This is a genomic window from Paenibacillus sp. 276b (assembly GCF_900107875.1).
GTDB lineage: Bacteria > Bacillota > Bacilli > Paenibacillales > Paenibacillaceae > Paenibacillus > Paenibacillus marchantiae.
Genome location: NZ_FNRR01000003.1, coordinates 461,373 through 519,043, shown reverse-complemented (window position 1 = coordinate 519,043; position 57,671 = coordinate 461,373). Strand labels below are relative to the sequence as shown.

The window sequence follows — 57,671 nt, the reverse complement described above, 5'->3', positions numbered from 1 at the left end:
ATTTAAACCTGTTGCGGCGCCTTACCTTGTGCCGATCTATGCCGTTGCGGAAGGGATGTTCCTCGGAGCACTCTCGGCTACGTATGAATACTTGTATAACGGCATTACGCTGCAAGCTGCTTTGCTGACCATGGCCGTCTTTATTGCTCTGTTGATGGCATACAAGACAAGATTGATCAAAGCTACGGAGAATTTCAAGCTGGGGGTTGTCGCAGCAACCGGAGGTATCATGATTATGTATCTCCTCAGTTTTGTTCTTGGTTTTTTCGGGATTACCGTTCCCTATCTGCATGACAACAGCCTGATCGGAATCGGCATTTCTGTCGTCATCGTCATTGTGGCCGCACTGAATCTGGTACTTGATTTTGATTTTATTGAAAGTGGTGCCGACAACGGTGCTCCGAAATATATGGAGTGGTACGGTGCATTTGGATTGATGGTTACGCTGGTATGGCTGTATCTAGAAATTATTCGTCTACTCGGCAAGCTGCGGAGCCGGGATTAATTCAATTCAAATTTTTACAAACTTAATGTTGCAAAATTCGTCATCAAAAGCTAACTCGTGCCCAAAACACGCAGTTAGCTTTTTTGCCTTTTACGGGATTGTCTTAACATCGAACTGTGTACATTCTTCCATATATGGATTGACTGTATGGAAAAGAATGTGATATTTTAATTGATAATGATTATCATTTTCGTTAGTCTAATATAGTACCGGCTTTATTGCCCTGTACATTTCATATCAAACCGATCAAGCAGATCGAAAGGAGTGGCCTCATGTTACTGGAAAATGATTCGCAGACCCCTGCGCACTTACCCGTTACCGGCCGCAGTCCCAAGACGGATCTTGCCAAGGTAAAAGTATATATGGATGAGCACTATGACGAACCATTGTCTATTGCGGATCTCGCCCACAAAGCCAATATCAGTGCGAAATATTTCGTGGACCTGTTCAAGAAGACCTACGGGCAGAGTGCAATGGAATATCTGACCGATCTTCGCATCAATCGTGCGAAACGATATCTGAAAGAAACAGGATACAAACTTCGTGAAATCGCGCTGAGAGTGGGCTATAGCGATGAGTATTATTTCAGCCGCAAATTTAAAAAAGAAGTGGGCGTATCTCCTTCGGATTATGCCAAAAATGCGAGAATACGCATCGCCACCTGCTCCTCCAGCATTATTGGACAGCTGCTGGCGCTTAATGTCATGCCTGTCGCTGCGCCGATTGACCCCAAATGGACCGCTTATTATTATAACGCGCACCGGACAGAGATTCAGTCACATTTGAGACTGACAGACCCGTATACCAGCTTGAGATTTGAAGCCAACGTGGAGCGTTTGGTTCATATCCGGCCGGACGCTATTGTCGGTACGGATCAGATCAGTGATCAGGATCAGGCCAAACTGGCTGAGATTGCCCCTTGTTGTTTTGTACCGAAGTATCACTTGGATTGGCGTGCGCAGTTACGCATGATTGCTGCTTTTCTGGAACGGGAAGAACAGGCAGAGCAGTGGATTAGCGTATACAATCAGCGAGTCGAGAAGGCACGGGATTCCGTAAAACAGAAAGTGGGGCGAGAGAAGGTCATCGTTGTCCGGGTGTATGGTCAGCACCTTTATCTGTATCGAAATCCGGGCATTGAAGAGGTGTTGTACAATAATGGATTACAACTGGAGACGTTTCCCGATGTTCAGGCCAACACACGGTTAACATTGGAACAACTGGCTGCGCTAAATCCAGATCGGATTCTTGTTATGGTGTGTCCTGAGGCCGCATCGCGGGCGTATTGGCTTAGTCTACAGCACTCGCCGGTATGGCGTCAGCTTAAGGCAGTAAGGCAATACCAGATTCATCTGATCACAGGTGACCCATGGTTTGACTACTCTGCCGTAGGCGTGATGCGCATGCTGGATGAAGCGCTCCTGATTTTCACGGGATATTGTCCAAATGTATATCTGGATAACGTCCATGGTGATTCCCGGGCTACATGACATATAATCCATCTATCTAAATGAGAATGTTTATCAAGGGGGATATGTCATGTTTCAACAGAAAAAAGGTAACGGACAAAGTTCCGTTCGTCCATTTCGTAGTACCGGTTTCTCGGCCTTGCTCGTACTGGTATTGATTACGGGTTTGCTGTCTGCCTGTGGTTCAAAATCAGAAGTTGAGGGAGAAGCACAGAAAGAGCAGCCAACAACGGAGGCTTCGACCACGGCCTCATCAGGGACTGCTGTAACCGAAGGGAATACGGAAGAAACCAAAGGAGAACGAACTGTCAAAGATGATCTGGGACATGATGTTATCGTTCCTGAGCATACGGAGCGTGTTTTTGCACCTTATCTGGAAGACTCTCTGCTGACGCTAGGCGTTAAACCGGTAGCTCAGTGGGCGAGTGGTACGCAAGGCCATGTTTACCTTAAGGACCAGTTGAGCGGAGTGCCAACACTGGATTTCTCCAGTGGTTTGCCTTCTCCTGAAGCACTAATGGCGTACAATCCGGATTTTATTATTCTACACACGGCCCAATATGCTGAGAACGGTGTATATGAGAGTTATTCGAAAATTGCACCAACCTACGTATTTACGAATGCTTCGGGTGATGTAGAGAAGTCTTTGCAGGTGATCGGTGATCTGCTGGGCAAAACGGCTGAGGCCGAAAAAGCCATTGCAACATATCATGCGAAGGTAGATGATGCTAAGGCCAAGCTCGCCAAAGTTACCGAAGGCAAGAAAGCAGCGATCATTCGTTTTGCACCTCGCGGGATCAGCATGATGGGTGGTAACTACTTTAGTGGTTACGTGGTATATCAGCAATTGGGGCTTGGCAAGCCAACACTGGTACAAACGGAGAACAGCGCAACGGTATCGACCGAGGTGTTGCCTGAGATTGATGCCGACTTTATTTTCACGGTGGAACAGGGTCCGGGGAGCATGAAGGAAATGACGGATACCAAAGTATGGAACAGCATGCCAGCCGTTAAAGCTGGAAATGTGTACGCAGTAGAGCCAGCTCCGTGGCTGGGCGGTGGATTGATTGCTTATGGTCATGTCATTGACGACACGCTGAAGGCGTTAACGCAATAATAAAGACAATCCGTTGATGTATTGATCGCAATATGAGAAATGTAGCTCCCTGCGGAGTGCCAGAAACCGGACAAATTCCAGCGTTTCAGGTATTCCGTGAGGGAGTTTTTTTATTTTGAGGGGTAACCAAGTCGGTTACAGAAATGTGGAAATATGGAGATAATCAAAATCATTTCTGGATATCGTCCATGGGACAGTCGGATTTACTCTCTTATAATTGGTAATGAGAATCAATCTCATACATTTCAATAATTATATTAAACATAACAGTATAAGTTGAGTTTATGAACTACACAGAAACGGAGACGTCAGAAAAAACCTGGAGAAGCGAAGCGTTCGCCTGAAAGCTTTCTGAAAGAAAGCTACGTCGAAAGCATAGGCTATCTCCGGATTTCTCCCTTTATAAGAGGGGATAGAGGAAATCTGGAGATAACAGCGATTGGAAGGTTATTCTGACGGTGGAGTGTATGTGTAATTCAATATTCAACTTATATACGCAGAACAACGAGGAGGAACCATCCGTAATGACGTTTCAACCCAATCAACCCGCATCTGGCACCCTTGAACATATCGCACGCAGTACAGTACAGATTCCCCGTGCCGAACAATGGACCATGAAGTCACGCAACGGCAATCATGCCTATCAGATCATGGTATTCCAACCGGCAGAAGCGCCACCACCTTCGGGGTATCCGGTGATCTATCTGCTGGATGCCAACTCGGTGTTTGGCACGATGGTCGAAGCTGTTCGTGTACAGGGCCGCAGACCGGAGAAGACCGGAGCACTTCCGGCCATTGTTGTTGGCATTGGGTATCCAACGGCGGGCCCTTTTTCGCCGCACCGTTACTATGACTTTACCCCGCAGGCCACAACGGAATATACCCAGAATTCGGACGGAACACCTTTACCGAAACAGGGTGGAGCCGATGAATTCTTGCAGTTTATTGAAGAAGAGCTGAAGCCGGATATGGAACAGCAGTATCGGATTGACCGGAGCAGACAGGCTATTTTTGGCCATTCCCTTGGTGGATTGTTCGTATTGCATACGCTGTTCAAGAAACCAGAAGCTTTTCGCTATTACATTGCGGGTAGCCCTTCCCTTCACTGGAACCAGAACGTCATGCTGGCGGAGGAACAGGAATTTGGCGCACGGCTGGAAGAGCATCCCGTGAACGTCAATGTGTGGATTGGCATGGGTGAACAGGAGAAGACGCATCCTGCCCGCAACAATGATAAAGCTTCGAGTCTTACAGAACGGTTATCTGCGCTGAATCAGCCGGGTCTGGACATTAAATATACCGAGTTTGAAGAAGAAAACCATGTATCCGTATTGCCATTTCTGATTAGTCGTGCTATTCGTTTTGCCTGCAGCCCGGAGTCGTAGAAGGGAAGAGGCGACAGTATTTCTCAATTAGAGGTATCGGTATGGGAGATTGGGCGAAAGGCAAGTGGAGTGAAATGTTATGGATTTACGGATGATCCAATCAGATTCAGCAGGCTAACATATCTCTCCAAACAGGAGAGGGAGCAGTGATGCAAGGGAGGAACGGGAGTGAGTTACACAGGAATTGATGGAAAAGTAGCCGTAGTCACCGGTGCTGCACAAGGCATTGGTGAAGCCGTGGCGAGATTGCTTGCCGAGCAAGGCGCTATTGTTGCAGCTGTCGACATACGAGAGGATCAGTTGAATCAACTGGTCACAGATCTGCATAGTCAGGGTTATCAAGCAACAGCCTGTCCTGTGGATATATCTAATCGTCAATTCGTCGAAGATGCAATCCAGCGTATTGAGAATACATTAGGTCCGATTGGCATTTTGGTGAATGCAGCGGGAGTACTATACACGGGGGCTGTGAGTGAGCTCCGCGATGAAGAGTGGACAAGAACTTTTGACGTGAATACACATGGTGTATTTTACATGTCACGTGCTGTGGTGCGATACATGGCCGAACGTCAGTCGGGGGCGATCGTTACTGTCGGTTCAAATGCTTCTGGTGTGCCCCGGATGCATATGTCCGCCTACGTAGCCTCCAAAGCGGCTTCAACCATGTTCACCAAATGTTTGGCTCTTGAATACGCCTCAGATCATATCCGCTGTAACATTGTATCTCCAGGTTCGACGGATACCGATATGCAGCGTGCATTGTGGGCGGATGAGCAGGGAGCACAGGCCGTTATCGCGGGTTCCCAGCAAGCATACCGACTGGGCATACCACTGAACAGGCTGGCGTTGCCATCGGATATAGCGGATAGTGTGCTTTTTTTGGTATCGGATCAGGCTAGACATATTACGATGCATAACTTGTGTGTGGACGGAGGCGCCACGCTAGGTGCCTGAATCAAGATAAGGAGATGATAATCATGTCAAAAGCGGGTACGGTTGCTGCAACTTCCGCCTTACACCTTCTGGAACAATATCAGGAAGGGACGTCCTTTTTCTGGTCTTCACCGCAACATACCCTGTTAGCTCAAGGGGAACAAATTCGATGGTCTGCCATGGAGGCATCGGAAGAGAATACAACGGATTCCATGGGCGCGGTTAATGTTAATGAACAAAAGCGGAATGAAGAAACGCAGCTTTTCATTAACCGGATGGAGCAGTTGATGGAAAAGGCGAGACGCTCGGGCCAAACGAAACCGATTGTGGTCGGCGCCATTCCGTTCGATCCGATACATTCTTCTGCAGAGCTATTCGTGCCAGAGAAGATCCAATGGGCTGATCCTTTATCCCCGGACGCCAGAGCATCGGTGGAAAAACGCCCAGCTGCAGTGGGTTGTGAGGTACGTGAAGAACCTACCGGAGCTATATTTCAGCAAAGCGTAAAAAACGTTTTGTTGGATCTAAATCAAGGCAATCTCCACAAAGTGGTGTTATCCCGTACACTGCATGTGACTTCACAGACGATTGTGAACACGCATCAGTTACTCCGTAATTTGTTCAGGGATAACACACACGGATATACATTTGCTGTTCCGATGACGAAACTCTCTCTAGCAAAAGGTGATATAACAACGAATAAACGCGCTTATGTGGAGACGGAAAAAGAAACTCATCGGACTTATATCGGAGCGAGTCCCGAATTGCTGGTTACCCGGAAAGGGTCCAAAGTGAGAGCCAATCCACTCGCTGGGTCTGCTGCCCGGAGTGATGATCCGGCTGAGGACTGTCGCCGTGCAAAAGCACTGCTGGCTTCCGCCAAAGATCGCCATGAACATGCAGTAGTCATTGAGGCTGTGGCGGAAGCGCTGCGTCCGTTGTGTAAGCAGCTATCCGTCCCGGCAGAACCCTCCTTGATCCAAACACGAACCATGTGGCACTTATCTACGGAAATTCACGGGGAGCTTGCTAATGTGAACACATCATCACTGGAACTTGCGTTTGCTCTCCACCCTACACCAGCAATTTGTGGAACGCCTGTACAGGCCGCTCGGGAAGCCATCCGAGAACAGGAACCGTTTGAACGGGGATTATTCACCGGCATGGTGGGCTGGTGTGACAGTGAGGGTGACGGCGAGTGGGCTGTAACGATCCGATGTGCGGAAGTGGAAGGGAATACGCTTAAACTGTTCGCTGGCGCGGGTATTGTGGCAGGTTCTACAGCCGAAGCGGAGCTGGCAGAGACCTCAGCGAAATTCGGAACAATGCTGCTCGCCATGGGTTTGGATTCATCTGTGTCCAGTATGAAGGAGGAATGAATGATGCTGTCAGGATTTCAGGCCTGGCCTGAGGAAGTTGCCGAACGTTATCGTCAGGAAGGCTGCTGGGAAGGAATTACGTTTGGAGAAATGCTCCGCCAGCGCGCAGAACGATATGGCAATCGAGTAGCCGTTATCAGTGGTGAACAACAATTAACCTATGCGGAGCTGAACGATCGGGTGGATCGTCTGGCTGCTGGCTTATATGCCAAAGGAATACGACAGTATGATCGAGTCATTATCCAGCTGCCCAATATTACGGCGTTTATCGAGGTGTGTTTTGCCTTATTCCGCATTGGTGCACTGCCTGTATATGCACTTCCCTTACATCGGAAGAGTGAGATTACGTATTTTGCCCGTTTCTCTGAGGCCGTAGCATACGTGATACCTGATCAGGATGGAGGGTTTGATTACTGCACACTGGCCGAAGAGGTTCAGGCAGAGGTTCCGGGACTTCGGCATGTATTCGTGGCGGGAGAAGCGGGGCGATTTACGGCTTTGGAGGATGTTTATACAGCACCAGTCACACTGCCGGATGAGCCAGTTTCTTCGGATGTTGCTTTTCTACAGTTGTCTGGTGGAAGTACCGGGCTGTCCAAAATGATTCCCCGCACTCATGATGACTACATCTACAGTTTGCGGAGAAGTGTGGAAGTCTGCGGACTTACCCCAGATAGTGTCTACCTGGCCGTTCTGCCTATAGCACATAACTATCCCATGAGCTCACCCGGCTTTCTGGGTACGCTGTATGCAGGTGGAACCATTGTACTGTCACGCGGGTCCAGCCCGGATGAAGCTTTTCCACTCATTATGCGCCATAAGGTAACCATAACGGCTCTTGTACCACCACTTGCGCTCATATGGTTGAATGCGGCGGCTACCCGGGGGGTTAAACTTCCTTCACTTGAGGTGCTTCAGGTTGGTGGAGCCAAATTCAGCGCCGAGGTGGCTGCACGTGTCCAACCCGTTCTAGGCTGCACCTTACAGCAAGTGTTCGGCATGGCGGAGGGGCTGGTGAACTACACCCGTCTGGATGATCCGTTGCATGTCATTGTTAACACTCAGGGCAAGCCGATGTCTCCGTATGATGAAGTACGAATTGTGGATGACGAGGACATGGATGTGGAACAGGGACAATCGGGGCATTTACTGACACGAGGGCCTTATACGATTCGTGGTTATTACAAGGCTGAGGAGCATAATGCCAGATCGTTTACCACGGACGGTTTCTATCGTACCGGAGATATTGCCAGTCTTACGGCTGATGGATATCTCGTTGTGGAAGGACGGGCGAAGGATCAAATTAACCGTGGCGGCGATAAAGTGGCCGCCGAGGAAGTGGAAAATCATCTGCTGGCGCATCCTGCTGTGCATGATGCGGCTTTGGTATCCATGCCGGATGAATATCTGGGCGAGCGCTCCTGTGCATTTATCGTGCCGAGCGGTGAAGCTCCGTCAGCTGCCGAAGTGAAATCTTTTCTACGTAATCGGGGTCTGGCCAGCTATAAAATACCGGATCGGATTGAATTTGTGCAGTCTTTTCCCAAAACTCAAGTTGGCAAAGTAAGCAAAAAAGCGTTGCGTGAGATGATTACGGCTAAACAGCCCATATCCTAATTGTTATTTCTGATAGATAGCATTACAGCGCAGTGATGAACATGATTGTGATAAATAAAGCTGAAAAGAGGGATATTCATGGCACTTCCAAAGATTCAACCCTATGCAATGCCTGTAGAGTCGGAGCTTCCCGTCAACAAGGTAATGTGGACACCGGATGCGAAGCGCTCGGTACTCCTGATTCATGATATGCAGCAATATTTTATGAACGCCTTTACGGCAGGGCAATCCCCTGTTGTGGAGCTGATCGATCATATTTCACAACTTCGTTCAAAGTGTCATGAGCTTGGCATTCCGGTGGTCTACTCCGCACAACCGGGCGGACAGACTCTGGAGCAGCGTGGGTTACAGCTGGACTTTTGGGGTGCGGGAATTGATGGAGGACCTGTGCAAAAAGAGATTATTGATGCGCTCGCACCCGCTCCCCAGGATACGTTCATGACCAAATGGCGATATAGCGCCTTCCAGAAAACAGACCTGTTTGAACTAATGCAGCGGGATGGCCGCGATCAACTGATCGTTTGCGGTATTTATGCACATATCGGATGTCTGATGACCTCTTGTGAAGCCTTTATGAGAGACATTCAGGCGTTCCTGGTTGCGGATGCAGTAGCTGACTTCTCGGCGGAAAAACATCTCATGGCCCTGACGTATGCAGCAGAAAGGTGCGCGGTAACACTGACAACCGGACGTTTACTTGAATCTCTAAATGATTCTGCCGCTGACGGAAATGAAGGAGCACTGAAATCCGAAGTGGGTGAGCAAGGGGAGCGCTCCTATGCTGCATCTGCTCAGGTGGCTGTATTGGAGGCTGAGCAGCAAACGGCATCCGCAGCAGAGCCAATTCAGGACGGAAGTCATGGCGTTGAACAAGTCACGTTGGAAGCATTGAGAAATCAGGTTGGAGAGATGCTCCAGGAGCAGCCTGGCAACATTGGAGAGCACGATGATCTGATTCAGATGTGGGGACTGGATTCCATTCGTATTATGAGTCTGGCTGAGCGCTTTCGAGTGGAAGGAGCGGGGGTAACGTTCGTGGATCTGGCGGAGCTGCCTACATTGGCTGCATGGGCAGCATTGCTGGATAAGGCCCAAAATAAGGTGCTTCCGAACGGAGACTACTTTTGAGCGGGGCCGTGCATACGTCGCACAGTCGGGACACGGCTTGGCCCCTGTCCTCTGCACAGTCAGGCATCTGGTTCGCTCAGCAGTTGAATCCGGACAATCCGATGTACAATACCGCCGAGTATGTGGTCATCGAGGGTAGTGTAGACACCGGACGATTCGAAGAAAGTGTGCGACAGACCGTTTCGGAAGCAGAATCGCTGAATATGGTTTATGGCGAAAATGAACAAGGTCCATGGCAGTCTTTGAACAGCAACCCGGATCATTGGACATTTCATGTCATCGACGTGAGGGAGGAACCGGAGCCCCACACAGCAGCACTGGCCTGGATGAAAAATGATCTGGCCAATCCCGTCAATCTGGCGACAGGTCCACTCTTCACGGAGGCATTGTTCCAGCTGAGCCATGATTGTTATTACTGGTACCAGCGCATCCATCATATCGCGATTGACGGATACGGCGTTTCGCTGATTACCCGCAGGGTGGCGAGCCTATACTCTGCAAGGGTAAGAGGAGAAGGTGTAGATCAAGTCCAGCAGGGGGCGTCGTTTGGCTCATTGACGGCTGTACTTCAGGAAGACGAGGCTTATCTTGGCTCCGTGGACAAAGAGCAGGATCGTCAGTTCTGGATGGATCGATATGCTGATGAACCGGATGTTATCAGTCTGGGGGAACGGGCTCCGCGAACCTCTACCTACTTCCTGAGACAGAGCGGTCTGCTTACACAGCCGCAGCGCGAGCAAATGCAGGCGGCAGCGGCAAGGTTCGGTGTGACCTGGCCGGATTTGTTTGTAGCGGCAACAGCCATTTACGTACACCGAATGACAGGGGCGACCGATGTTGTGCTGGCCCTGCCCGTGATGTGCCGATTGGGATCAACATCCTTGCGGGTTCCGGGTATGGTCATGAATGTACTTCCGCTGCGTATCAACGTAGAGTCAAATCTGACCGTGTCAGAGTTGCTGAAACAGGTTGTCCAGGAGATTCGGGCGGTACGCAAGCATCAACGCTATCGGCACCAGGATCTGCGGCGTGATCTGAAGCTGCTTGGAGAGAATCGTCGCCTGTTCGGACCCATGATTAATGTCATGCCATTCCACCATGAATTAAACTTTGCAGGGCAGCGCGGCATGATTCACAACCTGTCCACGGGCCCGGTAGACGATCTGTCCATTCATGTGGTGGACCAAGGGCATGGTCATGGGCTGAGTATTGATTTTGATGCGAATCCGTCTATCTACAATGATTCCGAACTGCAGAACCATCAGCTTCGTTATATGCAGCTGCTGAACTTGGTAATGCAGGAAGGCATGGAGACGGTGGGACGACTGGACTTGCTGCTCCCTGCCGAACGTGAACAAGTATTGGTGACATGGAATGGAACGGGAGGGGTGACGGCCGATAGCAATTCAGCAGCACTGTTTGAACAGCAGGTCCGCCGCACACCTTCTGCAACGGCGCTGACATTCGAAGGGGAGTCCCTGACATATGCGGAGCTGAATGAACGAGCGAATCAGTTGGCTCATGAATTGATACAACGATATCAGGCAGGACCGGAACAGCGGGTGGCCATTGCTCTGCCTCGTTCGCTCGAAGTGGTCATCGCCATTGTGGCTGTCCACAAAACGGGGGCCGCCTATGTGCCGCTTGACCCTGACTATCCCGAAGAGCGTCTGATCTACATGTTGGCTGATGCCAAGCCTGCTTGTGTGGTGACGGTGATGGACCATGTTTCCAGTCTACCGACAACATCCAGTGTACCGATGATGGTCATGGATGAACCGAATACTGTTACGGCAGTGAGTCGCCGGCCTGGAAGTAATCCCGAAGGTGATGATCTGACAAGTACAGCTTCTCTGCTCAATCCTTCGTATATTATCTACACTTCAGGCTCCACAGGTAAGCCCAAGGGCGTAGCCGTAACCCATTTGGGGCTGGCGAATCTGCTTGAGGATATGAAGACGAGACTACAGGTTGGTCCGCAGGACCACTGGCTGTCGGTGACCACGATTGCTTTTGACATATCTGTACTGGAAGTATTTCTGCCGCTTACGACGGGTGCCCGGCTGGATATTGCACACAAAGAGACGATTCTTGATCCGGTAGCTCTGGCTGGGAAGATGAGAGAGCTGGGAACCACCATCATGCAGGCTACGCCTACGTTATGGCAGTCTTTGGTGACGAGCCGGCCAGGGCGATTCGATGGGCTAACCGTGATTACTGGAGGAGAGGCGCTGACGGAGGAACTGAAGCTTTCTTTGCAGGAATTGGGGTGTCACGTCAATAACCAGTACGGCCCAACCGAGACAACCATTTATTCCACGGCTGCCTCGTTCGACACAGGGGTGATGGGGAAACCGTCGATTGGTGGTCCGGTTCGCAACACACAGCTATATGTGCTGGATCAAGGCTTAAAGCCAGTACCCTCGGGTGTAGTAGGGGAACTCTATATCGCAGGCGAAGGGCTTGCGCGCGGGTATTTGGGCAGGCCTGATCTGACCGCAGAACGCTTTGTAGCCAATCCCTTCGGTCAGCCAGGCAGTCGGATGTACCGTACAGGAGATTTGGCGAAATGGCTGCCGGATGGTTCTATCGATTATTTGGGTCGTGCAGATCATCAGATCAAAATTAGAGGTTTCCGGATAGAACTGGGCGAGATTGAATCGGTAATCTCCAGGTATCCTGGCGTAGCTCAGGTCACAGTCCTGGCTCGCGAAGACCAACCGGGAAACCAGCGATTGGCAGCGTACGTAGTGGGTGAGTCTGAACTCGAGAATCGTATGGATCTGGCAGAACTAAGAGCTTACGTGGCGGATGCGTTGCCGGATTACATGGTGCCTGCTGCATTCACACTACTGCCCGAGATGCCGTTGACACCGAATAAAAAAATCGATCGCAAACGGCTTCCTGTGCCTACTTTGCTGTCCAATGCCAATGGACGGGAGGCGCGCACGCCACAAGAAGAAATTCTGTGCAGTCTGTTCGCTGAGATTCTTGGTGTTGGTCGTGTGGGCATTGACGATGATTTCTTTGAATTGGGTGGGCACTCCCTGCTGGCTGGACGAATTACAGCACGTATCCGTGATGTATTCGGTGCAGATCTGACCATTGGCAGTGTATTTGAAGCTCCAACCGCCGCAGGCCTTGCCAAACGATTGGATCAGGCAAAATCGGTGAGACCTGTTATTCAGCCTGTTTCACGTCAGGGGGAGCTTCCACTCTCCTTTGCCCAGCGGAGGTTGTGGTTCATGTATTGTCTGGAAGGCGCCAATCCGACGTATAATATTCCGCTGGTTGCCCGGTTGGCCGGGAAGCTGGATACGGATGCTCTGGAGAACGCCCTGCAGGATATTGTAGACCGTCATGAGACATTACGAACGTTGTATCCGCCTGAAATGGGTTCTGCGAGCCAGCATATTCTGAATGCTGCTGACGTCAAAGTGAAATTGAATATAACCGCTGCTACGGAGCAGGAGCTTCCCGAGCTTCTGACAGAAGCGTCACGCTACAGTTTCCAGCTTTCCACTGAACCAGGCATTCGTGCCGAGTTGTTCAGAATCGGCGCTGATGAGCATGTGCTGTTGTTGTTGCTGCATCATATTGCCGGGGATGGATGGTCATTGTCACCGCTCATCCGCGATCTGTCGGTGGCTTATGCATCACGCTTGCGGGGTTCTTCACCTGCCTGGGAGCCGCTGCGCATTCAATATGCCGACTATGCGGTGTGGCAGGAGAGATTGCTAGGGAATGAGAACCAGCAGGACAGTCTGATTGCAAGACAGATGGAATTCTGGAGCAACCAGCTGGCCCATTTACCGGAGCAGGTTACATTCCCTACGGATTACGCACGTCCAGTCGTGTCCAGTTATCGCGGTGGGTCAGTGCCTTTTACGATCAGTCAACGTTTGCATGAGCAATTGATGATCATCGCACGTGAGAATAAAGTCAGCCTATTCATGGTGCTGCATTCGGCACTGTCCTTGCTGCTTACCCGAATGGGAGGAGGAACGGATATCGCGATAGGAACACCGATTGCCGGACGGAGCGATGATGCGCTGGATGAAGTCGTGGGTATGTTCATTAACACCCTTGTGCTGCGCGCAGATACTTCAGGTGATCCAACATTCCGTGAGCTGCTGGCTCGTGTGCGGGAAGTCGACCTGGCTGCATATGAACATCAGGATCTGCCCTTTGAACGGTTGGTTGAAGTATTAAATCCGCCTCGGTCGCGTTCCAAACATCCGCTGTTCCAAGTGATGCTTGTTCTGCAAAATACACCGGATATTCGTCTTGATCTACCGGATATTGCGGCGGAAACCCGCATTCATGGTGTGGGTTCATCCAAATTTGATCTAACCCTTGAGCTGACAGAGCAGCGTGAGCATAACGGGTCTCCAGGCGGAATTGAAGGTGTGCTGGAATATAGTGCAGATCTCTTCCGGGAGTCTACTGCAGGTGAACTTGTGGTCCGATTGATGCAGGTGCTTGAAGATGCAGTGCAGCAGTTGGATGAGCGAATCAGCAGATTTCATGTCGTGACCCCAACAGAGCAGGCCCAGCTTGAAAAAGAATGGTCCTTTACGCTGAGTGAGGATGCACAACTGACCATAGCCGAGCGCTTTGAAATACAAGCAGCGGCTCATCCGGAAGCGACTGCCATGAACTGTGAGGATATCACCTTGAATTACAGGGAGCTGAATGCAAGAGCCAATCAGCTTGCCAGATTACTGATCGCTCAAGGCGTGGCACCGGAACAAATGGTAGCACTGGCCTTGCCTCGTTCTGTTGAAATGGTTGTGGGCATTCTCGCCGTGCTAAAAGCAGGGGCCGCTTATCTGCCGCTTGACCCCAATTATCCGGCAGATCGGTTGACACATATGCTGACAGATGCAGCACCGAAAGTAATGGTAACGAGTACAGAGGTATACACCTTGCTTCCGCAGGTGGCAGAAATTCAGTGTATTAATATGGACGATTTGCATACTTTGCAGCAATTGCAGATGCTGGATGATCGAAACCCTGCAGATAGTGAACGCAATGGGCGTGTAACACCTCTGAACCCGGCTTACATGATCTATACCTCGGGTTCAACAGGCAAGCCCAAAGGGGTCGTTATTCCGCATGCTAATGTCATCCGTTTATTGGATGCCACGCAGCACTGGTTCCATTTTGACGCGAGTGATGTGTGGACCTTGTTCCACTCCTATGCATTTGACTTCTCCGTCTGGGAAATCTGGGGACCGTTGCTACATGGAGGGAGATTAGTCGTTGTTCCTCATGAGATCAGCCGTTCACCTGGAGCGTTCCTGCAGTTGCTTGCTGAGCAAAAGGTGACCGTATTGAACCAGACGCCATCCGCATTCTACCAACTCATGCAGGCTGACCGGGAAAATCCGGCCTGGGGACAGCAGCTCGCACTCCGTTATGTCATTTTTGGAGGCGAGGCACTGGAGCTTGGTCGCTTGGATGACTGGTATGAACGCCATGCTGATGATGCGCCAAAACTCATCAATATGTATGGCATCACCGAGACGACGGTTCATGTCAGCTACCAAGAATTGCATGCAGGCAGTTCTACGGAAGGTGCGAGCAGCTGGATTGGATGCGCCATACCGGATCTTCGGGTATACGTGCTGGATGATCAGCTTGAGCCTGTACCAACAGGAGTAACCGGAGAGATGTATGTAGCCGGAGAGGGTCTGGCTCGTGGTTATTGGAATCGACCTGATCTTACAGCTGAGCGATTCGTTGCTGATCCATACGGTCCACCAGGCACACGTATGTACCGGACAGGAGATCTGGCGAAGCGTTTGCATGATGGCTCGCTTGATTATTTGGGGCGGGCGGATCAGCAGGTGAAAATACGGGGATTCCGCATTGAGCTTGGCGAGATTGAAGCGGTGCTGGCAAGGCATTCAAGCGTAGCCCAGGCTGCTGTAATTGTCCGTGAGGACCAGCCGGGGGATAAACGTCTTGTAGCTTATATCGTTCCGGCTTCGGACACAGGGACGATACCGGAATCGACTGCCTTGCGTCGTCATGCGTCTGCTAGCCTTCCGGATTATATGGTTCCATCTGCGGTTGTAGCGATGGAGAGCCTGCCACTTACACCGAATGGCAAGCTCGATCGCAAGGCACTACCCGCACCGGAAATGCAATTAACGACAGGTGGCAGAGCGCCTCGTAACCCGCAGGAGGAGATCCTCTGTGATTTGTTTGCCGAAGTATTGGGCATGCGCAGTGTAAGTATCGACGACAGTTTCTTCGAGCTGGGTGGCCATTCGCTGCTGGCTGTTCGCTTGATGAGTCGCATTCGTGAAGCGATGGGAAGGGAGCCGGGGATCGGCATTTTGTTCGAAACAGCTACCGTAGCGGGACTGGCGGAGCGACTGGAGATGGATTCGGATTCCGGAAAAAACTCGCTTCAAGTGCTGTTGCCGCTCAGAACGCATGGGGAGCATCTGCCTATATTCTGTGTCCATCCCGCAGGAGGACTTAGCTGGTGTTATGCCGGGCTGATGAAACATCTGGGCATGGAATATCCACTCTATGGGTTACAGGCCAGAGGAATTGCTGAGTACGAGGAACTTCCGTCTACACTGGAAGATATGACAGCAGACTACATCCGCCATATCCGCACGGTACAGCCTGAGGGACCTTTCCGTCTGCTGGGCTGGTCTCTCGGAGGCAACGTAGCTCAGGCTATGGCGGTACAACTGCAATTGGAAGGGGAAGAAGTGGAGTTTCTCGCCATGCTGGATGCGTATCCAAGCCACTATCTGCCGATTCGCGGAGAACCGGATGAGGAAGAAGCCTTAACCGCATTGCTTGCACTGGGTGGTTACGATCCGGACAGCATTGGAGATGGGCCGCTGGATATGGCAACGGCTATGCGCATATTGCGCAGTGAGGGCAGTGCGCTGGCAAGTTTGGATGAAGAGACAATCATGAAGCTGCGGAAGACCTATGAAAATTCCGTACGGATCTTGGGCGCCTACACGCCATCCCGATTCGAGGGGGATCTGATCTTCTTCCGTTCCACCATTATTCCTGACTGGTTCGACCCGATTGAACCGGAAATGTGGAATGCGTACATCGGGGGCCAATTGGAACGTCATGATATCGCTTGCCGTCACAAGGACCTCTGTCAGCCTGGGCCTCTGGAGGAAATCTGCCGAACACTGGCCGCCAAGCTGGAGGGGCTGAACAAGCGCGAAATTCAACATAAATAGGAGGATAAGGCGATGAGCAACCCATTTGAATATGAAGACAGTAATTATCTGGTGTTAATCAATGAGGAGGGGCAATACTCCCTCTGGCCTGCATCCCTTGAAGTGCCCACAGGTTGGACCGTGATGCTTGGCAAGGCCAAGCGCCGGGTATGTCTCGATTACATCGCCGAGCAATGGACAGATCTGAAACCGTTAAGCCTCTGTGAGGAAATCGGCATGCCTTGGGCTGTTCATGAGGCTAGCAGATGAAATTCGGTCTGAATCCCAAGGTCATTGTCAGCATCGTCTACGTGTTGGCGATGTTTATGGTGGCCATGGATGGAACGGTCTTGAACGTAGCCTTACGAACCATTAGTGAGGAGCTGGGGATTCCCCCGGCTGCTTCGGGTACCTTGAACGTGGGGTATTTGGTGAGTCTCGCTGTATTCTTGCCTGTCGCCGGGTGGCTTGGTGATCGATGGGGAACGAAACGAGTTTTCTTATCCGCACTGGCACTGTTTACGGTATCCTCTGCACTGTGTGCGACGGCCGATCAATTAAGTACGCTGACGTTCTTTCGCATTTTGCAGGGTGCAGGGGGTGGTCTGCTTACTCCTGTGGGGATGGCGATGCTGTTTCGAACCTTCCCTCCCCAGGAACGGGCCAAGGTATCTCGAATGCTCGTACTGCCCATCGCGCTAGCCCCGGCCCTGGGGCCGATTGTTAGCGGATTGATTGTGGACCAGCTCTCTTGGCGATGGATCTTCTATGTGAATCTGCCCGTCGGCATTCCAGCGGTAATCTTCGGAATGATTTATCTGAAGGAACACAAAGAACAGGGAGCCGGTCGACTGGATGTACCGGGGTGGTTATTATCTGCCCCAGGACTCGCTCTGACGATGTACGCTCTTAGTCAGGGTCCACTGCGAGGGTGGACTTCCCCTCTTATTATTGGAGCTGGTCTGACGGGAATCATCCTGCTCACGTTGCTTGTGTTTGCCGAACTGCGCGCGAAGCAGCCTTTGCTTGATCTCCATTTGCTGAAAGACCGTTTATTCCGCTATTCGGGTCTGGTGTCGGTATGTGGAGCAGCGGGTCTGCTGGGCATGTTGTATGTATTTCCGCTGATGTATCAAAACGTGCTTAACGCCTCTGCGCTGGAGACAGGACTAACCACATTCCCTGAAGCTCTGGGACTTATGATCGCTTCGCAGCTTGTGCCCTGGACATATCCGCGGCTGGGCCCGCGTAAGCTGATATCCATGGGTTTGATCTGCACGGCTGTGATTTTCATTACGCTTAGTCAGATTACAGTGGATACGAATCCGTGGTTCATTCGTTCATTATTGTTCGGCGTGGGGATCTTCCTGGGGCAGACGGTAGGTGCGGTACAGATTGCTTCTTTTGCCCGAATACCGCCTCCTTCCATGGGACGAGCCTCCACCTGGTTCACGGTGCAAAATCGGCTGGGTTCCGCCATTGGAATGGCTTTATTGTCTGCTGTTCTGGCTGGCGTAGGTACAACGACGGTTACTGCGGCTGGAGCGATGGAGCCGAATATGCTGGCGTACCGTTTGGCTTTACTGGGGGCTGCTGCGTTTTTGTTAATTGGCCTATGTTTTGCCCTGAAAATCAGCGATGCTGACGCGGCAGCAACGATACGAAAATCCAGTGGTCACGGTCTCTTCCGGAGGCAAAAGAAATCTCCACCATTGACGCAGGAATCGTCTGTACAATCGAAAGGTTAAGTCCTGTAGCCTGGCAGTTGAACATGATATCTCTTCAGATCAGGAGTACGTGAATGCAGTTCATTGAATATTATAAAGTCCCTGGCGGGTTCGCCGGGGACTTTTCGGTATTTCTAAATGCGTGCTAGTTCATCAATCTACAATAAAATCTAAATTGCTATGTTTGTTACATTCTTTTCTAAGTTTATGCTGCTCGAGCAATAATCTGATTTCTCTCAAGAACCGCTTGAGACTCAGCATTTGCAGGACGGTAGCCTTTTTCCAGCAATTCTTTAATGTAAATTTTGTTGTAAACGAAGGAGAATACGATTCCACTAACCCAAGCTCCGATGCCCACAGTGAAGACTCCAAGAGCAACACTAATCAAAAACATGATGGCAGCCCATTTCAAATCACCACGGAAAAGCGCAGGAAAAAATCCAAAAAAGAGTGTTGTCCAGCTGAAACCAACCTTAACGTTTTTGGTCACACCTGCATTGTTTTGCAAAAAGATATGCATTTGTCCACTTCCTTCTAAAATAATAAATGGAGAGAGAATCGAGCATTAACAAGTATGTACTGTAGAAAATAGTTATAAATACCTGATCTATATTACCTACTTCTCTTCCTTTTGGTCCTATAGTACCATTAACTGGACAGAATGTTAATCATTTTTTTGAAAATTATGGTTCGGAAAGGGATTAATGCACGTTTTGATAAAATGTAAAAAATGAAGGAGGGGTTTGTAACCCCTCCTTCATAATAATGCTTGATACAACCCTTCGATTGTGATGACATCCGGCTGGGTGGGTAAATCTTCTCCTTCGGAACAAGCTGCTAACATATGACCGTGATCCAGCCGCAGGCTGAGGAATGGATATGCGGCTGCTTCTGGCGAGTGCCAGTTCCCGTCAGCATTGCGGATCATGGAGAATGAGTCAAGTGGCATGGACAGGCCCATGCCGACGGCCTTGATGTAGCTTTCCTTCAGCGTCCATAGACGGTAGAAGGTCTCCAGCTGCATCTCTGCGGGCTCCGCAGCCAGGAATCCGCTCTCCGTGAGAGAGAAGAAACGCTCTGCAATCTTCATGTCGATAGGCGCTATTTTTTCAACATCCACACCCAGAGCAGCGTCACCGCCAGAGATTAAAGCAATCCAATCGCCGGAGTGCGAGACATTAAATTGAACATCAGCATGGTGACTGAGGGAAGGTTTGCCGTATTTGTTACGGGTAAACGAAAGCTCTCCCGGCCTTAGGCCAGTCAACTTGCTCAGCGCCACACGGGTCAACACTTCACCCAGAACAGAGCGATAGGCGTCCGCCTGATGTACAAAACGTGAAGCTTGTCCTCGTCTTTCCTCAGATACTCGCGACAGAAAAAGATTCCAGTATGACTCCGGCAATTCTGCCGGAACTTGAAGAATTTGAATCGTTATCATCATTTATCACCTGACGATGTATTCGGCATGGATTGCACACTTTCCTTTATAATCATCGGTTTATCGGGTCTGCGCGTGTCGCTTCATACCTGCTTTGTTCTTTTCCATTCTTCATGTGCAGCCTGTACCCGTCCCCACATTTCTTTGCGTTCCACTTCTGTGTAATTCACCAACGGTTCGTGGAATTTCTCAGCCAATACGTCTTTCCACTCGGTGTAGGTTTGAATTTCCTTTTTGCGGATACCTTCACGGTCATGCGTCCGGAGCATACATCCACGTAGTTCGTTGCTTTGGAGAGCATGCCTCTGACGGAGTAAAAATGCGTTATGCCAAGGCGAATCGGCTGACTGGCTGTAGAATTCATGCTTGGGAATGAACTCCTCCAGGTTGGTAAGCTCTTCGGGAGCGAAGTCGACACCCTCACTTGGCCCGTTCGGCTCATATTCAAGTCGCCATCCGCCAGGAGCTACGGATGAAGGCATTAATGTATACGTAAATGGCGCCGAACCGTAGGTTCCATAACGAAGAGGAAGCGGTTCAAAGGGCATGCCGCCCAGACCGACGTCCACAATCCAACGTTCCACATTCGGGTCTGCGTCTGGCAAAGAGACCGACAGACCGAGATGGAACGAGTTCACACGTGGCTGCTCTCCATATGGCTGAACTCCGGCACGATGCCAATGCACCGTATATCCCAGAGAGCGAAGCAGAACGCTGAATGCGCCATTCAGATGAAAACAGTAACCACTGCGGCCTTGCAATATAAGCTGGACCGATTCTTGAAGATCAATGCCCGCAGGCCGACCTGCAAAAATATCGACCGTTTGCCAGGATAGATGCTGCACATGTGCCTGCTGGATTTCCGATAGGAATTCCAGGGTGGGTTCCTTGATATTATGAATGCCTATCCGTTTCAGGTAGGCCTGTATTTCAGATGGAGTCAATGTAACATTCATCCAGATCACCTCGAGTCATGTAGTGGGCGTATTATTAATTGCTGCTGCCCTGAATTCATTGTAAAAGTGAACGGATGAAATGAATACACTGGTTTGCTTCAATTGTACCGGTACAGTTAAAATTCCGTTTTTCTAGAAACGTGTATATTTTCCTCGCATCTCACTGTACTGGATATGAATTCGGTTTTCAGGGTGAGCGTCTGTTGTATAAAGGACGATGAGGAATAGCCACTCGAGCGGTTTCATCAATAGATAGACGATATCGGCGGTCCATTTGGAACGAATATGTTTACTAATTGGATATCCATAGCGATTGTACAAACCTCGAACTAAGCCATGGAACCGCGGTGTATACTGCTCCATAACATGCTCGAATGCGTTGGCGATCATGAGTTGCCGGTTAACGTGAATGATGTGGCCATGTCGTATGCCTGCTCGCACGGGTTTGACCCATTTTTGATGTCCACCGGCTGCAACTGTACATAGATAGTGCCCATCACCGGGAATCATATTTGGCGGTGGAGCCGGCAGTCTGGAGTAATTGAAGCTGCTTGTATCCAGAAATACGCGAATGGCGCTATCCGGGCGTTGTCCAAACAGAACAAGGATCAATTGTATAACAAGCTGTATGGGAAACATCAGAATGGTCCACACTATCGGGGCGGTATGAAAGCGAATGATAGACCGGTATAGCAGTCGTTGCCATTTTGGTAAATGCTCCATATCCATAGACGTTTGATATTCAACCAGAGTAGCCTCGATAAAGCCATCCCATGAACGTTTCAACCGACCAATATAAAGGAAGATAAGTGATAGATAGCTGCTCTGCAACAGAAGCACAGCAAACATCAAGAACATACCCGTCTCGGTGTACCAAGCAATGCTAGTATGCGTGATATAGACGATACCCCAAACGATATTTAATACAAGGATACTATTGCATAAGGTATAAATGATCGGTGAGAGCTTACCTGGACGTGTGAACATTGCTAAATAAGCGAGCAAGCCAAGCAATAACGTGACCAAAAGGACAAGAAGACTACGGTGATCCAGCGTGGCGTAATTGGATGCCATCAGGCCGGAGTCTTCATACATGGATAAGGGTTCTCCTCCCTGAACACCCATACTGTCTATTGCAAGACCTGCTGCGAAAAGCAATAGAGTGATGGTCAGAAAAATAAATTCGAACACCTTGAGAAGTTTTCGGCCATTTCCCGAAGCCTTTTTCAGGAAACTATTCAACATAATCCACCCGGAGGCAGCAGGAAGGATCAGGAAGAGTCCTATGAATTGAATCGTTGCATACAAAATATTTCCTCCTTCGATAGCAGTATCGTCTATTGTAGGTTAGAAGACTTTATATGGCAATAATGACCATTATAGAAAAAATGCGACATCGTATTGAGATGATTCTAGGTTTATTACCTATATATAGTAAGTAACAGTAAAGGTTACGCATACACATCTTTCCATCAATGGGAGCGTTATTTCTTTTTCTTGGTATGTTAACCGTTTGGAGTGGATATAGGTTAGAATATAGATAGAAAGCAAGATTAGGAGATGGAAAAAATGGCTAATGATGAAGTGATTTTGACACAGGAAGGCTTGGAAAAGCTGGAGGACGAACTGAGGGAATTAAAGACGGTGAAGCGTAAGGAACTGGCGGCGCGTCTGAAACTCGCGATCAGTTACGGTGACCTGAAGGAAAATAGTGAGTATCATTCAGCCAAAGATGATCAGGCTTTTATGGAAACCCGCATTTTGATTCTGGAGAAAATGCTGACCAAAGCAAGAGTCATCACTTCGGACAATATCGACTCGAACAAAGTAAGCATTGGCTCAACTATTCTGCTTAATGATATCGAATTCGCCGAGAAGATTGAATACATGCTGGTTGGTCCGGCCGAGGCGGATGTTGCTGATAACAAAATATCGTACGAAAGCCCGCTTGGCAAAGAACTGATGGGCAAAGAAGTAGGCAGTGTCATTCATGTCAATGCGCCGATGGGCATTATCAAATATGAGTTGCTTGAAATTAAAATTTAATGGGAATAAAGGTGTTTCGGCAACCATGGAAATGGCTGTTGGAACACCTCTTTTTTATTCTTGCAAAATAATATTCAGCTACGTTTTTTTCGTCCATCCAGAATTTCACGGGTCATGGCAAATACAACCCAGAGCAGGATCACGATATGGATCATCGCAATGGAAATACCCATGCTGTACATCAAGTCATTGGTCAGTCCCGAACCGTGCATGCTAAAGCTCGCTCCATGTCCTCCGCCAAAGTTACCATGCTCACCACCGATGCGAGATAGCCCTTCCTCAGCTCCAAAGTCGCCACCAGAGCCCGTGCTCATGATCATGGCAATATTTACGTATGTAGTCAGGGAGAAGGTGATTGCAGCGTACATCCATTTACGTTCAAAGAACGGAACTAGAACCAAGAATAACAAAGCAGGTATGCTGTAACGCTCATGAATTTCCGTTGGCAGCATAAAGAAGGCGAGATTCACCGCTGCACCTGCAATGAGCAGGGATGGAATACGAATTTCCTTAATCAGCAGTAGATAGGCCGCTACTCCAACCACGGCAATGGCAAGCAGCAGCAGACCAAACATTTTATACGTTACTATGCCAAACAACACCGTAGCATCGCTGGTTCCCGGATCACCAAGCAGGTGATACCAGATATTCATGGCGTTCAGCGAAAGCTGCGGATACATATTAACGGCGCTTCCGTAGGCGTTGGTCAGCATGGTGCCGAGGGTTCCGTTTGCTGCAAAATAGAGAAGCACAGGCAGGATAGCCATCATTAATCCTGCTACAAATAGAAGCGTGGCCCGAAATTGCCTGTGATAAAGCTGGCGTAGTAATACAATACCGATCACCGGAACAATGACAATCGCCTGAAACTTTGCCAGCAGGGCAACGGAGAACAATACACCCGCCAATAGAGGATTACATAGCAGCAGAACGGTAGACAGCACCATTAATGTACTGTGCAGGATGTCGATCTGTCCCCACATGGCGCTGTCGACCAGCAGACCAGGGTTGAAGGAAAGAACTGCAAGCAGCACCAAACGTTTGCCAGAGCTTAGCTTTTTGAATGTGAGGGTCAAGACCGCCAAGGACAGCATATCAAAGGCGATAGGCAGTATTTTCATGGACAGATTGCCAGCTGAGGCGGTTATGCCGAGCCCACCCAGTATCCAGCGGTACAACCCCAGAATGAAGATAAACAATGGGGGATAGTTCTGATCTTTTCCATACAGGTATGATTCACGAACCCCGTATTGGTGGACGGCATTCATCCAATCGACGAACAGGGACTGATCTCCGATATAACCCCTGAATTGTGTTCCAAGGTACAAACGCAGCAATAGACCGCCAGTGAAAATTAGAGCGGCATACAGCCAGAAATGCCTGTTCCATCGGGTATTTGGATCTCTGTAGCTCAGTGTGTTCATCCTTCTCCTCCTCAGCATGGGCGATTGAGATTGGTGCAAGTATAGGTGACCAAGCTGAAAAAGGGATGAATTTTGGGTCATGTTTTACTCGGATGGAAGCTTAAAGTTTGCTGAAAGCCAAGGAAGTGAAAAGATGTATCATGCAATAGATGGAGAGAGGGTCCTGTGAACAGGACCCTCTCTTTTTATGGTTTGGTGGTAGTTTGGGGTTAATGGGGAAGGGGATTAGCTGGCTTGGTTACATTGCTCGGTTACTTGCTCTTTGGCATAGGTATGGAGTGTTTCCGTCAGTTTGCTGGAATCCACGCCTTTTTCTTTGGCAATCGCAGTTAACGTTTTTCCATTCTTCAGTTGGGTTTGCAGCTCATCTGCGGATGTGTTGAACAACTGGGCAGCCTTGGCCAAATAACCGCTGTCCTTGAATTGCTGCTGCTCTGTGGTTAAAGTACCGGTCGTGTTTTTCCAGGACTCATTCAGTTGAGAAGTGACCCAGCTTTTTTCTTTGGTTACGACAGTATTAATGACTTTGCTCTTGTCTACGCCCTGATCCTTGGCAATATCAACGATGGATTTACCAGCCTTGATTTGCTGATTCAACTCCGTTTGCGACAGGTTGAGTGCAGATGCCGCGGCAGATTTATTCAGACTAGTCAGGTTATTGGATGACGTGGTATCCGTTGATTTTGCTGTAGCCGCAGCCGTCTTGGATGTGGTTGAAGTGGTCGTAGACGTTGTTGTTACCGTCGTTACGGTGGTCACTTTTTTGGTCAGGGAATTATTCAGCTGCTTGGTCAGGTCTGTCTTGATAGAAGCCACTTTGGCTTGCGTGAGCTTGCCGGACTTCTGATCACTTGCGAGCTTGGTCAGCTGTGGCTGCAACAAGGCGTTGGTTACTTTAGTTGTGCTGACACCCTTCGCCTTCGCCAGATCTGCCAACGTTTTACCAGCCTGGAATTGCTTTTGCAGTTCCGTTTTGCTTAGACCCAGTACTTTTTGCAGCGATGTATTGGAGCACAGGGAGTTCTGATCCAGACTGATATTGTATCCATTCGAACTCACCTTGGCATTGGCGGCAGCAGAGACTTGAGTTACAGCGGTAGGGGTGGCGGCAAATACCGAAGCCGATGTGGCAGAGAAGATCATCGTTGCACCCAGCATGGCAGGAATCCATTTTTTCATTGTACATTCACTCCTAATTTTTGATTTATTTTTTGTTGCACCCTTACTGTAATCCCGAAAGGTGAAAAAACGGAGAAAGACAGACTGGGGTATTTTTACAAACGCGAGGTATTGGACACGGACCATCTGGAAGTGCGAGAATGTTTGAAAATTAAACCGGGCAGGGTTGACGTGCTCGTCTTTATCACATACTGCTTCTTAGGAGGTTCACATTGACCACACACCGCATACTGCTTGCTGAAGATGATTCCTTGTTGGGTGAGTTGATTGTTCATATGTTGGAGAAAACCGGCTTTGGGACTGTAGAATGGGTGGAAAATGGGGAAGATGCCTATCACTATTGCATGGATTCTCATTATGATGTGGCTATACTGGACTGGATGCTGCCCGGATGGACAGGGCTATCCGTATGCAAAAAATTAAGAGAGAACGGCTATGCCGGAGCAATCCTGATGTTAACCGCCAAGGACGCGCTGTGTGACCGGGTTCAGGGATTGGATGCGGGAGCAGACGATTATCTGGTGAAGCCATTTGAATTGGAAGAGCTTCAAGCCAGGCTGAGAGCCTTGTGTCGCCGTAATTATGCACCGCTGCTGGAGGAAGTTGCCGAGCTGGATGGTCTGCGCCTGAATCGTTCCAGCCTGACGCTGAGTATGGAAGAGCAGGTCATCCAGCTAAGCCCTCGTGAATTTCAGATGCTGGATCTGTTGTTACGGAACAAAAGCGCTACCCTCAGCCGCGAATTAATCCTGGAACGGATCTGGGGGTATGATTCAGACGTTTCGACCAAAATAGTGGATGCCACGATAAAGCTGCTGCGCAAAAAGCTTGAACTGTTCAACAAACAACACCTGATCCACAGCATCCGAGGGGTGGGTTATAAGCTTGAATAATAGAAAACGAATAGGTGGAGACGAACAAGGCATCGATCGAGGGAAAATTAAAGGAAATTTGTTCGGTCGTACGCAGGGTCGACTTAACCTCACATACAGCAGTCTGACGATTGTACTGCTTGCACTATTTGTAGGTGTAGTCTATATTCTGCTGTCCTACATTGTCATCAATGGTCAGAAGAATAATCTTCTCTCTCTCGTTGCAGTTGAGCGGGCTTTGGTGGAAAAGAATATGCAAGAAGGCAAGGAAGGAGATACGCTGGATAATCGAAGGTTATGGGGGTCGGGCAGTGACCAGTTCTTCTATTATGTCCTCCGTTCGGACGGCAAAGTGATCTCAGGCAATGAAATATTCCCGGGGATGCGTTCAGAACTTCTGGGGCTTGTACAGGACTGGAAACCACGTGCCAGGGAGATTAAAGAGGTAAGCCTGAGCGTTCCCGCAGATGTATTGGATAACGGTGAGAAAGATGCCGCACCTGTTGCGCCTTCGACTCTTCATCTGATGGTTACCGGGCAGAACGTGCTGACCAAGAACGGTCCAGAAATGACGCTCTATGCGGGTATTAATGTAACGCCTCAATACAAGCTGCTGCACAGGCTATTAATGCTGCTGATTTTATTGGCAATTCTGTTTGTATTTATTGCTTGTTTCATCGGCTGGCTGATGTCCCGTAAAGCGATGGTTCCTATTGTGAAATCCTACAATCGACAACGTGAGTTTGTAGGAGATGCTTCTCATGAGCTGCGCACGCCGCTGAGCGTGCTGCTGGCATCCGTTAACGCCCTTGAGCTGGAGCTTGGACAGGACGCACCTTCTTTTGCCAGAAGAACCCTTTCCAATATGAAAGATGAGATCAGGCGAATGACACGTATGGTGCAAGATCTACTCGTTCTGGCACGGTCTGACTCGGATGAGCTTGAACTGGTCAAGCGGGATTTCGATTTTCGTCCGATTGCCGAAAAGACGATGCAATCCATTCGGCGTCTCAAAGCGGCAAAGGGCATTCGAATGGAGCTGGAAGGGCCTGATAAGATGGTTCTCAATGGCGATCCGGAGAAGCTTAGACAGGTGCTGACCATTTTGCTGGATAATGCCGTGAAGTTTACTCCACGGGGTGGAGAGGTTCGCGTGGTGCTGTCGGATCGGGATAAAGAGGGACGTCCTGCCTTTCATTTGTCTGTAGCAGACACGGGCGTCGGGATCAGTCCGGAGGATGCGGAGCGAATCTTCGATCGCTTTTATCGTGGGGACAAATCACGTACACGTGGTCCGGGAGGACACGGTCTGGGTCTTTCGATTGCGAAGTGGATTGTTGAAGCGCATCATGGTCGGATTGCTTTGTTAAGCGAAGAAGGCAAGGGCAGCGTATTTAATGTAGACATTCCTGTAAATAAATAACATTTCGATTAATTTCGATTTTCGAATGACCTGAGTGGATGACTGTTATATAATAACGGAAAATCTTAGAACAGATGGAGTAGATATAATGAATTTCAGTAAGTCCAATAATTCAAATTTGAATCAAGACGGACCGGGCAAAGGTGAACGCTTCTCACAGGCCGGATTCATTCTGGCTGCCATTGGTAGTTCAGTGGGCCTCGGCAACATGTGGAAGTTTCCTTATATTACGGGAGAGAACGGGGGAGCTGCATTTTTCCTGCTCTTTATCGTCTGTCTCCTGTTGATTGGTCTACCCGTATTGCTGGCTGAGCTTGCGATTGGCCGCAGCGGTAGAGGAAGCGCGGCAACAGCCTTTATCAAGGCAGGTGGGCAAAAAGGATGGCTAGCGGCTGGTTTGCTGCAAGTATTGACGCCATTTATCATTCTTTCCTTTTATGTCATCATTGCAGGATGGACGCTGCAATATGCAGTGACGTCATTCAGCGGTACGCTGTATAACAATCCGGATTATGCTGGGCAATTTGGTGACTTTGTAGGCGGTTATATGCCGATTGTGTGGCAGCTGATTTCAGTTCTGATTACAGGCTGGATCGTAGCCAAAGGGGTATCGAATGGAATCGAGAAGTTTAACAAAGTGCTGATTCCGGCGATGCTGGTTCTGCTCATTATCCTGATGGTTCGAGCAGTGACTTTGCCAGGAGCTGGTGCGGGAGTTTCCTTCTTCCTGAATCCGGACTTCTCACAGCTCACGACCGAATCTGCGCTGGTTGCGCTTGGACATGCCTTCTTCTCCCTATCGCTGGGTATGGGTATTCTCGTGACATACGGTTCATATGTTGATAAAAATCAATCGCTCGGTGCAGCAACCGTTGCTGTCGGTGCGGGTGACCTGATCTATGCGTTCATTGCGGGTCTTATTATATTCCCAACGACCTTCTCCTTCGGAATTGCACCGGATCAGGGTCCGTCGCTGATCTTTATAGCTCTTCCGGCAGCCTTCTCGGCTATGCCGCTGGGCTTCGTGTTTGGCGGGTTGTTCTTCGTGCTTCTGGCGATTGCGGCATTAACGTCGGCGGTTTCCTTGCTTGAAGTTCCGGTGAAATATTTCATGGAGAGATTATCCTGGAGCCGAAGCCGCGCGGTATGGACCATTTCACTTGCCGTTTTCATCGTGGGGCTTCCTTCGGTATTGTCGCTCGGATTGTTCCCTGAATGGACAATTGGCTCGAAGAGTGTGTTCGACTGGATGGACTTTGTAGCATCCAACATTTTACTTCCGATTGGTGGATTGCTGGTTACTATTTTTGCCGGATACTTCTGGAAAAAGGCTGCCGAAGCATCCGGCCTGCGTGCAGGCTGGTTCCGGGTATGGCTGTTCATGCTGCGTTATGTAGCGCCAATTCTGGTGCTTCTGGTTCTGCTGCACACCTCCGGTATTATTCACTTCTAAACGTCTGGGAATTGAAGTGAAGAAATAAGTTACTGTGCAGATTTGCCATTGATAAAACCTCTTGGAAGAAATGCAAAAGCCCTTGTGTTCGCTCGTCAATTTTGGGACAATACAGAGTAGAGGTTTTTTCGATAGACCGATAAGCCATATGCTTTTTGCGAAAAGAGGACAATAACATGATTAAATCATCCATATATGGATTAACATTAGAGCAACTACGTGACTGGCTGCCGGAGCACGGACAGAAGAAATCCCGTGCTTCCCGCATCTGGGAATGGTTATATCAGGAGCGTGTGCACGATTTTACAGACATGACGGACGTGCGTAAGGAATGTCTGGATGTCATTTCCGAGCACTTCACGATGAACTCGCTGAGTGAACATGTGAAGCAGGAATCCGCTGACGGCACCGTGAAATTTCTGCTGCGTATGCAGGACGGTAATCTGATTGAAACGGTCTTAATGCGCCAAAAATACGGTCTCACTGTATGTGTAACTACTCAAGTGGGATGTAATATTGGTTGCAGCTTCTGCGCGAGCGGGCTGATCAAGAAGAGCCGCGATCTGTCCGGTGGTGAGATTGTAGAACAGATTATGCATGTACAACAGTATCTTGATGCAGCTGGTCAAGGCGAGCGGGTAACTAACGTGGTCGTAATGGGAATTGGCGAGCCGTTTGACAATTTCCAGAACATGACTGACTTCATCGAAGTGATCAAGCATCGTAAAGGGCTGGCACTTGCGGCCAAACGGATCACCGTATCCACGAGTGGGCTGCCTGACAAGATCAAGGAATTTGCAGACAGCAGTCTGCAGGTTAATCTGGCGATCTCCCTGCACGCACCGAATAACGAACTGCGGACACATATCATGAAGATCAACCGGGCCTTCCCGATTGAACAATTGATGGATGCAGTGGATTATTACCTGGCTACGACGAACAAGCGTATTATGTTTGAGTATATTTTGCTCCGGGACGTCAACGATCAGCGGGAACATGCAGCAGAACTGGCTGAACTGTTGTCCAGTCGTAAGAGTATGGTCAGCATCAATCTGATTCCGTATAATCCGGTGGATGAGCACAGTCAGTATCAACGGAGTACGGAAGAGTCCATTCTGGGCTTCTATGATACGTTGAAAAAGAATAACATTAACGCAACTGTACGCATGGAACATGGTACCGATATCGACGCGGCCTGCGGACAATTGCGCAGTAAACAGATGAAAAATAACGCCGCCGAATCTCAGCCAGATCGTCTGGCTTTGGGATAAGGATGCAAGAGAAGAAGTCAGGTTAACGCCTGGCTTCTTTGTCATGTTATTGCAGTCAAATTGACATAGAAGGTGCAAGTTAGTTAGCAAAACAGAAAATATGGTGTGTACGGTTCGTTACAATCCCAAAATGGTTGAATCTCCATTAATAGCACTGACTGGGTGCATTAGAAACCAAAAAGAGCATCCCAAAGTCTTGTTCTTGAACTTTGAGGATGCTCTTTTTGTATTTATTTCAGTTTTTTGGTCATCAGTAGATGTGGAATGCCATCTTCCATGAATACGTCCGAGGCTGCCGTGTATCCGAGACGTTCGTAGAACCCTGAGGCCTGTACCTGTGCATGCAACTTGGCCTTCTCGAGTCCTTGAGCGAGTGCCATTTGCTCCAGCTTATCGATCAGCACACGACCAAGTCCGTGTTTCCGATAATCGATCATGACACAGATCCGTTCCAATTTGGCAACATTTTCGACCACACGTAGTCTGGAAGAGGCGGCAGGAACGCCGTCTACGTAGAGCAGAATATGTTTTGCTTCCGTATCCAATGCATCAAAGGTGTCGAATTCATCTTCAGCCGGCACCCCTTGCTCTTCAACAAAAATAGCGGTACGAATGGCGAAGCAGGCGTCGAGCAATTCCTGGTTATTAGCTTCAACAATAGTTGTATTCATGAATGTTTCTCCTTTAGTCAATCGTAATTCTATTCTGGCATGGTAAACTGGTAGATAGCATGAACGTATACCTGTTCCATGTGTTATCATGGTTAAAATTTAAACTGATTTAAATCAGTTATATCATCAATTATGTTGCGAATGCAACAATTTTATAGAGGAGTGAATCCATTGACTGAAAAAAAAGAAGTGTTGCGTGAAATCGGCATGATTGCCCGCTGTCTGGATTCGATCAGCAACGTTGAATTCCAACATCTAAACTTGTCTCGTGGACAGTATTTGTATCTTTATCGCATATGTGAGAATCCTGGTATTATCCCCAACCAGCTCGCTGAATTAATCAAAGTGGATCGGACCACTGCGGCTAGAGCCATTAGCAAACTGGAAGCGGACGGGTTTGTCGTCAAACAGTCGGCAATGGGTAATAAAAAGAATAAGTTGTTATATCCGACTGATGCTGGTCTTGAAGCCTGGGAGTTCATCCGCAGGGAGGGTGTTCATTCGGACCAGGTAACGCTGGAGGGCTTAACGGAGGAAGAGATCGAGATTGCAGTTAAGCTGCTGCGCCGGATGCGCCACAATATTGAGGTGGATTGGAAATTCGTCAAAAAGGGCGGGCGCCGACCTTATATGGATCAATCTGAATAAGCAAATAGTGATATTCCAGAGCTGTAACAACACAGGAGGGAAATATGCAAGTCATGAACCGGAAAAGACTGGTGTGGTTGGTCATACTGGCAGTTGGTATAGCGGCAGCATGGATTATTTTTATGAAGGAGCGGTTTGTGATGAACGATCCATCCCCGACAGTCTCTTTTGTACAGAATCATATGACCAATTCGAATGGCACACTGGCCACCTATCTTCAGGATGCTTCGTCAGTAGATCCAAATATTGTGGCAGGTCGGGAGGCTTTGTCTGAATCCATCGGACTGTGGATGCAATACGCCGTAACCAAGAACGATCAGGTGTTATTTGAGCAGAGTTATGATCTCTTAAAGACCTATTTTCTGATGCCTCAAAACTATATTGCCTGGAAGCTGGATGCGGAAGGGAAATCTCATGTGACCACCAATGCGCTTGGCGATGATTTTCGAATCGTCGGGGCATTATTGAAGGCGGCAGATCAATGGGAGCAGGGCCGGGAGGAGAAGCTGGGAACAGCCAATCATATTGTCCGTACACTGAAGCAATCCGTTCAGACCAAGGGGTATTATGTTGATTTTCACGATTTCGCTAATGGACATTCACCGGATATATTAAGTCTGGTTTATGTTGATCTGCAGGCGCTGCAAGCGATGGAAGAGCATGAAATGCTGGAACCAGGAACCTGTAACAAATACGAATCTCTGCTGAAAAGCATGCCGGATGACGGCATATTTTACCCTAAAACCTTTAATGTTGTAACGAAAGAATATACATATGATGATACGGTCAACCTGATCGATCAGCTAATTGTCGCCAACCATTTAACGGCAACCAACCGGACGCCGGACAAGCTTATTTCTTTTCTGAAAACTGAATTCAATACCCGTCATCAGTTGCCGGGCCAATATAAACGTACGGGGCGTACACCCGCCGTATCTTATGAATCTCCATCGGTTTATGGACTCGCCATGCTGCTCGCTGTTCAATCAGGTGATCCAAAATGGGCCAAACAGCTGTATAACCATATGATCGCCTTGCGCAGTCTGGATAACGCTTATCCGGGAGGGTACGTATTTGATGGCAATACACATATGTTTGATAACCTATTCCCTTTACTTGGCGAGACTGAATTACAAAAGTTCCTTGAAAAGTAATAATTCTGTCATTTTATATTTTTAATATTATGTTAGCATAATATTTGTCTAATCATGTCATAATTTGTTGTATTATAATTATCACTATCAAAATTCTACTGGAGAGAAGGTAACTATGAGGAATAAAGCACCCATTCGTCGTATTGCATGGGGATATGCCAGTTTGATCGGATTAGCCGTGATCCAGCAACTCGTTGTCTATCTTAAAATTTATATGAATCAGAGTTATACCATACTGGATGTGGTATTCAGTATCGCCTCGCTTGGTGCGCTGGTTCTTGGTTTTGTGATACCTGTCGGAGTGTCTGTCGTCGCCGGATTTGTATATCTGGTCTCTTACTTTGTCTGGATTGTTACCTATGCAGATGTGAATGTGCTTACGTTCTCATGGTGGCTATTAATCCCGGCCAATGTGGCTGTGGCTGCTTTTGTTAAGGCAAGTCTTGTGCGCAGTGCCCGTGTCATGGAACGTCTGCAGGAGCTACAGGAACGTAATCCGCAGATTGATCCAGATACATCCTTGGGCAACAAGGAAGCTCTTGCCGATACGGTCATTAAGCAAAGCAATCTTGCCAGACGTTATTCGGAGCAATATGGGTTCAGCATGGCCATGTTCAAGATTGAATTTTTGCCATTGGTACTGGAGTCACTTGGTTCCGTACGATATGCACAGTTTCTGCTTGAGCTGTCCAATACGATCCAAAAGCAAATCCGGTATGAGGATTACAAGTTTTATGTGGATCGGGGACGGTTTGTGATCATTTGCCCGATGACCGATGTGGGGCACTTGCCAGTGCTTACAGAACGGATCAAAAAAGCGATGATGGACCTGCAGATGATTGATAAAAAAGGCAATGAACTACAGACGGTTATTCGATCCGGTGCACTGGTATTCCAGAAGGAACAGTTCGGCAAGTATGAGGATATTGATGCTGTTATTGCCGCGCTGGAACGGAACACAGAGACAGATCTCATTGGAGAGTATATCTAAAACTAGCGGGAAAGGAGAGATGCTCTGTGGACTATATGTCATGGTTCATCCCGATCTGCATCGCCGTCAGCTGTATGTTCGCGGTTTTTACAATTGTATTAACGATTGCCACTCTTCGCTTTCGATCCAAGGTGAATCGCAAGTACGATCGGAGGAAGGTAAGTGGCTGATTTTATATTGCTATTATCGATATTTAGTATATGGATTGCCGTATTTGAATCCATAGTCATTATGGCTGGAGCCGTTCGTTTTATCCAAAAACAGGACAAAAAGGGGATTCAGATTCCTAAGAACATGGATCATTATCCAACCGTAACCGTCATGGTACCTGCACATAATGAAGGATTGGTTATTGTAGCTACCGTGGAGCATATCCTGCGTCTGAATTATCCTGAAGATAAGTTTCAGATCATCGTTATTGCGGATAACTGCACGGACGATACAGCGGAGAAGCTGCGGACATTTCTGAGCCAAACCAGTTATGTACATCGGAATGTGACTGTTATGGAGCGTAAGGGTACGGGAGGCAAGTCTGGTGCATTGAATGACGGTCTGGAGATATCTACGGGTGAGTGGATTTGCATCTTTGATGCAGATGCTGCCCCTGAGCGGAATTCCCTGATGTTTCTAACACAGAAGTCTTTGGAAAACCCGGAACAATACGGTGTCGTGTTTGGCAGAAATAAAGCTCGGAACCGGGGACAGAACTTCCTTTCCAAATGCATTAATCTGGAGATCATCACATCACAGCGGGTTTACCACACAGGGCTGTGGGAATTATTCCAGCTGGGTTCCATTCCGGGGACCAATTATATTATTAAAACGGAGCTAATTCGTGAGATTGGCGGCTGGGATGTTACAGCGATCACGGAAGATACGGCATTATCCTTTGAGATTTTGAATCGAGGGCAATTCATTGCCCTTGCGCCCCAGGCAGAAGCCTATCAACAAGAGCCGGAAAAGGTCGGCGTGTATATGAAGCAGCGTGAACGATGGGCAAAAGGGAATTACCAGGTTGTTTTGGATAATATCCATAACCTGTTCAACCGGTCCAGCTGGCGTAACAAGTTGTTGGTTATCTATTATGCGGTCAGTTACTTTTGGTTTATGCTCGCCATCATTGTATCGGATATCATCTTTCTCGTTAATCTAGTCTACCAGATCATTGCGATGTTCAAACCGGAAGTGATTTCACCGTTCCAATTTGCCGGAGATGCGTATGTATTTCTCGTCATTGGATGGGCGTTTATGTACTTTATATATGTATTGCAGATCAATCTTGCACTCGCGGCAGACATTGGACAGAGCAATACTCGTAATTTCATATACGCCTGTGTATCCTATTTTACGTATGCGCAGCTGTTTATTCTTATCTCGATCAAAGCTTTCTACTCTTTGGTAATGGACAAGATCAAGAAACGTGAGAGCAAATGGTACAAAACGCAGCGTTTTGGCTGAGCCATTATAATCATCATCTTCTAATACGTAAGGGCTGTCTGCTGGAGTATTTCGGGCGACAGCCTTTTTGCTGTAGAAACCTATGCCGATATTCTGTATAATCTTCCAGGCTGAATATGAGAGCTGAACTTCATTACAGCAACGGAGGGGTTGCGCAATGAGCGAACGGGGATCGGATTTTTACGAAGATGGGGCCAATTTCGAGAAGTATATGGAACGCCGGCAGTGGCAGGAGAATGCCAATGATACGTTGGAGAAGCCTGTAATGCTGGAGTTAGTCGGAGACGTTGGGGGCTTGAGCATATTGGATCTCGGCTGTGGGGATGCGAGGTTCGGAGCAGAACTGTTGGGTCCCGCCCACCGTGGTGGCAGTTATACGGGAATTGAAGGTTCAGTGAATATGATTCAGGCAGCCAATGAATCGATAAAGGGTCAGAACGCACAGATTGAGCAAGCGTATATCGAAGATTGGAGCTATCCCGCAGATACATATGATCTGGTCATATCCAGACTGGCGATTCATTATATTGAGGATGTGGACAGCCTATTTCGCAAGGTATACCACACGTTAAAAGAGAATGGCACATTCGTATTTTCGGTAGAACATCCTGTGATCACGTCCACGTTGCAGCCTTCGGGGGTGCGAACCAACTGGGTTGTCGATCAGTATTTTGTGGAGGGATTTCGTGATCAGCAATGGCTTGGAGGTACGGTGAAAAAAATGCATCGCTCCATCGAATCCTACTATATGGCATTACAGCAGGCAGGATTTCAAGTACAGCATCTGCGGGAATCGGCGCCTCAGCGTCAGCATTTTGTGAACGAGGAGACGTACCTGCGCAGACAGCGGATTCCGTTGTTTTTATTCCTGTCTGCCCGGAAATAATGCACAGAACACTGTGGATAATTCATAATATAGCCAAACAGCCCAAAACCTGTCCACATGTGGATAAGATTTTGGGCTGCTTCGACTGTTCTGACTGTGAATAGATATAGAAGATTATTTATCCGATGCTCTGACATATACACGTTCTCCATGTCGGTCCACATCCACAGTTGATTCAAAAAAGTTACTCAGTACGTCTTTGTTCATCAACTCGCTGGTTAATCCGCTATTCACGATCTCACCCCGCCGGAGCAGCAGACTGTGACTGAACACAGGTAATATTTCCTCCGTATGATGAGTCACGTAGATGAGCGAAGGGGTATCCGGCTTCTGCGTTAGCTCACTGATACTTTCCAGCAGCCGCTCTCTAGAGAACAAATCGAGTCCATTGCAGGGTTCGTCCAGAATGAGAACACGCGGGTTAGCCATCAGGGCTCGGGCAATGAGCAGCTTCTGCTTCTCCCCCTGGGAGCAGGTACGGTATTCGCGATCCCACAGATGCTGACAGCCGAGTGTATGCATCAATTCTCGTGCTTGATCCAGATCCTCGTCGGACAGTTTATCGTATAGTCCGATCGTGGCATGTTTACCGCTGATCACGACGTACTGGGTGCGGTCGGTGCCATACAATTTCTCCTGAAGGGAGGAGCTGACCCAGCCAATCGACTTCCGCAGCTCACGCAAATCCACATCCCCGTAACGGTGTCCGAGCACAGATATCGTACCTTCTGTGGGCCAGAGATATCCGGTGATCATGTTCAGGAGTGTGGTTTTACCGGAACCATTCAGGCCAAGCAATGCCCAATGTTCGCCTTCGTTTACACGCCAGCTGACATTGTTCAGCAGGGTGATTGGTCCCCTTTTCCAAGTAACATGCTGTACATCAATGATCATGGGTTATTCCTTCCTTCTGTTTAGCCTCTGTCTCCATTATCCTGACCTTATTGTAGTCACAAAACGACTGACGTTTCAATGCATATTAGGCGTTTCTTGGCCGATCTCGGCGCAGGAATACAGCACACACCCCGAGCAGCGGCAAAAAAGAACATAGCTTGATGACGAATGAAATGCTGGTCACATCAATCAGGGAACCGAGCACAACCGAGCCGAGTCCCGCCATGCCGAACGACAGGCCGAAGAACAATCCCGATACCGTCCCAATATGACGCGGCAGCAACTCCTGTGCGTAGACAATGATGACACTGAAGCCGGACATCAGAATCAAGCCGATGATGCCGCATAATACCATGGATAGAGCAGGTCCCGCATAAGGCAGCAGCAGTGAAAATGGTGCAGTACCCGCGATGGAGAACCAGATCATCGGTTTACGTCCATAACGGTCAGCCAGTGGGCCGCCGAGCAGGGTTCCAACCATACCCGCAAATTGCAGAACGAACAGGCAGATCTGGGCCTGCGAAAGAGGCAGGTTATACGCATCGGCATAATAAAAGGCATAGTATCCGGTCATGCCGGCAATATAAACGAATTTGGAAAACAGCAGCAGGATGAGGATCCCCATTGTAAAAGCGATAAATCCCCGACTTACAGGTTGGGCAGCAGGCTGCACAATGCCATTTGCCTGTACAGGCTGTTGCTGACGGCTGCGATTTTCCGCCAATTTGTCTCTATACCAACGGCTAACGGAAGACTGGATAAAGATCCCGATTAGGGCAAAAGCCATTAGCCACAGAAAACTAAGCTGTCCATGCGGGAGCAGGATAAAGGCAACCAGCAACGGGGCGAGAGCCTGACCTGTGTTGCCACCGACCTGGAAGATGGACTGTGCCATTCCGCGTCCTCGACCTGCCGCCAGATGGGCAACGCGTGAGGATTCGGGATGCAGGATGGATGAGCCTATGCCGATCAATGCTGCGGAGACAAGCAGCATCCATAGCTCGGAAGACAAGGCAAAGCCGAGAACACCGATGAGGGAGAACAACATGCCGCCAGGCAGAAGGATCGGCATGGGCTTGCGATCAGACATATAACCGACCAGCGGCTGTAGAACCGATGCGGTAATATTCAATGTGAAGGCAATCCAGCCCATCTGGGCGAAACTGAGCTGCATGGTCTGCTGGAACAGCGGAAAAGCAGACGGAACAACGGTCTGCATCGCATCATTCAGCAGATGGGCGAAGCTGACTCCGGCAAGCGCCCAATTGGCGGAGTGATTGATTTGCATTTTGCTTACAGCGGCTTGTGCCACGGGAGATCACCTCGAATTATTTTTTTTATCATGATAAAAGATACAGACAGATATTGTCTTTGTGAAAAGTGCTTTGAAAGTGAGCACGATTTGCTATAATGTCAGCAGGTGAGGAAACGATGGAATTAAATATGATGCTGAATGGATTGGAATTGTGGAAGGCTTCTGGCGGATTCACCAATGAACCTCATGTGCATGATGACTGGTATCAGGTTACGTTGCCTGTAAGAGGACAATGCCATCTGGTGCAGGAACAGCATGCTTATCCACTACAAGCAGGACTGGGGATTATTGCGCATCCCCGGATGGAGCACTTTTTTGAGATTGGTTCGGATTCCGCGGTTATCGTGATCAAGTTTCGTAATCCGCCAGTTGGCGGCTTGGAGGATTCAGCGAGGCAAGGGGCGCAGACCGAATTTCGGACAACACAAAGCTTCGATCCTGCTGAAATTAGCAGACTGTTTCGAGGATGGAACGCCATTTTGCTGGACGATGCGCCTGAACCATTGCAGATACAGGAAGCAGAGCTTGCAGTAGAGACATATCTTAGACGGATGCTGACTGGTCAACCGGATGGGAGTAACCTGACGCTGGCAACCGCAGGAATAGGTGTGGCGGGGAGTGGGGGGGCTGGTCTGGTTTACGGGCAGCTTCAAAATCTGTATCAGCAAACAAGCAGCCACGGTGGCGGCGCGTTCATTGACCCCCATCTGCGGCGCGTGCTGGAGTATATACACAGTGACTATACAAGTCCAATGGACATTGAATCGATGGCGGCGGTTGCGCACCAGAGCAGATATCATTTTATGCGTTCCTTCAAGGCACTGACAGGTTCAACGCCGTATCAGTACGTGCTGAATTTGCGTGTGGAGGAAGCCACCCGACGACTGCGCCATACAACAGATTCGGTGACTACCATCAGCTTTGGGCTGGGGTTCTCCAATGTCAGTCAGTTCTACAGGGCATTTCAGCGCGTGACAGGTGTAACACCGATGGAGTATCGAAACCAGATGTAGAATCAGAAGAGGTTGAAGCCAAGGGTATACGTATAAAAAATGTAACAATCCTGCGCTGCACCAGAACGCTGGCGTAGGCAGGACAAGAACCGGGCAGAACGAAAGAAACACGTTCATTGCCCTTTTTTCGTTCTTTTTTTGCCCGCTAACCTGTCTCCCAGATCGACAAAAGCATCTAGATCTCTTCGCAAGCAAACACTGATTTTTGTTGTTGCCAAACCAGTTGGACTTTGCTAAGATGGGAAAAATAGTTTATGTAAGCGTATACATTTAGGGAAAAATTACAACGTTGTAATTATAGGCTTAAGTTTATATTTACTTCATCAATCGATTCATATTTGTATTAATATTCCATTAGTAAAGGGGTTTAACGGTTTTTGTATTTAAGGGGATGATTTGATTTATGCATGAAGTGGCATGTTTGTGTTCAAAAATTCAAACGTTGTAATTTTAATGCGAAGGGGAGTCTATGAAGTGAAAAATCGCATGTCCACGCTGTTCAGCCTGATCAAACGGGATAAGTATTTGCTGCTGATGTTCTCACCCATTTTTCTGTATTACGTCATCTTCATGTATGTTCCCATGCCGGGCATGCTGCTGGCCTTCCGCAATTTCATGCCGGGGCAGGGAATGTTCAGCGGGGAATGGGTGGGCCTGAGGTGGTTTGATCAGTTCGTGAATTCCATCTACTTCTGGAGGCTGCTGCGCAATACGTTTTTGCTCGCCTTCCTGCCGCTCCTGTTCGGCTTCTCCATCCCCATTCTGTTCGCCGTCTGTATTGTAGAAATCAAGAATCAGACGTTCAAGCGGTTCGCCCAGACCGTCACCTACCTTCCGCATTTCATCTCCACCGTCGTGGTCGCGGGCATGATTATTAACTTCCTGTCACCCACGGACGGGATCGTGAACACCCTGATTGCCAAGCTCGGTATGGAGAAAGTGAACTTCATGATGGACGCCGGATGGTTCCGAACGATATTCACCAGCTCCGATATCTGGCAGAGCTTTGGTTTCAGCTCCATTATCTACATTGCAGCCATTATGGGCATTGACCCCGAAATGTACGATTCCGGCAAAATTGACGGCGTCAACAAATTCCAGGAGCTATGGCACCTGACACTTCCCAGCATCAAGCCAACGATTGTCATCCTGCTGCTCCTGTCGCTTGGCGGTATCATGAGCGTAGGATTTGAGAAAGTATATCTGCTCTATAACGGTGCTACCTATGAGACCGCAGACGTGTTATCCACCTACGTATACCGAATGGGGATTGAAGGACAGAACTACGGATTTGCGACAGCCGTCGGACTGTTCAACTCCATTATCACCTTTGTGCTTGTGTTCGCGGCTAATACGATGACCCGGCGTCTGACCAAGATGTCACTCTGGTAAGACCATATCCCGACCCAAAGGAGACCTGTATGCAAAAATCGAGAAGTGACCGGTTATTCTACGGATTTGTCTACCTGCTGACCATATTGGCAGTCGTCGTTACGCTGTATCCTTTTCTGTACGTGATCAGCATTTCATTCAGCTCAGTTGATGCGATTGACAAACAAAAGGTTGCGTTGTGGCCAGTAGGATTCACCTTGTCCGGGTACAAGATGGTGCTCCAATACCGGGAGTTGTGGGTGTCCTTCTATAACACCCTGTGGTACACCGTTATAGGTACATTGCTGAATATTGTAGCTACGTGCCTCGCTGCATTTCCGTTATCCAGGCAGCAATTTTTCCTGCGCAGAAAGCTGAACTTTTTCATCGCCTTCACCATGTATTTCTCGGGTGGACTCATCCCGGTCTACATGCTGATTACGTCACTGGGGCTATATAACACCCGCTGGGTGATGGTGCTTCCTGTGCTGGTCATTACGTTTAACGTCATGATCTGCCGCTCAGCCTTTGAGGGTATTCCGAATGAAATCTTCGAGAGTGCAAGCATAGACGGGGCCAATGAACTGACGATGCTGTATCGTCTGGCGATACCCATTATCAAGCCAACGCTTGCTGTGCTGACGCTATATTACGCCGTATTCCACTGGAACAACTTCTTCTCAGCCCTGCTATATCTGGGCAAACAGGATATGCAGCCCTTGCAAATGTTCCTGCGCAGGGTGCTGATCATGGCATCACCGGAGGTCATGCAAAAAATGGGTGGCACGATGACCACGGGTGCGCTCGCGGTGTCCACACTTCAGGTTCGGTATGTGTCGATTGTGGTCAGCATTTTGCCAATCGTTACGATCTACCCTTTTATCCAGCGGTACTTCGTCAAAGGGATTACCCTCGGAGCCGTGAAAGGATAGCCTTATTGATCACCATGCTTCACCCAAGGTTGTTCATAACAAGGAGGAATAACGGATGATAATCAGAGGGGCCGGAAGAAAAAGTGTTCTCGCGGTGATTCTTGCTATCAGTCTCGCCGGATGCAGCAGCAGTACAGGAGTAGGGGGAGATAAGGGCAGTGCTTCACCAAGCTCGGAGCCAGCGTTCAACTACACAGGGGCAGGTCCGGTAACGGACCAGAAAGATGCCAAGCTGTCGATTCTCGGGACTAACGCATGGACGACTAACGTGGATCTCTCTACTGCCGAGATTGTGAAGAAAATTGAGAGTAATGCCGGGGTAACAGTCGATTGGGATCTCATTCCGCCGCAGAATTATGCAGATGCGGTGAATCCAAGGCTTGCGGCCGGAACAGGATTGCCGGATATCGTCTATCTGCCGGATCAGGATCAGCTCATGAAATACATTAACAGTGGTCTGTTTATTCCGCTGAATGACCTAGTGGAGAAGTATGGTGTGAATCTCAAAAAAATATACGACAAATCCCCCTCCGTCAAAGCCAGTTTAACGACGCCAGATGGTAAAATGTATTATGTTCCGCAGCAAACGCTTACGAAAAACTACATGCCCTTGTTTATGGTGAATGAACGCTGGTTGAAGAAGCTGGGGCTGAACGAACCTACGACACTGGATGAGTTCACAGCGATGCTGCGCAAATTCAAGACAGACGACCCGAACGGAAACGGCGAGGCGGATGAAATACCGTTGTCCATGGAATCCAAGTTTGTGCCGATGGCATTTGGTCCTGCTTTTGGCCTCGATCTGTCCAATCAGTTCTATGCTGATGACCAGGGTAAGGTGCATTTCAGCTATTACGAGCCTGCCTACAAGGAATATCTGTCGTACCTGAACGGGCTGTACAAAGAAGGACTGCTCGGGGTGGACTATGCCAGTACCACAAGTGATCAGGTGACCTCCCGCATCTCGCAGGATGTAACCGGAGCCACGTTTAATTTTAGCTGGTACATGTCGATGGTCTACAGCCCGCTGTTCAAGGATTATGATCCGGCGGAGCCCATCTTCAAAGGCATTCTGCCACTGAAAGGACCGCATGGAGACCAGTTCTATATTGGACGTACTCCTGTGAGTGGGATTTTTGGAATCTCCAAAGATAGCAAAAATCCTGAACTCGCCTTCCGTTTCCTGGATTATGCGGTTAGTGAAGAAGCGCAGACGTATTATACGTGGGGAATCAAGGATGATACGTACACCGAAGAGAATGGCGTGAAGACATTCACGGACAAAGGCAAAGATAATGACTATATCCAGAAACTCGGCATTGGTCCCGTGAATCTGCCGAACATTCAGTCTACCGATTCGGCGGATTCCGTTGTGGCCGAATGGCATGCCAAGCTCGACAATGAATTGGAGCCTTACATCCACGAGCCGTTTCCATTTGTATATGCTCTGCCAGATGAGGCGAGTGTAGAGAGCATGTCCATGCCGGATATTACGACATATGTGGAAGAGATGAACTTCAAATTTATAAGTGGAGATGCCAGTCTGGACCAGTTTGACAGCTATATTGAAACTTTGAAAAAAATGAACATTGAGCAGGTTATTGCCGGCAGACAGGCGCAATATGACCGGTATAAGGCTGCACAGCAATAAGCTTCCCAAGGGTTGAGAGGTGTTGATTGATTTTGATAACCATTAAGGACATTGCCAAATTAGCGGGAGTGAGCTACAGCACAGTATCCAAGGCGCTCAACGGTGATCCCCGTATCAAACCGGCGACGCGGCAGAAGGTGCTTGCGGTTGCGGAGAAGCATCAATATCGAAAAAACATTATGGCACAGCAGCTCTCCACCGGCAGAAGCAACATTATTGGCTTTGTTCTTGATGAACTGAGCAATCCGTTGTTTTCGAATATATCGGGCAATCTGCACGCGGAGCTGAAGAAGCGGGGATACCAGATGATTTTGGTCGTCGCGGATGATGGGCTGGATGTTTTTAGCCAGCTTCGCGTGGATGGATGTATCCTGTGGGATTATGCGCTGGACAATCGGGATGCCTTCTGGAAAAAGTTCGCGACACTCAACATGCCATGTTTTGTGCTTGGTACAGATGAAGCCCCGAATTCCCCTTACATCAAGATTGACCGGAAAGAGGGCATATACAAAGCGGTTGAGCATCTGAAATCACTGGGACATAGCCGGATTGGTTTCATTGGCAACTCCCAAAATATCAAGCTTGAAGGGTATCGGGAAGCGTTGCAGCGCACAGGCCTTGATTTTGATCAACGCCATGTGCTGCCTGCACATTCCTCCTGGGAGGATGGTTATTTTGCCATTCGGAATTATACGTTTGAATCAGATTCGCCAACGGCATTTATTGGCTTGAACAACCTGGTGACCCGAGGCGCGCTGCGGGCTTTGCTGGAAGCCGGCTACAATGTGCCGAATGATATTTCGTTAATCGGTTATGATGATCTGCCGGATATGCAGTATGCCGAGGTGGCGCTAACCACCATTGGCCCGCCGCTGGATGAACTGGCAGCACAGGCAGCAGAGTTGATCGTATCGTTGATCCGTGATGAGCAGACGGATTATCCGGTGATTATCCAACCGAAGCTGAATCATCGCAATTCGACGGCAGTTTGCCGTCAGCAGGTGTCTGAGCATTAAGGATAGGCTGAGTACAACATTCAAGGTCCAGGGAGGGTTCTTTTATGCAAGTACAGACGCAGTTATCTTGGTCGGAGCGAATAGCGGAGATGATTTGCCAGCAATGCGATGGAGAGGGCTATCATGTGTTTCCTTCGGAACGGTGGGCATATGTTCAGGGAATGACGTTAATGGCAATGGCACGCACTGGCAAGCAATACGGCAAGGACGAGTATGTTTCTTTTATGAAAAGACATATGGATCTGTATGTTCAGGAGGATGGTTCCATCGGAACGTATTCCCTGGAAGAGTACAACCTGGATCAGATTAATCAGGGCAAGAACCTGTTCGAATTGCTGGAAACCACCGGGGATCAGCGATACGCTGAAGCTGCGCATCTGCTCGCAGCCCAGCTCGCTGGACAGCCCCGAACGTCGGAGGGCGGATTTTGGCACAAAAAAATCTATCCGTTCCAGATGTGGCTGGATGGATTGTATATGTCGTCCCCATTCTTGGCGCATTATGCTAAGACGTTTGACCGACCTGATCTGTGGGATGAAGTGGCTCATCAGATTTTGCTAATCGAACGCAAGACGCGTGATCCGCGCACGGGTCTGCTCTATCATGGCTGGGATGAATCGAAGGAGCAGATCTGGGCCGACTCCGTAACCGGATGCTCCGCACATTTCTGGAGCCGGGCGATGGGCTGGTATGCGATGGCAATCGTGGATAGTCTGGAGCACTTCCCGATCCATCATCCGCAACGGGGCACAATCATTGGCATCTTCGAGCGCATGTGTAATGCATTGGTACGTGTACAGGAGCAGGAGAGCGGGCTCTGGTTCCAGGTGTTGGACCAGGGATTCCGCAAGGGCAATTATCTGGAAGCTTCCGGTTCAAGCATGTTTGTGTATGCCATGGCGAAGGGCGTTCGCTTGCGTTACCTTGAGCCGCATTTCAGGCAGGCCGCAGAGAAGGGATGGCAGGGACTGACGTCCCGTTTGATGGAAGAAACGGAGGAAGGCGTGAAGCTGAACGCGATCTGTCACGGGGCAGGGCTCAGTCTGGATCGGGATGGTTCATACAGTTATTATGTCGGCGAGCAGATTGTAAGCGACTCGTTTATGGGCATGGCACCGCTCTTGCTGGCTGCGCTGGAAATGGAGCGATTGCCATGAACAAACCTCTGTCACATGGATCAGATGTGGATCTGTACAGGAATGGTTACCTGGTTGCTGCGGACGGAAGCGGCGATTTTCCCACTATTCAGGCTGCCATTGATGCGATTCCGGCCGACTGCACTGAAAAGTATACGATTCGCATAAAGCCAGGCACTTATATTGAAAAACTACACATCGAGAAGCCGATGGTTCACCTCGTCGGTGCGGGAGCTGATCAGACTATCATCAGGTATGATGATTATGCGCTCAAAAAGTTCCCGAACGGGGAGTTGTATCATACCTTTCATTCGTACACGGCCTTTATTGGTGCAGATGATTTCACCGCTGAAGGACTTTCCTTCATCAACTCGGCTGGACCTGGTCGTGAGGTGGGTCAGGCGTTGGCTGTCTACGTGGATGGGGACCGGGCAGCCTTCAGGCATTGCCGATTTATAGGTCACCAGGACACGATCTTTACCGGACCGCTGCCCGAGCAGCCCATTGACCGGAGTTTCTTCGGGGGACCGCGTGACGGGGCAGAGCGGCGGAAGCTGCGCCAATATTATGAGGACTGTTACATTGAGGGCGATGTGGATTTTATTTTTGGCTCGGCTACGGCAGTGTTCCAGGGCTGTGAGATTTTTGCGAAGAATCGCTTGTGCGATGCTGCTGCTGCAGAGGGAGAAGTGAATGGCTGGATCACGGCTGCTTCCACACCAGAGGATGCACGTTATGGCTATGTGTTTATCGATTGTGACCTGACCAGCAACGCCCCCGTTCAGTCCGTATATCTAGGCAGACCGTGGCGAAATCATGCCAAAGTCTGCTTCCTGAACTGCTGGATGGGGGCGCATGTGAAGCAGGAGGGTTGGCATAACTGGAACAAGAACGATGCGGAAGCGACGGTAGCGTACTTCGAATATCATAGTGCCGGACCTGGGGCCGGAAGTGTGATGGGGAGAGTTCCGTGGGCGAAAATACTCAGTGATCAGGAAGCGGCCGAATATACTGTGCCTGTTATTTTATCCGGTGAGGATGGGTGGCAACCTTTCGAAGGTCTGCTGTCATTTGAACTAGTCTCCTCGAAGTTAAAATAAGCGTTGTAATACATCCGTTTATTTATAAAATAAAAATAAAAAAAGGCCATCTATCAAGTCTCTTAATGACTTGGTAGATGGCCTTTTTGTGCGGTATATTACATTTTTCGCCCCCCATAGAAATAATTTATCCCTTATCTCAATTGCATTTTACTGATTAAATACAGGGTGAGGATCTGTAAATTCCCTGTAAATTTGGATGATGTCTGCAAAAAAAGAATACGAGAGGGAAGGTCCATTTTGATAAGGGAAGGGAGTGAAGCGATACTCATCGTCAGACGGTTTTATAAGCTCTATAGATCGCGGATCACATGTAAGTGCACCAGTGAAGCTTTGTTTGCAAGGTGAAAATAATCTGAATACAGGAGGGATTTTGCTTGAATCAAGCTGTTCGATTCCGCCCGGTCATTACATTCGCTTTGGCATTTCTTCTGATTATTACGTGGTTTGCACCAAGAGCAGACGCCGCTGCCCAGTGGCAGGCAGGCACCGCATACAAACAAGGAGATCTAGTAACCTATTTAAATAAAGATTATGAATGTATTCAGCCCCATACGGCTTTGACCGGATGGGAGCCCTCAAATGTGCCTGCATTGTGGAAATACGTCGGGGAAGGTACGGGAGGGGGAACTCCAACTCCGGATACGACACCACCTACCGTCCCTGCAGGTTTAACCTCATCCCTCGTCACGGATACATCGGTCAATCTTACCTGGAACGCTTCCACGGACAATGTGGGCGTAACCGGATATGAAGTGTACCGGAACGGTTCTCTCGCGGCGAACACTTCAACGACTACGGCTGTAGTCACAGGACTGACAGCTGGCACCACATATGTTTTTACAGTCAAAGCAAAAGATGCGGCAGGCAATCTGTCCGCAGCAAGCACCTCTCTCAGCGTTACCACTTCCAACGGATCTTCGAATCCTGGGCCTAGCGGCAGCAAATGGCTGATCGGCTACTGGCACAACTTCGATAATGGCTCTACCAACATTAAACTGCGCAACGTTTCAACAGCTTATGATGTTATTAATGTCTCCTTTGCCGAGCCGATTTCACCCGGCAGCGGAACGCTCGCTTTTACTCCGTATAACGCTACGGTAGAAGAGTTCAAGTCGGACATTGCGTACCTTCAAAGCCAAGGGAAGAAGGTACTGATATCTATGGGGGGAGCCAATGGCACGATTGAGCTCACAGATGCGACCAAGAGACAACAGTTCGAGGATTCCCTAAAATCCATTATTTCAACTTACGGATTCAATGGTCTCGACATCGATCTTGAAGGAAGCTCCCTGTCTTTAAATGCGGGCGATACCGACTTCCGCAGTCCAACGACTCCGAAGATCGTTAACCTGATTAACGGCGTGAAAGCGCTTAAATCACACTTTGGTGCTAATTTCGTCCTGACCGCTGCACCGGAAACGGCCTATGTACAAGGCGGATATCTGAACTATGGTGGTCCTTGGGGGGCGTATCTTCCAGTGATTCATGCCTTGCGCAATGACCTGACCCTACTTCATGTGCAGCACTATAACACCGGTTCGATGGTGGGGCTGGATGGACGTTCTTACGCTCAAGGAACAGCCGATTTCCATGTCGCCATGGCCGAAATGCTGCTTCAAGGGTTTAACGTAGGCGGAAGCTCGGGTCCATTCTTTAGTCCTCTGCGCCCGGACCAGATCGCGATTGGCGTACCAGCTTCCCAGCAAGCGGCTGGAGGCGGCTATACGGCGCCAGCTGAGCTGCAAAAGGCATTGAATTATCTGATCAAAGGAGTATCATACGGCGGTTCCTATACCTTGCGCCAGCCTGCGGGCTATGCCGGTCTCAAGGGCATTATGACCTGGTCAATCAACTGGGACGCGTATACGAATAACCAGTTCTCGAACGCACATCGTCCATTCCTGAATGGGCTTAGCACGCAAAAGACAGAGGAGGTTGTGTATTAAATGATACATTTAAATAAACACACTGCTTTTAAGAAGACTGCAAAGTTTTTCCTTGGTCTGTCCCTGCTCTTATCCGTCATCGTTCCTTCCTTCGCGCTCCAACCTGCTACGGCCGAAGCAGCAGATTCTTATAAAATTGTTGGTTACTATCCGTCCTGGGCTGCGTACGGCAGAAACTATAATGTAGCTGATATCGATCCGACCAAAGTGACGCATATCAACTATGCTTTTGCTGATATTTGCTGGAACGGCATTCATGGAAATCCGGACCCTTCGGGCCCCAATCCTGTAACCTGGACCTGTCAGAATGAAAAAAGCCAAACGATCAATGTACCGAACGGAACGATTGTGCTCGGCGATCCATGGATCGATACGGGCAAGACATTTGCAGGGGATACGTGGGATCAGCCCATTGCAGGTAATATCAATCAGCTTAACAAGTTGAAACAAACTAATCCTAACCTGAAGACTATTATCTCCGTTGGAGGATGGACGTGGTCCAACCGTTTCTCTGATGTAGCCGCGACTGCTGCAACTCGAGAGGTCTTTGCGAACTCTGCTGTTGACTTCCTGCGGAAGTACAATTTTGACGGGGTAGATCTGGACTGGGAGTACCCGGTATCAGGCGGTCTCGATGGTAACAGCAAACGTCCTGAAGATAAGCAAAACTACACATTGCTCCTGAGCAAAATCCGTGAAAAATTGGATGCAGCGGGAGCTGTGGACGGCAAGAAGTATCTGCTTACGATTGCAAGCGGTGCATCTGCGACCTATGCTTCCAATACGGAGCTTGCAAAAATTGCTGCCATCGTCGACTGGATTAACATTATGACATACGATTTTAACGGGGCTTGGCAAAAAATCAGCGCACATAATGCGCCGTTGAACTATGATCCTGCAGCTTCAGCCGCTGGCGTGCCAGATGCCAATACATTTAATGTGGCAGCCGGAGCACAAGGGCATCTGGATGCAGGTGTACCGGCCGCTAAACTCGTGCTTGGTGTTCCATTCTACGGTCGTGGCTGGGATGGATGCGCACAAGCAGGCAACGGACAGTATCAGACGTGCACGGGTGGTTCTTCCGTTGGAACATGGGAAGCAGGCTCTTTTGATTTCTACGATCTGGAAGCCAATTACATCAACAAAAACGGGTACACGCGTTACTGGAATGACACAGCCAAAGTGCCATATCTCTATAATGCGTCCAACAAGCGCTTTATCAGCTATGACGATGCGGAGTCCGTTGGATATAAAACGGCTTATATCAAGAGCAAAGGACTCGGCGGAGCGATGTTCTGGGAGCTCAGCGGTGACCGTAACAAAACACTTCAAAACAAACTGAAAGCCGATCTGCCTACTGGAGGTACAGTGCCACCAGTAGATACGACGGCACCAAGCGTACCCGGGAATGCTCGTTCGACAGGTGTGACGGCAAACTCTGTAACGTTGGCTTGGAATGCTTCAACGGATAATGTAGGGGTTACCGGTTATAACGTCTATAATGGCGCTAATCTTGCGACATCGGTTACCGGAACGACAGCAACAATCAGCGGACTTACAGCGGGTACTTCCTATACCTTCACGGTAAAAGCAAAAGATGCAGCAGGTAATCTGTCTGCAGCCAGTAATGCTGTAACTGTAAGCACAACGGCTCAGCCGGGAGGTGATACGCAAGCGCCAACTGCACCAACGAACCTTGCGTCGACGGCACAAACCACATCCAGCATAACGCTGAGTTGGTCGGCATCCACTGACAATGTGGGTGTAACGGGTTATGACGTGTACAACGGAACGACACTGGCAACAACGGTAACCGGTACGACGGCAACGATCAGCGGACTTGCTGCGGATACCTCGTATACATTTACGGTAAAAGCAAAGGATGCGGCAGGCAACGTGTCTGCAGCGAGCAACGCGGTGAGTGTGAAGACAGCCGCCGAAACGACAAATCCTGGTGTATCCGCATGGCAGGTCAACACAGCTTATACTGCGGGACAACTGGTCACATATAGCGGCAAGACGTATAAATGTTTGCAGCCCCACACCTCCTTGTCAGGATGGGAACCATCCAACGTTCCTGCCTTGTGGCAGCTTCAATAGTTAAAAATTGAAATACAACATTTTTAATTGAAATGTGCAGTGTTGGCGAGCTTAGTTAGTGGAAAGAGAATATGACACATGGATTGTTTCTCGGCGCTAAACAGAAGAAGATAAGAAAAGGGAAGACCAAAAACCACCGGCTCTTGATCCGGTGGTTTTTGGCTATGGTATGTCAAAGCAGGCTCCAACAAGGCTTTGCCCTACTTAGTTTATCTAGAGGAAATATACTCCGACATAATTAGAATCATCAATTAGAAATCAAAGTTGTCAGGATCAGGTCCAACGCGAACATCTTCGTTCAGGGCGCTAATACGCTCCATCTCATCATTGGACAATTCAAAGTCGAAGATGGAAGAGTTCTCGACAATACGTTTTTCCTTGGTAGACTTGGGAATGGTGATGACACCGTTTTGCAAGTCCCAGCGCAGGATGACTTGTGCTACCGATTTACCTTTTGCAGTGGCAATTTCGGTCAGAACCGGATTGTCCAGAAGTTGACCCTGCATGAGCGGCGACCAAGCTTCCAATTGAATTCCGTTTTTCTCACAGAATGCTTTAAGTGGAGCTTGAGTCAGACGAGGGTGGTACTCTACCTGATTAATTGCTGGCTTCACTTCAGCATCCTGCAACAGATCTTCAAGATGATGAATCTGGAAGTTGCTGACGCCAATGGCTTTAATGCGGCCTGCTTTGTACAGCTGCTCCATCGCTTTCCATGCGCCTTTGTATCTCCCTGCTTTTGGCCAGTGAATTAGATACAGGTCCAGGTATTCCAGTCCAAGTTTGTTCAGCGTTGTCTCATATGCCGCAAGCGTCTCATCATATCCGAGGTCTGCGTTCCACACTTTGGACGTAATGAACAATTCTTCACGTTTCAGATTATTCTCTCTCAATGCCTCGGCAATCGCTTGGCCTACACCGGATTCGTTGCCGTATATAGCAGCTGTATCAATACTGCGGTAACCGTGAGCAATGGCTTGTTTAACGGCCTCGATTAATTCAGCTCCTTCTTCTACCTTAAATACGCCCAGTCCGAACCAAGGCATATGAACGCCGTTATTTAAAGCTACTGTGGATTGTAAATGTTGTGCTGTCATGTGAAGTCCTCCTCATATTATGAATCAAAATGATAGTAACGATGTTAAACGATAAATTCTAGTTTCCTTCATTAAGTCATAGTAGATTAAATTCGAATTAACGTATTATACTAGATTAAAATAAAGGCGAAACCGGTTCCGAGTTGCAGCTTCAACCTAGGAAAGACGCGTGTTTAGGCTGATATCTGACCGAACCTCCTAACCTGTCTTACGACTCTGATGGGGAATAGGGATGTTTACGATCAAGCGCTCTTGCCCAACCAGTCAGAAGAACAGCAGCCAGAACCATAATTGCACCAACCCATGTGGTATGAATCAGACCGATGGAATCTGTGATTACACCGCCCAAATATGCACCTATTGCGATACCTGCGTTAAAGGCTGCGATGTTGAAGGCGGAGGCGACGTCTTTGGCTTGTGGAGCATAACGTTCTGCGAGCGTCACGACGTACGTCTGAAGCCCTGGCACATTCATGAAGGCAAGCAGACCCATGCCGAGTATCGTGAGTAACGCTGCCAGCTTAAATGGAACTGTGAAATACAGTATGCCCAGAATAACGGTCTGGATGATAAACATATAGAAGAGTGCTCTGAGCGGATTGCGGTTGGCGGCTTTCCCCCCGATAATATTGCCGATAGCAATGGCGATCCCGTACAGCAGCAGAATTCCCGCGACCGTTTTCTCGGAATACCCGCTGATATCATGCAATAGTGGGGACAGATAAGTGAATACCACAAACGTTCCCCCATATCCCACGGCGGTAATGGCAAAAGCCAGCAGCAACCGTCCGCCTGTTACCAGCTTCAGTTGTTCTCGGAAGGCAGTTCGCGTTCCGCGTTGCAACGTGGATGGCACGAGAAGCATGTTGCCGATAAAGGCCACAACACCTACGACAACGATAAGAATGAAAGCTGCGCGCCATCCCCAGTTTTGACCGATGAGTGTACCCAGGGGTACACCAGTTACTGTAGCAATGGTCAAACCAGAGAACATGATGGCAATAGCGCTCGCCCGTCGGTTTGCAGGAACCAGGTCTGCCGCAATGGTGGAACCAATGGACATGAACACTCCGTGTGCCAAGGCGGAGACAATTCGCGCAATGAGCAGCATGGTAATTCCACTCGAGAGCGCCGCCATGGTGTTACCAGCGATGAAAACAACCATAATGGCAAGCAGCAGCGTCTTGCGTGACACCGTTGACGTCAATGATGTCAGAATCGGTGCCCCGAAGGTTACGCCTAATGCATATAAAGTAACGGTCAGTCCCGCTGTCGTTACGGAAATGCCCAGGTCATCTGCAATAAGGGGCAGCAGACCAACGCTGATAAATTCAGTGGTGCCGATGGCAAACGCACTGATTGCCAGCGCCAGCAGTGCCCAGGTACTGCGTTTTGAATCATGTAACATGTCTTGTTCAACTCCCCAGAATGTAGATTTACGTACCGGCAAATGCTATTATGAGTTATTCGACATAAAATGAATAGTACGTACTTTTTAGTACCCTACGTACTTTTTAGTGCCTATATAGCAATTGCTTTTATGAATAACAATTTCCGGGAGGACATTCAGCATGATCAGAAAGAAGTATAATATTTCAGTTGAAGCGACACTTGAAGTCATCGGTGGCAAGTGGAAATGCGTTATCCTCTGCCATCTGACACACGGGAAGAAACGCACTAGTGATCTCAAACGTATTATGCCCGCAATTACGCAGAAAATGTTAACACAGCAGCTGAGGGAGCTTGAAGATGACGGGATTGTGAACCGCATTGTGTATAATCAGGTACCTCCCAAGGTGGAGTATGAACTGAGTGAGTATGGCCGAAGTTTGGAACCGATTCTGAATGCCCTTTGTAACTGGGGAGATCAGCACATTATTAAGGAATACGGAGACAAATTCTCAGTGTTAGAGGATAATGGGTTAAATGATTTTAACACGGACAATAAGGAGCTGATGAAGCCGTGAACTATGAAATTCTATATGATGGTGCATTTGCGATGCTTAAGGTGCAATTGCAACGGGGAGAACGGTTCAAGGCAGAAAGCGGGGCCATGGTATCCATGACACCAACCGTTGACTTGAAGGGATCTGCTGAAGGCGGTATGTTTGCCGGATTCGGACGAATGATCAGCGGCGAGAAATTCTTTTTTCAGGAATTAACGGCTGCAGGGGGATCTGCGGAAATTCTGTTGTCACCCTCCAGCATGGGGGATGTGGAGGCGATTGAACTGGATGGCTCCTATTCGCTCTACGTACAGAAAGATGGTTTTCTGGCCGGAACGGAAGGCATCCAGGTGAATACCAAAATGCAAAACTTGAAGAAAGGTCTCTTCTCGGGAGAGGGTTTCTTTATTATAGAGATCAGTGGGCGAGGAACAGTGTTCCTATCATCCTATGGTGCAATCCATGCGATTAATCTGGCTGCGGGTGAAGAAGTGATCGTGGATAATGCCCACTTGGTCGCATGGCCCAATTATATGAATTATCGCATTGAGAAAGCTTCACAAGGTTGGTTATCTAGCGTGACCAGTGGAGAAGGATTGGTATGCCGATTTCGAGGTGAAGGTACAGTCCTGATCCAGAGCCGTAATCCGCATGGATTTGGTCAATGGGTCAAGCAATTTATTCCTTCACGCTAATGTTTTCCGCTGAAAATGTACAACGTTGAAACGCATGCGTTCCGACAATCGTTATAAGATAGGATGAAGCTCAAGGTGTAATGATGGAGGTATATGAGATGGAAAGCTCACGGTATAAAAATGCTCAGGAAAGTCCGGGGTATCTGCTATGGCAGGTTACTACGATGTGGCAAAAGGAAATACGCAGGGTGCTCGAGCCTCTGGAATTAACACAACCCCAATTTGTATTATTGCATGCCTGTGTGTGGCTCAATGAACGCGATACAGAGGGTAAGGGGGTAACTCAGGTCCAGCTTGCGCAATTTGCCAATGTGGATGTTAACGTTACTTCTCAAGTGCTCCGTGCTCTTGAAAAGAGAGAGTTAATAACTCGCAAGCGTCATCTTACCGATACCCGTGCGAATATTATTACAACAACGCCGGAAGGAACTCGCTTGGCGCTTGAAGGTATTCATCTTGTTGAAGCCGCGGACAAGGTGTTCTTTGATGTGTTAAGTGATCGTAAGGATGAATACATGGAAATCATGCAGGAATTTATCCAACATAAAACAGATGTTTAATTCATAGAAAGATTTTTTCTATGCTTTATTAGACTACAGAGTGTAGTGAAGTTGTACCTCCCAGACTTTTTAGCCGGGAGGTTTTTTGTATTGATTCAATTAATCCGATAAGTCGCAAATGGCTTACCATGACGGAAAGAGTCGCTGAGTTGATCGAGCTGCGAGATTATATCATCGGTCAGTTTCATGTCCAGGCTAGCCAGATTATGCTCCAGCTGTTCCGTGCTCGTTGCCCCAACGATAACCGTCGAAACAGCAGGGCGTGCCAGCAGCCATGCAAGCGACAGGACACTTGGAGAGCAGCCATACGCCGATGCCTTTTCGCTGACCTGCTCACCTAATTTAATATTGTGTTCCAGCAGGAAACGATTGAAGGCCGGATCGGTATCCGCTCTGGAACCGGAAGGCACGCCCGCTTCACCGTTGTATTTGCCTGTCAGAATGCCACCAGCCAGCGGGAAATATGGAATGATACCTACGCCTTGATCAAGACACATCGGTACAAGTTCAAGCTCAGGTGTGCGATCAGCCAGAGAGTAGCTGGTTTGGGTCGAGATATAACGTACATATCCTTTTAGCTCGCTGGTACCAAGGGCTTTCATCAGCTCCCAGGCTACATAGTTGGAAGCTCCGATATAGCGGACTTTGCCGGAAGTGACCATATCGTCCAATGTGCGCAGCGTCTCATCCAGCGGGGTGTGCGGATCAAAGGTATGGATCTGATACAGATCCACATAGTCCGTTTGCAGACGCCGCAGGCTATGTTCAAGCTCTTGCTGCAAATGATAGCGGGAGGAACCGCGCCCATGGGGACCCTCATGCCGGGGAAGTCCGGCTTTGGTAGCAAGCACAGCGTTTTCCCGTCTGCCCTTCAAGGCTTGTCCAATAATCCGCTCCGATTCTGTTCCGGCGTAGATGTTGGCGGTATCGATAAAATTGATTCCCTGATCCAGTGCCGCATGAATAATGCGGATAGAAGTTGGGTCATCCGCCCGTTTACCAAAGGCATTGGTGCCGAGTCCAAGTGCGGAAACGCGCAGACCGCTATTCCCCAAACGTCGATATTCCATCGTTCATCGCTCCTTCTGTGTCATTTCTTGTATAGCAGATTATAACGTAATCTATTGAAAACGTGTTATTAATATAGTTAAATGATTCTAAGACCGTTATTAAAGGAGATATGATGGAGAACAGTGCCGCACATTTAACCAGACGGAAGCCGAAGAAACCGAAGAAGAGATGGAAGAAACCTTTGATTATCATCCTGAGTACTTTAATTGTGCTGGGGGGACTCGGATTTATCTATCAAAAGCAACTCGTTGTGTTTGCATTTAACCTGTTTGCTTCGGAAACCGTAAAGGAAACGCTCGATGAATCCTTCAAGCCTGTTGGCGATAAGGATGCACCTGTTGTAGAACATACCGATCCATTCTCGCTGTTGTTGTTAGGAATTGATCAACGGGATAACGAACCAAGCCGTTCGGATACCATGATCTATTCTGTTGTGCGTCCGGAAGAAAATAAAGTGTTGCTGCTGTCGATTCCACGTGACTCCTACACCGATATTATCGGCCGGGATGTAAAGTCGAAGATTAATTCAGCCTATGCGCATGGTGAAGCCAAGATGGCGATGGATACCGTAGAGCATTTGTTGGAAAACAAAGTCGATTTCTATGCCGCGATTAATTTTAACGGACTCAAGGATATTGTTGATGCGGTTGGCGGTGTTGAATTGCCGATTAAGAAAAATATTGAGAACAAATTGAAAACGCATGAGAAGCTGTTTGTTGAAGCGAACAAACCGATCTACAGCGGCGAAGAAGCGCTGGGCTATGTCCGTTACCGGGAAGATTCCGATTTCAATCGGACGATGCGGCACCGTCTTTTTCTAAGTGCCTTCATGAATCGTGCGCTTGAGGTCAAAAACCTGACCAAGATCCCGGACGTTATCCAAATCGCCGGATCGAATTTTACAACCAACATGAACTCGGATTTCATCGTGAAATTTGCCGAGTCTCTATATATGAAAGACAGCACGCCAACAATCAGCAATTACATGCTGAAGGGTGAAGGCGCAACACGCAGCGGCACATGGTACTATGATTTGTCAGAGAGTGATCTGCAATATGTACGGACCCTGCTCGCGAACTGGCTGGACCCGGATACCACCGAAATTATGGAGCCGGAGACGGCGGATACGAAAGATCCGGCGTAAGCAAGTATCCGAGGCTCAGTAAGATGACCTGAAGTTGTATACGTGTGTAGAATGACTATATCAATGAATGAGAGTCCTGGGAGCTGATGCTTCCCGGGCTTTTTTTTATGTAAGCTTTTTGAAAAAATCCCGTAACGACTTCCAATCCGCAGAAAACGGTTGAATGATTCTATTCCTTAAACCCCATTTTATGGCATACATATAGTAAAATATAGGGAATGAATTCAACATCAACCAACGGAGGAAGCTCATGAAAGAGTTCAAGGATCGGCTTCACCAGGTTCAGGAGCAGCAGAAGCAGCTGGTAAAGGAATATAATGCTCTGCTTCAGGACTATCAA

Annotated in this window: 48 protein-coding genes (2 of these 48 cut by a window edge); 36 read left to right on the top strand and 12 right to left on the bottom strand. The window is 48.7% G+C overall.

Annotation, left to right across the window (positions count from 1 at the left end; genetic code table 11):
* From BLV50_RS18260 to BLV50_RS18210, 11 genes are all read left to right on the top strand, one after another.
* Positions 1–505, top strand: the 3' portion of a protein-coding gene (locus tag BLV50_RS18260; protein ID WP_063565881.1) for a Bax inhibitor-1/YccA family protein. 245 nt of this gene lie to the left of the window's left edge; 505 of the gene's 750 nt are visible here — the last part of the coding sequence; the start codon falls outside the window, past its left edge; it ends in the stop codon at positions 503–505.
* A 272-nt stretch (positions 506–777) separates the two neighbouring features.
* Entirely contained in the window at positions 778–1,995 is a 1,218-nt protein-coding gene (locus BLV50_RS18255) for an ABC transporter substrate-binding protein (protein WP_079697546.1), read from the top strand.
* A 49-nt stretch (positions 1,996–2,044) separates the two neighbouring features.
* Positions 2,045–3,091: an ABC transporter substrate-binding protein gene (locus tag BLV50_RS18250; RefSeq protein ID WP_090809256.1), complete on the top strand. Its 1,047-nt coding sequence runs from the start codon at positions 2,045–2,047 to the stop codon at positions 3,089–3,091.
* 524 nt (positions 3,092–3,615) lie between these two features.
* Positions 3,616–4,476, top strand: coding sequence for an alpha/beta hydrolase (locus BLV50_RS18245; RefSeq protein ID WP_090809254.1), 861 nt, complete (start codon positions 3,616–3,618; stop codon positions 4,474–4,476).
* Positions 4,477–4,644: 168 nt separating this feature from the next.
* A complete protein-coding gene (locus BLV50_RS18240; RefSeq protein WP_090809252.1) occupies positions 4,645–5,430 on the top strand; it encodes a 2,3-dihydro-2,3-dihydroxybenzoate dehydrogenase in 786 nt (261 codons plus the stop codon).
* Between the two features lie 23 nt (positions 5,431–5,453).
* The gene (gene dhbC / locus BLV50_RS18235; RefSeq protein WP_090809250.1) at positions 5,454–6,788 is read left to right on the top strand and encodes an isochorismate synthase DhbC; all 1,335 of its coding nucleotides are present in this window, start codon (positions 5,454–5,456) and stop codon (positions 6,786–6,788) included.
* Positions 6,789–6,791: 3 nt separating this feature from the next.
* The gene (locus BLV50_RS18230; RefSeq protein WP_090809444.1) at positions 6,792–8,405 is read left to right on the top strand and encodes a (2,3-dihydroxybenzoyl)adenylate synthase; all 1,614 of its coding nucleotides are present in this window, start codon (positions 6,792–6,794) and stop codon (positions 8,403–8,405) included.
* 78 nt (positions 8,406–8,483) lie between these two features.
* A complete protein-coding gene (locus tag BLV50_RS18225) occupies positions 8,484–9,533 on the top strand; it encodes an isochorismatase family protein (protein ID WP_090809249.1) in 1,050 nt (349 codons plus the stop codon).
* Positions 9,530–16,762 carry an amino acid adenylation domain-containing protein gene (locus tag BLV50_RS18220; protein WP_256337987.1) on the top strand — a complete coding sequence of 2,411 codons (7,233 nt, stop codon included), beginning with the start codon at positions 9,530–9,532 and terminating at the stop codon, positions 16,760–16,762. Before BLV50_RS18225 ends, BLV50_RS18220 begins: the two co-directional genes overlap by 4 nt.
* Positions 16,763–16,774: 12 nt before the next feature.
* Positions 16,775–17,011 (top strand): MbtH family protein, encoded by a 237-nt coding sequence (locus BLV50_RS18215; RefSeq protein WP_090809247.1) that lies wholly within the window; start codon positions 16,775–16,777, stop codon positions 17,009–17,011.
* Positions 17,008–18,489, top strand: a complete 1,482-nt coding sequence (locus tag BLV50_RS18210; protein ID WP_090809245.1) for an MDR family MFS transporter — start codon at positions 17,008–17,010, stop codon at positions 18,487–18,489. The genes BLV50_RS18215 and BLV50_RS18210 overlap by 4 nt, the downstream gene beginning before the upstream one ends.
* Before the next feature lie 184 nt (positions 18,490–18,673).
* On the opposite strand, the gene BLV50_RS18205 is transcribed toward BLV50_RS18210, so the two are convergent.
* The 4 genes from BLV50_RS18205 to BLV50_RS18190 all read right to left on the bottom strand — a co-directional run bounded on the left by BLV50_RS18205 (position 18,674) and on the right by BLV50_RS18190 (position 22,173).
* Complete coding sequence (locus tag BLV50_RS18205; RefSeq protein ID WP_024629712.1) at positions 18,674–18,988, bottom strand: hypothetical protein; 315 nt, start codon at positions 18,986–18,988, stop codon at positions 18,674–18,676.
* 237 nt (positions 18,989–19,225) lie between these two features.
* Positions 19,226–19,909, bottom strand: a complete 684-nt coding sequence (locus BLV50_RS18200) for a 4'-phosphopantetheinyl transferase family protein (protein WP_177031215.1) — start codon at positions 19,907–19,909, stop codon at positions 19,226–19,228.
* 83 nt (positions 19,910–19,992) lie between these two features.
* Positions 19,993–20,865 (bottom strand): arylamine N-acetyltransferase family protein, encoded by an 873-nt coding sequence (locus tag BLV50_RS18195; protein ID WP_090809239.1) that lies wholly within the window; start codon positions 20,863–20,865, stop codon positions 19,993–19,995.
* 132 nt (positions 20,866–20,997) lie between these two features.
* Positions 20,998–22,173 (bottom strand): DUF6688 domain-containing protein, encoded by a 1,176-nt coding sequence (locus tag BLV50_RS18190; RefSeq protein WP_090809237.1) that lies wholly within the window; start codon positions 22,171–22,173, stop codon positions 20,998–21,000.
* Positions 22,174–22,434: 261 nt separating this feature from the next.
* On the opposite strand from BLV50_RS18190, the gene greA reads away from it, so the two are divergent.
* Positions 22,435–22,911: a transcription elongation factor GreA gene (gene greA / locus BLV50_RS18185; RefSeq protein WP_063565893.1), complete on the top strand. Its 477-nt coding sequence runs from the start codon at positions 22,435–22,437 to the stop codon at positions 22,909–22,911.
* 74 nt (positions 22,912–22,985) lie between these two features.
* Here the strand turns inward: greA and BLV50_RS18180 are convergent, their stop codons facing one another.
* Together BLV50_RS18180 and BLV50_RS18175 are read right to left on the bottom strand one after the other, a co-directional pair.
* Positions 22,986–24,335: a hypothetical protein gene (locus tag BLV50_RS18180; RefSeq protein WP_090809235.1), complete on the bottom strand. Its 1,350-nt coding sequence runs from the start codon at positions 24,333–24,335 to the stop codon at positions 22,986–22,988.
* Positions 24,336–24,560: 225 nt separating this feature from the next.
* Positions 24,561–25,514 carry a hypothetical protein gene (locus BLV50_RS18175; protein ID WP_090809233.1) on the bottom strand — a complete coding sequence of 318 codons (954 nt, stop codon included), beginning with the start codon at positions 25,512–25,514 and terminating at the stop codon, positions 24,561–24,563.
* Positions 25,515–25,726: 212 nt separating this feature from the next.
* Between BLV50_RS18175 and BLV50_RS18170 the strand changes: the two genes are divergently transcribed.
* From BLV50_RS18170 to rlmN, 4 genes are all read left to right on the top strand, one after another.
* Positions 25,727–26,407, top strand: a complete 681-nt coding sequence (locus BLV50_RS18170; protein WP_090809230.1) for a response regulator transcription factor — start codon at positions 25,727–25,729, stop codon at positions 26,405–26,407.
* Complete coding sequence (locus BLV50_RS18165) at positions 26,400–27,809, top strand: sensor histidine kinase (protein ID WP_090809228.1); 1,410 nt, start codon at positions 26,400–26,402, stop codon at positions 27,807–27,809. The genes BLV50_RS18170 and BLV50_RS18165 overlap by 8 nt, the downstream gene beginning before the upstream one ends.
* Positions 27,810–27,897: 88 nt before the next feature.
* Positions 27,898–29,262, top strand: coding sequence for a sodium-dependent transporter (locus BLV50_RS18160; RefSeq protein WP_090809226.1), 1,365 nt, complete (start codon positions 27,898–27,900; stop codon positions 29,260–29,262).
* Positions 29,263–29,438: 176 nt separating this feature from the next.
* Positions 29,439–30,533: a dual-specificity RNA methyltransferase RlmN gene (rlmN, locus tag BLV50_RS18155; protein WP_090809224.1), complete on the top strand. Its 1,095-nt coding sequence runs from the start codon at positions 29,439–29,441 to the stop codon at positions 30,531–30,533.
* A gap of 230 nt (positions 30,534–30,763) precedes the next feature.
* Here rlmN and BLV50_RS18150 read toward each other — a convergent pair whose 3' ends face one another.
* Positions 30,764–31,204, bottom strand: a complete 441-nt coding sequence (locus tag BLV50_RS18150; protein WP_090809222.1) for a GNAT family N-acetyltransferase — start codon at positions 31,202–31,204, stop codon at positions 30,764–30,766.
* 207 nt (positions 31,205–31,411) lie between these two features.
* Between BLV50_RS18150 and BLV50_RS18145 the strand changes: the two genes are divergently transcribed.
* From BLV50_RS18145 to BLV50_RS18125, 6 genes are all read left to right on the top strand, one after another.
* Positions 31,412–31,852 (top strand): MarR family winged helix-turn-helix transcriptional regulator, encoded by a 441-nt coding sequence (locus BLV50_RS18145; RefSeq protein ID WP_240343003.1) that lies wholly within the window; start codon positions 31,412–31,414, stop codon positions 31,850–31,852.
* A 53-nt stretch (positions 31,853–31,905) separates the two neighbouring features.
* Positions 31,906–33,006: a glycosyl hydrolase family 8 gene (locus BLV50_RS18140; protein WP_371129265.1), complete on the top strand. Its 1,101-nt coding sequence runs from the start codon at positions 31,906–31,908 to the stop codon at positions 33,004–33,006.
* A gap of 115 nt (positions 33,007–33,121) precedes the next feature.
* Positions 33,122–33,997: a diguanylate cyclase domain-containing protein gene (locus tag BLV50_RS18135; protein WP_090809218.1), complete on the top strand. Its 876-nt coding sequence runs from the start codon at positions 33,122–33,124 to the stop codon at positions 33,995–33,997.
* Positions 33,998–34,023: 26 nt separating this feature from the next.
* Positions 34,024–34,167, top strand: coding sequence for a hypothetical protein (locus BLV50_RS32835; RefSeq protein WP_162842446.1), 144 nt, complete (start codon positions 34,024–34,026; stop codon positions 34,165–34,167).
* On the top strand, positions 34,160–35,455 hold the full coding sequence (locus BLV50_RS18130) for a glycosyltransferase family 2 protein (protein WP_090809216.1): 1,296 nt from the start codon (positions 34,160–34,162) through the stop codon (positions 35,453–35,455). Before BLV50_RS32835 ends, BLV50_RS18130 begins: the two co-directional genes overlap by 8 nt.
* A gap of 157 nt (positions 35,456–35,612) precedes the next feature.
* The gene (locus BLV50_RS18125) at positions 35,613–36,341 is read left to right on the top strand and encodes a class I SAM-dependent DNA methyltransferase (protein ID WP_090809214.1); all 729 of its coding nucleotides are present in this window, start codon (positions 35,613–35,615) and stop codon (positions 36,339–36,341) included.
* A gap of 114 nt (positions 36,342–36,455) precedes the next feature.
* Here the strand turns inward: BLV50_RS18125 and BLV50_RS18120 are convergent, their stop codons facing one another.
* Entirely contained in the window at positions 36,456–37,235 is a 780-nt protein-coding gene (locus BLV50_RS18120) for an ABC transporter ATP-binding protein (RefSeq protein WP_090809212.1), read from the bottom strand.
* 85 nt (positions 37,236–37,320) lie between these two features.
* A complete protein-coding gene (locus BLV50_RS18115) occupies positions 37,321–38,547 on the bottom strand; it encodes an MFS transporter (RefSeq protein WP_090809210.1) in 1,227 nt (408 codons plus the stop codon).
* 119 nt (positions 38,548–38,666) lie between these two features.
* On the opposite strand from BLV50_RS18115, the gene BLV50_RS18110 reads away from it, so the two are divergent.
* From BLV50_RS18110 to BLV50_RS18070, 9 genes are all read left to right on the top strand, one after another.
* Positions 38,667–39,563, top strand: a complete 897-nt coding sequence (locus BLV50_RS18110; protein WP_177031214.1) for a helix-turn-helix domain-containing protein — start codon at positions 38,667–38,669, stop codon at positions 39,561–39,563.
* Between the two features lie 474 nt (positions 39,564–40,037).
* Positions 40,038–40,955, top strand: a complete 918-nt coding sequence (locus BLV50_RS18105; RefSeq protein WP_063565906.1) for an ABC transporter permease — start codon at positions 40,038–40,040, stop codon at positions 40,953–40,955.
* Positions 40,956–40,984: 29 nt separating this feature from the next.
* Positions 40,985–41,866: a carbohydrate ABC transporter permease gene (locus tag BLV50_RS18100; RefSeq protein ID WP_063565907.1), complete on the top strand. Its 882-nt coding sequence runs from the start codon at positions 40,985–40,987 to the stop codon at positions 41,864–41,866.
* A 55-nt stretch (positions 41,867–41,921) separates the two neighbouring features.
* On the top strand, positions 41,922–43,517 hold the full coding sequence (locus BLV50_RS18095) for an extracellular solute-binding protein (RefSeq protein WP_090809206.1): 1,596 nt from the start codon (positions 41,922–41,924) through the stop codon (positions 43,515–43,517).
* A 32-nt stretch (positions 43,518–43,549) separates the two neighbouring features.
* On the top strand, positions 43,550–44,533 hold the full coding sequence (locus BLV50_RS18090; RefSeq protein WP_063565929.1) for a LacI family DNA-binding transcriptional regulator: 984 nt from the start codon (positions 43,550–43,552) through the stop codon (positions 44,531–44,533).
* A gap of 44 nt (positions 44,534–44,577) precedes the next feature.
* Positions 44,578–45,690, top strand: a complete 1,113-nt coding sequence (locus BLV50_RS18085) for a glycoside hydrolase family 88/105 protein (protein ID WP_072733810.1) — start codon at positions 44,578–44,580, stop codon at positions 45,688–45,690.
* Positions 45,687–46,769, top strand: a complete 1,083-nt coding sequence (locus BLV50_RS18080) for a pectinesterase family protein (protein ID WP_072733809.1) — start codon at positions 45,687–45,689, stop codon at positions 46,767–46,769. The genes BLV50_RS18085 and BLV50_RS18080 overlap by 4 nt, the downstream gene beginning before the upstream one ends.
* 377 nt (positions 46,770–47,146) lie before the next feature.
* Positions 47,147–48,718: a chitinase gene (locus tag BLV50_RS18075; protein WP_090809204.1), complete on the top strand. Its 1,572-nt coding sequence runs from the start codon at positions 47,147–47,149 to the stop codon at positions 48,716–48,718.
* Positions 48,719–50,818, top strand: coding sequence for a glycosyl hydrolase family 18 protein (locus tag BLV50_RS18070; protein WP_083584689.1), 2,100 nt, complete (start codon positions 48,719–48,721; stop codon positions 50,816–50,818).
* A gap of 251 nt (positions 50,819–51,069) precedes the next feature.
* Here BLV50_RS18070 and BLV50_RS18065 read toward each other — a convergent pair whose 3' ends face one another.
* Complete coding sequence (locus BLV50_RS18065; protein WP_072733807.1) at positions 51,070–51,915, bottom strand: aldo/keto reductase; 846 nt, start codon at positions 51,913–51,915, stop codon at positions 51,070–51,072.
* A 208-nt stretch (positions 51,916–52,123) separates the two neighbouring features.
* Entirely contained in the window at positions 52,124–53,323 is a 1,200-nt protein-coding gene (locus tag BLV50_RS18060; RefSeq protein ID WP_072733806.1) for an MFS transporter, read from the bottom strand.
* Positions 53,324–53,486: 163 nt separating this feature from the next.
* Here BLV50_RS18060 and BLV50_RS18055 point away from each other — a divergent pair, with 163 nt between their 5' ends.
* The 3 genes from BLV50_RS18055 (at position 53,487) to BLV50_RS18045 (ending at position 55,116) form a co-directional block, all read left to right on the top strand.
* Entirely contained in the window at positions 53,487–53,882 is a 396-nt protein-coding gene (locus BLV50_RS18055) for a winged helix-turn-helix transcriptional regulator (protein WP_063567750.1), read from the top strand.
* A complete protein-coding gene (locus tag BLV50_RS18050) occupies positions 53,879–54,556 on the top strand; it encodes a TIGR00266 family protein (protein ID WP_063567751.1) in 678 nt (225 codons plus the stop codon). The genes BLV50_RS18055 and BLV50_RS18050 overlap by 4 nt, the downstream gene beginning before the upstream one ends.
* Before the next feature lie 98 nt (positions 54,557–54,654).
* Positions 54,655–55,116: a MarR family winged helix-turn-helix transcriptional regulator gene (locus tag BLV50_RS18045; protein WP_063567752.1), complete on the top strand. Its 462-nt coding sequence runs from the start codon at positions 54,655–54,657 to the stop codon at positions 55,114–55,116.
* A 95-nt stretch (positions 55,117–55,211) separates the two neighbouring features.
* On the opposite strand, the gene BLV50_RS18040 is transcribed toward BLV50_RS18045, so the two are convergent.
* Positions 55,212–56,186 (bottom strand): aldo/keto reductase, encoded by a 975-nt coding sequence (locus tag BLV50_RS18040; RefSeq protein ID WP_090809202.1) that lies wholly within the window; start codon positions 56,184–56,186, stop codon positions 55,212–55,214.
* A gap of 113 nt (positions 56,187–56,299) precedes the next feature.
* On the opposite strand from BLV50_RS18040, the gene BLV50_RS18035 reads away from it, so the two are divergent.
* Complete coding sequence (locus BLV50_RS18035; protein ID WP_072733804.1) at positions 56,300–57,331, top strand: LCP family protein; 1,032 nt, start codon at positions 56,300–56,302, stop codon at positions 57,329–57,331.
* A gap of 250 nt (positions 57,332–57,581) precedes the next feature.
* Positions 57,582–57,671 carry the 5' end (the start) of a DUF2339 domain-containing protein gene (locus BLV50_RS18030; protein ID WP_090809200.1) on the top strand. 2,478 nt of this gene lie beyond the right edge of the window, so the window shows 90 of its 2,568 coding nt (coding positions 1–90); it begins with the start codon at positions 57,582–57,584; its stop codon lies off the right edge, out of view.

Excerpts from the sequence above, each read along its gene's own strand:
- BLV50_RS18255 (WP_079697546.1), top strand. The coding sequence starts at position 778 with ATGTTACTGGAAAATGATTCGCAGACCCCTGCGCACTTACCCGTTACC.
- BLV50_RS18250 (WP_090809256.1), top strand. The coding sequence starts at position 2,045 with ATGTTTCAACAGAAAAAAGGTAACGGACAAAGTTCCGTTCGTCCATTT.
- BLV50_RS18245 (WP_090809254.1), top strand. The coding sequence starts at position 3,616 with ATGACGTTTCAACCCAATCAACCCGCATCTGGCACCCTTGAACATATC.
- dhbC (WP_090809250.1), top strand. The coding sequence starts at position 5,454 with ATGTCAAAAGCGGGTACGGTTGCTGCAACTTCCGCCTTACACCTTCTG.
- BLV50_RS18230 (WP_090809444.1), top strand. The coding sequence starts at position 6,792 with ATGCTGTCAGGATTTCAGGCCTGGCCTGAGGAAGTTGCCGAACGTTAT.
- BLV50_RS18225 (WP_090809249.1), top strand. The coding sequence starts at position 8,484 with ATGGCACTTCCAAAGATTCAACCCTATGCAATGCCTGTAGAGTCGGAG.
- BLV50_RS18215 (WP_090809247.1), top strand. The coding sequence starts at position 16,775 with ATGAGCAACCCATTTGAATATGAAGACAGTAATTATCTGGTGTTAATC.
- BLV50_RS18210 (WP_090809245.1), top strand. The coding sequence starts at position 17,008 with ATGAAATTCGGTCTGAATCCCAAGGTCATTGTCAGCATCGTCTACGTG.
- BLV50_RS18205 (WP_024629712.1), bottom strand. The coding sequence starts at position 18,988 with ATGCATATCTTTTTGCAAAACAATGCAGGTGTGACCAAAAACGTTAAG.
- BLV50_RS18200 (WP_177031215.1), bottom strand. The coding sequence starts at position 19,909 with ATGATAACGATTCAAATTCTTCAAGTTCCGGCAGAATTGCCGGAGTCA.
- BLV50_RS18195 (WP_090809239.1), bottom strand. The coding sequence starts at position 20,865 with ATGAATGTTACATTGACTCCATCTGAAATACAGGCCTACCTGAAACGG.
- greA (WP_063565893.1), top strand. The coding sequence starts at position 22,435 with ATGGCTAATGATGAAGTGATTTTGACACAGGAAGGCTTGGAAAAGCTG.
- BLV50_RS18180 (WP_090809235.1), bottom strand. The coding sequence starts at position 24,335 with ATGAACACACTGAGCTACAGAGATCCAAATACCCGATGGAACAGGCAT.
- BLV50_RS18175 (WP_090809233.1), bottom strand. The coding sequence starts at position 25,514 with ATGAAAAAATGGATTCCTGCCATGCTGGGTGCAACGATGATCTTCTCT.
- BLV50_RS18160 (WP_090809226.1), top strand. The coding sequence starts at position 27,898 with ATGAATTTCAGTAAGTCCAATAATTCAAATTTGAATCAAGACGGACCG.
- rlmN (WP_090809224.1), top strand. The coding sequence starts at position 29,439 with ATGATTAAATCATCCATATATGGATTAACATTAGAGCAACTACGTGAC.
- BLV50_RS18150 (WP_090809222.1), bottom strand. The coding sequence starts at position 31,204 with ATGAATACAACTATTGTTGAAGCTAATAACCAGGAATTGCTCGACGCC.
- BLV50_RS18145 (WP_240343003.1), top strand. The coding sequence starts at position 31,412 with ATGATTGCCCGCTGTCTGGATTCGATCAGCAACGTTGAATTCCAACAT.
- BLV50_RS18140 (WP_371129265.1), top strand. The coding sequence starts at position 31,906 with ATGAACCGGAAAAGACTGGTGTGGTTGGTCATACTGGCAGTTGGTATA.
- BLV50_RS18135 (WP_090809218.1), top strand. The coding sequence starts at position 33,122 with ATGAGGAATAAAGCACCCATTCGTCGTATTGCATGGGGATATGCCAGT.
- BLV50_RS18125 (WP_090809214.1), top strand. The coding sequence starts at position 35,613 with ATGAGCGAACGGGGATCGGATTTTTACGAAGATGGGGCCAATTTCGAG.
- BLV50_RS18120 (WP_090809212.1), bottom strand. The coding sequence starts at position 37,235 with ATGATCATTGATGTACAGCATGTTACTTGGAAAAGGGGACCAATCACC.
- BLV50_RS18110 (WP_177031214.1), top strand. The coding sequence starts at position 38,667 with ATGGAATTAAATATGATGCTGAATGGATTGGAATTGTGGAAGGCTTCT.
- BLV50_RS18100 (WP_063565907.1), top strand. The coding sequence starts at position 40,985 with ATGCAAAAATCGAGAAGTGACCGGTTATTCTACGGATTTGTCTACCTG.
- BLV50_RS18095 (WP_090809206.1), top strand. The coding sequence starts at position 41,922 with ATGATAATCAGAGGGGCCGGAAGAAAAAGTGTTCTCGCGGTGATTCTT.
- BLV50_RS18085 (WP_072733810.1), top strand. The coding sequence starts at position 44,578 with ATGCAAGTACAGACGCAGTTATCTTGGTCGGAGCGAATAGCGGAGATG.
- BLV50_RS18080 (WP_072733809.1), top strand. The coding sequence starts at position 45,687 with ATGAACAAACCTCTGTCACATGGATCAGATGTGGATCTGTACAGGAAT.
- BLV50_RS18070 (WP_083584689.1), top strand. The coding sequence starts at position 48,719 with ATGATACATTTAAATAAACACACTGCTTTTAAGAAGACTGCAAAGTTT.
- BLV50_RS18065 (WP_072733807.1), bottom strand. The coding sequence starts at position 51,915 with ATGACAGCACAACATTTACAATCCACAGTAGCTTTAAATAACGGCGTT.
- BLV50_RS18060 (WP_072733806.1), bottom strand. The coding sequence starts at position 53,323 with ATGTTACATGATTCAAAACGCAGTACCTGGGCACTGCTGGCGCTGGCA.
- BLV50_RS18055 (WP_063567750.1), top strand. The coding sequence starts at position 53,487 with ATGATCAGAAAGAAGTATAATATTTCAGTTGAAGCGACACTTGAAGTC.
- BLV50_RS18045 (WP_063567752.1), top strand. The coding sequence starts at position 54,655 with ATGGAAAGCTCACGGTATAAAAATGCTCAGGAAAGTCCGGGGTATCTG.
- BLV50_RS18040 (WP_090809202.1), bottom strand. The coding sequence starts at position 56,186 with ATGGAATATCGACGTTTGGGGAATAGCGGTCTGCGCGTTTCCGCACTT.
- BLV50_RS18035 (WP_072733804.1), top strand. The coding sequence starts at position 56,300 with ATGGAGAACAGTGCCGCACATTTAACCAGACGGAAGCCGAAGAAACCG.